This is a genomic window from Pseudomonas sp., assembly GCF_051660785.1.
Taxonomy (GTDB): Bacteria; Pseudomonadota; Gammaproteobacteria; order Pseudomonadales; family Pseudomonadaceae; genus Aquipseudomonas.
The window spans coordinates 1-55,911 of the sequence record NZ_JBOFQE010000053.1 but is presented as its reverse complement, the minus strand read 5'-3'; the positions used below and the strand labels follow the sequence as shown (position 1 = coordinate 55,911).

At 59.1% G+C, this 55,911-nt stretch carries 52 protein-coding genes and 4 tRNA genes (1 of these 56 only partly in view); 27 read left to right on the top strand and 29 right to left on the bottom strand.

Annotated features, from left to right (window positions below; all coding sequences use genetic code 11):
• The 3 genes from cgtA to ACRC4F_RS12680 form a co-directional block, all read left to right on the top strand.
• A protein-coding gene (gene cgtA / locus ACRC4F_RS12690) for an Obg family GTPase CgtA (protein ID WP_010467530.1) crosses the window boundary here: on the top strand, positions 1-284 show its final stretch. 940 nt of this gene lie to the left of the window's left edge; only the last 284 of its 1,224 coding nucleotides appear in the window; its start codon lies beyond the left edge, outside the window; it ends in the stop codon at positions 282-284.
• Positions 285-421: 137 nt separating this feature from the next.
• Positions 422-1,540 (top strand): glutamate 5-kinase, encoded by a 1,119-nt coding sequence (gene proB, locus ACRC4F_RS12685; protein ID WP_320394474.1) that lies wholly within the window; start codon positions 422-424, stop codon positions 1,538-1,540.
• 12 nt (positions 1,541-1,552) lie between these two features.
• Entirely contained in the window at positions 1,553-2,017 is a 465-nt protein-coding gene (locus tag ACRC4F_RS12680; RefSeq protein ID WP_007938427.1) for a CreA family protein, read from the top strand.
• Between the two features lie 185 nt (positions 2,018-2,202).
• On the opposite strand, the gene rpsT is transcribed toward ACRC4F_RS12680, so the two are convergent.
• Positions 2,203-2,481 (bottom strand): 30S ribosomal protein S20, encoded by a 279-nt coding sequence (rpsT, locus tag ACRC4F_RS12675; protein ID WP_008154937.1) that lies wholly within the window; start codon positions 2,479-2,481, stop codon positions 2,203-2,205.
• A 252-nt stretch (positions 2,482-2,733) separates the two neighbouring features.
• Here rpsT and murJ point away from each other — a divergent pair, with 252 nt between their 5' ends.
• The 6 genes from murJ (at position 2,734) to ispH (ending at position 10,290) form a co-directional block, all read left to right on the top strand.
• Positions 2,734-4,272, top strand: a complete 1,539-nt coding sequence (gene murJ / locus ACRC4F_RS12670) for a murein biosynthesis integral membrane protein MurJ (RefSeq protein WP_438659604.1) — start codon at positions 2,734-2,736, stop codon at positions 4,270-4,272.
• Between the two features lie 129 nt (positions 4,273-4,401).
• Complete coding sequence (gene ribF / locus ACRC4F_RS12665; RefSeq protein ID WP_438659603.1) at positions 4,402-5,352, top strand: bifunctional riboflavin kinase/FAD synthetase; 951 nt, start codon at positions 4,402-4,404, stop codon at positions 5,350-5,352.
• Positions 5,353-8,184 (top strand): isoleucine--tRNA ligase, encoded by a 2,832-nt coding sequence (gene ileS, locus ACRC4F_RS12660; protein ID WP_438659602.1) that lies wholly within the window; start codon positions 5,353-5,355, stop codon positions 8,182-8,184. It begins immediately after the preceding gene.
• Positions 8,177-8,689, top strand: a complete 513-nt coding sequence (lspA, locus tag ACRC4F_RS12655; RefSeq protein ID WP_438659601.1) for a signal peptidase II — start codon at positions 8,177-8,179, stop codon at positions 8,687-8,689. The genes ileS and lspA overlap by 8 nt, the downstream gene beginning before the upstream one ends.
• A gap of 7 nt (positions 8,690-8,696) precedes the next feature.
• Positions 8,697-9,134 carry an FKBP-type peptidyl-prolyl cis-trans isomerase gene (gene fkpB, locus ACRC4F_RS12650; protein ID WP_438659613.1) on the top strand — a complete coding sequence of 146 codons (438 nt, stop codon included), beginning with the start codon at positions 8,697-8,699 and terminating at the stop codon, positions 9,132-9,134.
• Positions 9,135-9,342: 208 nt separating this feature from the next.
• Positions 9,343-10,290, top strand: coding sequence for a 4-hydroxy-3-methylbut-2-enyl diphosphate reductase (gene ispH / locus ACRC4F_RS12645; RefSeq protein WP_438659600.1), 948 nt, complete (start codon positions 9,343-9,345; stop codon positions 10,288-10,290).
• Here the strand turns inward: ispH and ACRC4F_RS12640 are convergent.
• Positions 10,259-10,816: a GspH/FimT family pseudopilin gene (locus ACRC4F_RS12640; RefSeq protein WP_438659612.1), complete on the bottom strand. Its 558-nt coding sequence runs from the start codon at positions 10,814-10,816 to the stop codon at positions 10,259-10,261. The two genes, ispH and ACRC4F_RS12640, sit on opposite strands and share 32 nt — an antisense overlap.
• 131 nt (positions 10,817-10,947) lie before the next feature.
• Here ACRC4F_RS12640 and ACRC4F_RS12635 point away from each other — a divergent pair, with 131 nt between their 5' ends.
• Genes ACRC4F_RS12635 through thiO form a run of 7 tightly spaced genes read left to right on the top strand, consistent with a single transcriptional unit; the run spans position 10,948 to position 17,711 of the window.
• A complete protein-coding gene (locus ACRC4F_RS12635; RefSeq protein WP_438659599.1) occupies positions 10,948-11,421 on the top strand; it encodes a GspH/FimT family pseudopilin in 474 nt (157 codons plus the stop codon).
• A complete protein-coding gene (pilV, locus tag ACRC4F_RS12630) occupies positions 11,418-11,867 on the top strand; it encodes a type IV pilus modification protein PilV (RefSeq protein WP_438659598.1) in 450 nt (149 codons plus the stop codon). The genes ACRC4F_RS12635 and pilV overlap by 4 nt, the downstream gene beginning before the upstream one ends.
• Positions 11,864-12,577 carry a PilW family protein gene (locus ACRC4F_RS12625; protein WP_438659597.1) on the top strand — a complete coding sequence of 238 codons (714 nt, stop codon included), beginning with the start codon at positions 11,864-11,866 and terminating at the stop codon, positions 12,575-12,577. The genes pilV and ACRC4F_RS12625 overlap by 4 nt, the downstream gene beginning before the upstream one ends.
• 11 nt (positions 12,578-12,588) lie before the next feature.
• Positions 12,589-13,041, top strand: a complete 453-nt coding sequence (locus ACRC4F_RS12620) for a pilus assembly PilX family protein (RefSeq protein WP_438659596.1) — start codon at positions 12,589-12,591, stop codon at positions 13,039-13,041.
• Positions 13,028-16,138 (top strand): pilus assembly protein, encoded by a 3,111-nt coding sequence (locus tag ACRC4F_RS12615; protein ID WP_438659595.1) that lies wholly within the window; start codon positions 13,028-13,030, stop codon positions 16,136-16,138. The genes ACRC4F_RS12620 and ACRC4F_RS12615 overlap by 14 nt, the downstream gene beginning before the upstream one ends.
• Before the next feature lie 14 nt (positions 16,139-16,152).
• Complete coding sequence (locus tag ACRC4F_RS12610) at positions 16,153-16,554, top strand: type IV pilin protein (RefSeq protein ID WP_438659594.1); 402 nt, start codon at positions 16,153-16,155, stop codon at positions 16,552-16,554.
• A 56-nt stretch (positions 16,555-16,610) separates the two neighbouring features.
• Positions 16,611-17,711: a glycine oxidase ThiO gene (gene thiO, locus ACRC4F_RS12605; protein WP_438659593.1), complete on the top strand. Its 1,101-nt coding sequence runs from the start codon at positions 16,611-16,613 to the stop codon at positions 17,709-17,711.
• A 113-nt stretch (positions 17,712-17,824) separates the two neighbouring features.
• Here thiO and ACRC4F_RS12600 read toward each other — a convergent pair whose 3' ends face one another.
• The 4 genes from ACRC4F_RS12600 to ACRC4F_RS12585 all read right to left on the bottom strand — a co-directional run bounded on the left by ACRC4F_RS12600 (position 17,825) and on the right by ACRC4F_RS12585 (position 22,117).
• Positions 17,825-19,171 carry a sigma-54-dependent transcriptional regulator gene (locus tag ACRC4F_RS12600; protein WP_438659592.1) on the bottom strand — a complete coding sequence of 449 codons (1,347 nt, stop codon included), beginning with the start codon at positions 19,169-19,171 and terminating at the stop codon, positions 17,825-17,827.
• Positions 19,168-20,757, bottom strand: a complete 1,590-nt coding sequence (locus ACRC4F_RS12595) for an ATP-binding protein (RefSeq protein WP_438659611.1) — start codon at positions 20,755-20,757, stop codon at positions 19,168-19,170. The genes ACRC4F_RS12600 and ACRC4F_RS12595 overlap by 4 nt, the downstream gene beginning before the upstream one ends.
• Entirely contained in the window at positions 20,747-20,980 is a 234-nt protein-coding gene (locus ACRC4F_RS12590) for a PP0621 family protein (RefSeq protein ID WP_438659591.1), read from the bottom strand. Before ACRC4F_RS12590 ends, ACRC4F_RS12595 begins: the two co-directional genes overlap by 11 nt.
• Before the next feature lie 114 nt (positions 20,981-21,094).
• On the bottom strand, positions 21,095-22,117 hold the full coding sequence (locus ACRC4F_RS12585) for an outer membrane protein assembly factor BamD (protein ID WP_438659590.1): 1,023 nt from the start codon (positions 22,115-22,117) through the stop codon (positions 21,095-21,097).
• Positions 22,118-22,268: 151 nt separating this feature from the next.
• Here ACRC4F_RS12585 and rluD point away from each other — a divergent pair, with 151 nt between their 5' ends.
• From rluD to ACRC4F_RS12545, 8 genes are all read left to right on the top strand, one after another.
• Positions 22,269-23,231, top strand: a complete 963-nt coding sequence (gene rluD, locus ACRC4F_RS12580; protein ID WP_007942311.1) for a 23S rRNA pseudouridine(1911/1915/1917) synthase RluD — start codon at positions 22,269-22,271, stop codon at positions 23,229-23,231.
• The gene (gene pgeF, locus ACRC4F_RS12575) at positions 23,228-23,953 is read left to right on the top strand and encodes a peptidoglycan editing factor PgeF (protein WP_438659589.1); all 726 of its coding nucleotides are present in this window, start codon (positions 23,228-23,230) and stop codon (positions 23,951-23,953) included. The genes rluD and pgeF overlap by 4 nt, the downstream gene beginning before the upstream one ends.
• A gap of 130 nt (positions 23,954-24,083) precedes the next feature.
• Positions 24,084-26,648 (top strand): ATP-dependent chaperone ClpB, encoded by a 2,565-nt coding sequence (gene clpB / locus ACRC4F_RS12570; protein WP_438659588.1) that lies wholly within the window; start codon positions 24,084-24,086, stop codon positions 26,646-26,648.
• A 300-nt stretch (positions 26,649-26,948) separates the two neighbouring features.
• Positions 26,949-27,024 (top strand) — tRNA-Asn (locus ACRC4F_RS12565).
• A gap of 9 nt (positions 27,025-27,033) precedes the next feature.
• A tRNA-Pro gene (locus ACRC4F_RS12560) sits at positions 27,034-27,110 on the top strand.
• Between the two features lie 5 nt (positions 27,111-27,115).
• Positions 27,116-27,191, top strand: a tRNA-Lys gene (locus tag ACRC4F_RS12555).
• Between the two features lie 95 nt (positions 27,192-27,286).
• Positions 27,287-27,363: transfer RNA gene (locus ACRC4F_RS12550), tRNA-Pro, on the top strand.
• 166 nt (positions 27,364-27,529) lie between these two features.
• Complete coding sequence (locus ACRC4F_RS12545; RefSeq protein ID WP_438659587.1) at positions 27,530-29,155, top strand: methyl-accepting chemotaxis protein; 1,626 nt, start codon at positions 27,530-27,532, stop codon at positions 29,153-29,155.
• A gap of 62 nt (positions 29,156-29,217) precedes the next feature.
• Here the strand turns inward: ACRC4F_RS12545 and ACRC4F_RS12540 are convergent, their stop codons facing one another.
• From ACRC4F_RS12540 to ACRC4F_RS12480, 13 genes are all read right to left on the bottom strand, one after another.
• The gene (locus tag ACRC4F_RS12540; protein WP_438659586.1) at positions 29,218-29,616 is read right to left on the bottom strand and encodes an HvfA family oxazolone/thioamide-modified RiPP metallophore; all 399 of its coding nucleotides are present in this window, start codon (positions 29,614-29,616) and stop codon (positions 29,218-29,220) included.
• Positions 29,617-29,934: 318 nt separating this feature from the next.
• Positions 29,935-31,233 (bottom strand): NAD(P)/FAD-dependent oxidoreductase, encoded by a 1,299-nt coding sequence (locus ACRC4F_RS12535; RefSeq protein ID WP_438659585.1) that lies wholly within the window; start codon positions 31,231-31,233, stop codon positions 29,935-29,937.
• A gap of 60 nt (positions 31,234-31,293) precedes the next feature.
• Positions 31,294-31,467: a DUF3094 domain-containing protein gene (locus ACRC4F_RS12530; protein ID WP_008028730.1), complete on the bottom strand. Its 174-nt coding sequence runs from the start codon at positions 31,465-31,467 to the stop codon at positions 31,294-31,296.
• A 52-nt stretch (positions 31,468-31,519) separates the two neighbouring features.
• Positions 31,520-32,047: an MOSC domain-containing protein gene (locus ACRC4F_RS12525; protein WP_438659584.1), complete on the bottom strand. Its 528-nt coding sequence runs from the start codon at positions 32,045-32,047 to the stop codon at positions 31,520-31,522.
• Positions 32,044-32,670 (bottom strand): DUF1780 domain-containing protein, encoded by a 627-nt coding sequence (locus tag ACRC4F_RS12520; RefSeq protein WP_109634930.1) that lies wholly within the window; start codon positions 32,668-32,670, stop codon positions 32,044-32,046. The genes ACRC4F_RS12525 and ACRC4F_RS12520 overlap by 4 nt, the downstream gene beginning before the upstream one ends.
• Before the next feature lie 71 nt (positions 32,671-32,741).
• Positions 32,742-34,022: an MFS transporter gene (locus ACRC4F_RS12515; protein ID WP_438659583.1), complete on the bottom strand. Its 1,281-nt coding sequence runs from the start codon at positions 34,020-34,022 to the stop codon at positions 32,742-32,744.
• A complete protein-coding gene (locus ACRC4F_RS12510; RefSeq protein ID WP_438659582.1) occupies positions 34,019-36,460 on the bottom strand; it encodes a lantibiotic dehydratase in 2,442 nt (813 codons plus the stop codon). Before ACRC4F_RS12510 ends, ACRC4F_RS12515 begins: the two co-directional genes overlap by 4 nt.
• A 3-nt stretch (positions 36,461-36,463) precedes the next feature.
• Positions 36,464-37,270 (bottom strand): hypothetical protein, encoded by an 807-nt coding sequence (locus tag ACRC4F_RS12505; RefSeq protein WP_438659581.1) that lies wholly within the window; start codon positions 37,268-37,270, stop codon positions 36,464-36,466.
• Positions 37,260-38,174 carry a DUF692 domain-containing protein gene (locus ACRC4F_RS12500; protein ID WP_438659580.1) on the bottom strand — a complete coding sequence of 305 codons (915 nt, stop codon included), beginning with the start codon at positions 38,172-38,174 and terminating at the stop codon, positions 37,260-37,262. Before ACRC4F_RS12500 ends, ACRC4F_RS12505 begins: the two co-directional genes overlap by 11 nt.
• 64 nt (positions 38,175-38,238) lie before the next feature.
• On the bottom strand, positions 38,239-38,394 hold the full coding sequence (tglA, locus tag ACRC4F_RS12495) for a 3-thiaglutamate biosynthesis pearlin carrier peptide TglA (protein WP_438659579.1): 156 nt from the start codon (positions 38,392-38,394) through the stop codon (positions 38,239-38,241).
• Positions 38,395-38,404: 10 nt separating this feature from the next.
• On the bottom strand, positions 38,405-39,550 hold the full coding sequence (locus ACRC4F_RS12490; protein ID WP_438659578.1) for a M50 family metallopeptidase: 1,146 nt from the start codon (positions 39,548-39,550) through the stop codon (positions 38,405-38,407).
• On the bottom strand, positions 39,547-40,464 hold the full coding sequence (locus ACRC4F_RS12485; protein ID WP_438659577.1) for a class I SAM-dependent methyltransferase: 918 nt from the start codon (positions 40,462-40,464) through the stop codon (positions 39,547-39,549). Before ACRC4F_RS12485 ends, ACRC4F_RS12490 begins: the two co-directional genes overlap by 4 nt.
• 13 nt (positions 40,465-40,477) lie before the next feature.
• Positions 40,478-41,224 (bottom strand): methyltransferase domain-containing protein, encoded by a 747-nt coding sequence (locus tag ACRC4F_RS12480; RefSeq protein WP_438659576.1) that lies wholly within the window; start codon positions 41,222-41,224, stop codon positions 40,478-40,480.
• Positions 41,225-41,577: 353 nt separating this feature from the next.
• Here ACRC4F_RS12480 and ACRC4F_RS12475 point away from each other — a divergent pair, with 353 nt between their 5' ends.
• The gene (locus ACRC4F_RS12475) at positions 41,578-42,267 is read left to right on the top strand and encodes an energy-coupling factor ABC transporter permease (RefSeq protein ID WP_438659575.1); all 690 of its coding nucleotides are present in this window, start codon (positions 41,578-41,580) and stop codon (positions 42,265-42,267) included.
• Between the two features lie 35 nt (positions 42,268-42,302).
• Here ACRC4F_RS12475 and yacG read toward each other — a convergent pair whose 3' ends face one another.
• Genes yacG through pilB form a run of 5 tightly spaced genes read right to left on the bottom strand, consistent with a single transcriptional unit; the run spans position 42,303 to position 46,914 of the window.
• Positions 42,303-42,503: a DNA gyrase inhibitor YacG gene (gene yacG / locus ACRC4F_RS12470; RefSeq protein WP_438659574.1), complete on the bottom strand. Its 201-nt coding sequence runs from the start codon at positions 42,501-42,503 to the stop codon at positions 42,303-42,305.
• Positions 42,500-43,123: a dephospho-CoA kinase gene (gene coaE, locus ACRC4F_RS12465; protein ID WP_438659573.1), complete on the bottom strand. Its 624-nt coding sequence runs from the start codon at positions 43,121-43,123 to the stop codon at positions 42,500-42,502. Before coaE ends, yacG begins: the two co-directional genes overlap by 4 nt.
• A complete protein-coding gene (locus ACRC4F_RS12460) occupies positions 43,120-43,992 on the bottom strand; it encodes a prepilin peptidase (RefSeq protein WP_438659572.1) in 873 nt (290 codons plus the stop codon). Before ACRC4F_RS12460 ends, coaE begins: the two co-directional genes overlap by 4 nt.
• A 1-nt stretch (position 43,993) precedes the next feature.
• Positions 43,994-45,211 carry a type II secretion system F family protein gene (locus ACRC4F_RS12455; protein WP_438659571.1) on the bottom strand — a complete coding sequence of 406 codons (1,218 nt, stop codon included), beginning with the start codon at positions 45,209-45,211 and terminating at the stop codon, positions 43,994-43,996.
• Positions 45,212-45,213: 2 nt separating this feature from the next.
• Positions 45,214-46,914, bottom strand: coding sequence for a type IV-A pilus assembly ATPase PilB (pilB, locus tag ACRC4F_RS12450; protein ID WP_438659570.1), 1,701 nt, complete (start codon positions 46,912-46,914; stop codon positions 45,214-45,216).
• Positions 46,915-47,139: 225 nt separating this feature from the next.
• Here pilB and ACRC4F_RS12445 point away from each other — a divergent pair, with 225 nt between their 5' ends.
• Both ACRC4F_RS12445 and ACRC4F_RS12440 read left to right on the top strand, forming a co-directional pair.
• Positions 47,140-47,562 (top strand): pilin, encoded by a 423-nt coding sequence (locus ACRC4F_RS12445; protein ID WP_438659569.1) that lies wholly within the window; start codon positions 47,140-47,142, stop codon positions 47,560-47,562.
• 318 nt (positions 47,563-47,880) lie between these two features.
• Positions 47,881-48,234 carry a BON domain-containing protein gene (locus ACRC4F_RS12440; protein WP_438659568.1) on the top strand — a complete coding sequence of 118 codons (354 nt, stop codon included), beginning with the start codon at positions 47,881-47,883 and terminating at the stop codon, positions 48,232-48,234.
• A gap of 223 nt (positions 48,235-48,457) precedes the next feature.
• On the opposite strand, the gene ACRC4F_RS12435 is transcribed toward ACRC4F_RS12440, so the two are convergent.
• The 5 genes from ACRC4F_RS12435 to acs form a co-directional block, all read right to left on the bottom strand.
• On the bottom strand, positions 48,458-48,754 hold the full coding sequence (locus tag ACRC4F_RS12435) for a DUF2845 domain-containing protein (protein WP_438659567.1): 297 nt from the start codon (positions 48,752-48,754) through the stop codon (positions 48,458-48,460).
• Positions 48,754-51,708 (bottom strand): DUF748 domain-containing protein, encoded by a 2,955-nt coding sequence (locus ACRC4F_RS12430; RefSeq protein WP_438659566.1) that lies wholly within the window; start codon positions 51,706-51,708, stop codon positions 48,754-48,756. The genes ACRC4F_RS12435 and ACRC4F_RS12430 overlap by 1 nt, the downstream gene beginning before the upstream one ends.
• Positions 51,709-51,801: 93 nt before the next feature.
• Positions 51,802-52,818 (bottom strand): class I SAM-dependent rRNA methyltransferase, encoded by a 1,017-nt coding sequence (locus ACRC4F_RS12425; RefSeq protein ID WP_438659565.1) that lies wholly within the window; start codon positions 52,816-52,818, stop codon positions 51,802-51,804.
• A 110-nt stretch (positions 52,819-52,928) separates the two neighbouring features.
• Positions 52,929-53,801, bottom strand: a complete 873-nt coding sequence (locus ACRC4F_RS12420) for an oxygenase MpaB family protein (protein WP_438659564.1) — start codon at positions 53,799-53,801, stop codon at positions 52,929-52,931.
• A gap of 50 nt (positions 53,802-53,851) precedes the next feature.
• Positions 53,852-55,789 (bottom strand): acetate--CoA ligase, encoded by a 1,938-nt coding sequence (acs, locus tag ACRC4F_RS12415; protein WP_438659563.1) that lies wholly within the window; start codon positions 55,787-55,789, stop codon positions 53,852-53,854.
• Between the last annotated feature and the right edge of the window lie 122 nt (positions 55,790-55,911).

The following is a 55,911-nucleotide window of genomic DNA, read 5'->3' as shown; positions in this document are numbered from 1 at the left end:
CCGCCATCTCCAAGCTGGGCACCGAGCGTCTGTGCCACGACATCATGCGTTACATGGAAGATCGCGCAGACCGTCTGGCGAACGACCCTGTCTACAAAGAAGAACTGGCCGAACTCGATCAGCGCATTGAAGACGAAGCCCGTGCCCAGTTGCAGGCGCTGGATGACCAGCGTGCCCTGCGTCGCAGCGGCGTGAAGTCGGTCCACGACATCGGCGACGATGATTGGGATGAAGAAGATGTGGATGACGAAGACGGTCCGGAAATCATTTACGTGCGTGACTGATTCGTTGCAGTAAACTTAAGCGCCGCTCAATCGAGCGGCGTTTTAGTATCTGGAAATCGATTGTTGGTCACGAAGAACCACGAATAACGTCACGGGCAGTGCCAGGTCGCGCTGCCCTCAAGCTAAGGTTGAAGATGATGCGGAGCAAGGTGACAGGTGCGCAGCGTTGGGTCGTGAAGATCGGCAGCGCTTTGCTGACAGCGGACGGCAAAGGCCTGGATCGCGCGGCAATGGGTGTCTGGGTCGAGCAGATGGTGGCTTTGCATGAAGCTGGCGTCGAACTGGTGCTGGTGTCCTCCGGCGCGGTAGCGGCGGGGATGAGCCGTTTGGGCTGGACCGTGCGACCCAGTGCGATGCACGAGCTGCAGGCCGCTGCCGCCATCGGTCAAATGGGCCTGGTGCAGGCCTGGGAGTCGAGCTTTGCCGAGCATGGCCGGCACACCGCGCAGATTCTCCTGACTCACGATGACTTGTCGGACCGCAAACGCTACCTGAACGCCCGCAGCACCTTGCGTGCGCTGGTCGAGCTGAAAGTGATCCCGGTGATCAACGAAAACGACACCGTGGTCACTGATGAGATCCGGTTCGGCGACAACGACACGCTGGCGGCGCTGGTGGCCAACCTGGTCGAGGCGGATTTGCTGGTGATCCTCACCGATCGCGACGGCATGTTCGACGCCGATCCGCGCAATAACCCTGACGCCAAGCTGATCTACGAAGCGCGCGCCGATGATCCGGCGCTGGACGCAGTCGCTGGCGGTACCGGCGGTGCGTTGGGTCGTGGCGGTATGCAGACCAAGCTGCGAGCGGCGCGTCTGGCGGCGCGTTCCGGTGCACACACCATCATCGTCGGCGGGCGCATAGAGCGCGTGCTGGATCGCCTGAAGGCGGGCGAGCGTATCGGCACCTTGCTGTCGCCTGAGCGCGGCATGCTGGCGGCGCGCAAGCAATGGCTGGCCGGGCACCTGCAAACCCGTGGCACGCTGGTGCTGGATGCGGGCGCCGTGACGGCGCTGTCCCAAGGCAACAAAAGTCTGCTGCCGGTTGGCGTCAAACTGGTCCAAGGCAGTTTCCGCCGTGGCGAAATGGTGGTGTGTGTGGCGCCGGACGGTCGTGAAATCGCCCGTGGCCTGGCCAATTACAGCGCGCTGGAAGCACAAAAAATTATCGGTCAGTCGTCTGAGGCGATTGTCGGTCTGTTGGGTTACATGGCGGAGCCGGAGCTGGTTCACCGCGATAACCTGATTCTGGTCTGAAGGAATATTTGAATGCGTGTGGCAAAAGGATTGTTGGGTCTGCTGTTGGCAATGCCGCTGCTGGCCTCGGCCGAGGAGATCGGCCAGGTGTCGACGGTTTTCAAGTTTGTCGGCCCGAACGACCGCATCGTGGTCGAGGCGTTTGATGATCCGAAGGTTGAAGGCGTGACCTGCTACCTGTCGCGCGCCAAGACTGGCGGCGTAAAAGGTGGTTTGGGGTTGGCTGAGGATCGCGCTGAAGCGTCGATCGCGTGCCGTCAGGTAGGCCCGATCAACTTCAAGGGTGAACTGAAGGATGGCGAAGAGGTGTTCAAGGAGCGTACTTCGCTGGTGTTCAAGACCATGCAAGTGGTGCGCTTTCTCGACAAGAAGCGCAATACGCTGGTGTACTTGGTCTACAGCGATCGCTTGATCGAGGGCAGTCCGCAGAATGCGGTGACGGCAATCCCGATTTTGCCGTGGACACACGCTCAATAAATTAACAAAGATCAAACTGTGGGAGTGAGCCTGCTCGCGATAGCGGTATAACAGTCGACATCAGTGTTGAATGTTATACCGCTATCGCGAGCAGGCTCTCTCTCACATTTTTTTTGCGGTGTTTTTGCCAAATCGCAGGCAATAAAAAACCGACCCTGAGGTCGGTTTTTCAACAAGCTTATCGCTTATGCGGCTACAGCAAGGTTCAGAGCCTTGACGTGACCGTTCAGGCGGCTCTTATGACGAGCTGCCTTGTTCTTGTGGATGATGCCTTTATCGGCCATACGGTCGATAACTGGCACAGCCAGAACGTAAGCTGCTTGAGCTTTTTCAGCGTCTTTTGCGTCGATGGCCTTAACTACATTCTTGATGTAGGTACGAACCATGGAACGCAGGCTGGCGTTGTGGCTGCGACGCTTCTCAGCCTGTTTTGCACGTTTTTTGGCGGAAGGTGTGTTGGCCACCGTCGAGCTCCTCGAAAGACTTTTTAGGAAATAGCAAACAAAATAGGCCGCGAATCATGCCGATGAGTTGATGTCTTGTCAAGGGCGGTTGAGACGTTCCGCTAAGTGGTAGGTATAAAGAGGCGGGATATTTATTTCCGGCGCTTGACCTGTAAACTCGCGAGCTTTGGCTCTGTGCTGCTGCGGCGCGGAGTATCGCATAAGTAGGCGCTTTGTTCGCCTGCTGTTTATCGACAGGCACAAACTCTTTCAATGAATCTGCTCAAATCGTTGGCCGCCGTCAGCTCTATCACGATGCTTTCCCGGGTTCTGGGGTTCGTCCGTGACACTCTCATCGCGCGCACATTTGGTGCCGGGATGGCGACTGACGCCTTCTTCATCGCCTTCAAACTGCCCAATCTGTTGCGAAGAATCTTCGCCGAAGGAGCATTTTCCCAGGCATTCGTGCCGATTCTGGCCGAATACAAAAGCCAGAAGGGTGAGGAGGCGACGCGAACCTTCATTGCTTACGTCTCCGGCCTGCTGACGCTGGTACTGGCCCTGGTTACCGCACTGGGCATGCTCGCCGCACCGTGGGTCATCTGGGCGACAGCGCCGGGTTTCACCGATACTCCGGAAAAATTCGAGCTGACTTCCAGTCTGTTGCGGGTGACCTTCCCCTATATATTGCTGATCTCCCTGTCTTCATTGGCTGGTGCGATCCTCAATACGTACAACCGTTTTTCTGTGCCAGCCTTCGTGCCGACGTTGCTCAACGTCAGCATGATCATCTTTTCGGTGTTCCTGACACCGTACTTCGATCCTCCCGTCATGGCTTTGGGGTGGGCGGTGCTGGTGGGTGGTCTGGCACAGTTGCTCTATCAGCTGCCGCACCTGAAAAAGATCGGCATGCTGGTGTTGCCACGCCTGAATCTGCGTGACAGCGGCGTCTGGCGGGTGTTGAACCAGATGTTGCCGGCGATTCTCGGCGTGTCCGTGAGCCAGATTTCCTTGATCATCAACACCATTTTCGCCTCGTTCCTGGTCGCCGGCTCCGTGTCGTGGATGTATTACGCCGACCGCCTGATGGAGTTGCCCTCCGGGGTGCTGGGTGTGGCACTGGGCACGATTCTATTGCCGACGCTGGCCAAGACCTACGCCAGCAAGGATCGCCAGGAATACTCGCGCATCCTCGACTGGGGCCTGCGCCTGTGCTTCGTGTTGGTGCTGCCGTGTTCGCTGGCGCTGGGGATTCTGGCCGAGCCGCTGACGGTGTCGCTGTTCCAGTACGGCCAGTTCAGCGCATTTGACGCGTCCATGACCCAGCGCGCTTTGATCGCCTATTCGGTCGGTTTGCTCGGAATTATCGTGATCAAAGTGCTGGCTCCGGGCTTTTATGCGCAACAAAACATCCGCACCCCGGTAAAAATCGCGATATTCACCCTTATCGTTACCCAGTTGTTCAACCTGGTGCTGATCGGTCCGCTGGCTCACGCCGGTCTGGCCCTGGCCATCAGCATCGGTGCCTGCATCAATGCCGGGCTATTGTTCTATCAACTGCGCAAGCAACAGATGTATCAGCCACAACCGGGTTGGGCGAAGTTCGGCCTCAAGCTTGTGATTGCGGTGCTGGTGATGTCTGCTGTGCTGCTGGCCGGCATGCATTTCATGCCGGCCTGGGATCAGGGGCATATGCTGGAGCGGTTCCTGCGTCTGGGCGCACTGGTCGCTGCCGGCGTAGTCACTTATTTCGGCATGCTGCTGTTGATGGGCTTTCGTTTGCGCGACTTCAATCGCAAGGCGCTGAGCTGAGGCTTGGGCCTCGATAAACATGGGCGAACCGGCAGTTTTGTCGGCTCGATTACTTTGGGTTACGGTGTTGCCTGTCGTCGGCCGCCGGGTGTGGTTATAATCGACCACTTTATGAGCAAGAAGCGCGTTATGCAGCTGGTTCGAGGCCTCCACAACCTGCGCCCCCAGCATCGGGGCTGTGTCGCCACTATTGGCAACTTTGACGGTGTTCACCGTGGCCACCAGGCTATCCTGGCGAGGCTGCGTGAGCGCGCTATCGAGTTGGGCGTGCCCAGCTGCGTGGTGATTTTCGAGCCGCAGCCGCGAGAATTCTTCGCCCCGGACACGGCTCCAGCCCGCCTGGCCCGGCTGCGGGACAAACTGCAGCTGCTGGCCGACGAAGGTGTCGACCGGGTCCTGTGCCTGGCCTTCAACCAGCGCCTGAGCAAGCTCAGCGCCAGTGAGTTCGTCGATACCATTCTGGTGGACGGCCTCGGCGTGCAGCATCTTGAGGTCGGTGACGACTTCCGCTTTGGCTGTGACCGGGTCGGGGATTTCGATTTCCTGCAACAGGCCGGCGTCATGCAAGGCTTCACCGTCGAAGCGGCACAAACCGTTGAGCTGGACGGCATTCGTGTCAGCAGCACTCAGGTCCGAAATGCTTTGGCCGCAGCAGATTTTGCCTTGGCCGAACGCCTGCTCGGGCGTCCGTTCCAGATAACCGGGCGGGTGCTGCATGGCCAAAAGCTGGCGCGCCAGCTGGGTACGCCAACCGCCAACATTCAACTCAAGCGCCGTCGCGTGCCGTTGACCGGGGTTTACCTGGTCGACATTGATATCGACGGCAAGACCTGGCCCGGCGTCGCCAACATTGGCGTGCGGCCCACGGTACAAGGTGATGGCAAAGCCCACCTTGAAGTACACCTTTTAGATTTTGCCGGCGATCTGTATGACCGGCGTTTGACGGTGGTTTTCCACCACAAGCTGCGTGAAGAGCAGCGTTTCGCCTCTCTGGAGGCGCTTAAGACGGCGATCAATGCGGATGTTGCCGCCGCCCGTGCCCTGTCGCACCTAGCGCCAATCGCTAATGAAGAGCCTTAAATGACCGACTATAAAGCCACGCTAAACCTTCCGGACACCGCCTTCCCAATGAAGGCCGGCCTGCCTCAGCGCGAACCGCAGATTCTGCAGCGCTGGGACAGCATTGGCCTGTACGGTAAGTTGCGCGAGATTGGCAAGGATCGTCCGAAGTTCGTACTTCACGACGGTCCTCCGTACGCCAACGGCACGATTCACATCGGTCATGCGTTGAACAAGATTCTCAAGGACATGATCATCCGCTCGAAAACCCTGTCGGGTTTCGACGCGCCTTATGTTCCGGGCTGGGACTGCCACGGTCTGCCGATCGAGCACAAAGTCGAAGTGACCCACGGCAAGAACCTGGGCGCTGACAAGACCCGCGAACTGTGCCGTGCCTACGCCACCGAGCAGATCGAAGGCCAAAAGTCCGAATTTATCCGTCTGGGCGTGTTGGGCGACTTTGCCAACCCGTACAAGACCATGGATTTCAAGAACGAAGCCGGTGAAATCCGCGCGCTCGCCGAAATCGTCAAGGGCGGTTTCGTGTTCAAGGGCTTGAAGCCTGTGAACTGGTGCTTTGACTGCGGCTCGGCCCTGGCTGAAGCGGAAGTCGAGTACGAGAACAAGAAGTCCTCGACCATCGACGTGGCGTTCCCGATTGCCGACGAAGCCAAGCTGGCTGCCGCTTTCGGTCTGGCGTCGCTGGCCAAGCCTGCTTCGATCGTGATCTGGACCACCACCCCGTGGACCATTCCGGCCAACCAGGCGCTGAACGTTCACCCGGAATTCAACTACGCCCTGGTCGATGTCGGCGACAAACTGCTGGTGCTGGCTGAAGAGCTGGTCGAGTCGTGCCTGGCCCGTTACAGCCTGGAAGGTTCGGTCATCGCGACCACCACCGGTAAAGAGCTGGAACTGATCAACTTCCGTCACCCGTTCTACGATCGCCTGTCGCCGGTTTATCTGGCCGACTACGTTGAACTGGGCGCTGGCACCGGCGTGGTTCACTCCGCTCCGGCCTACGGCGTGGACGACTTCGTGACCTGCAAGAAATACGGCATGGTCAATGACGACATCCTCAACCCGGTTCAGAGCAACGGCGTTTACGTGACATCGCTGGAGTTCTTTGGCGGCCAGTTCATCTGGAAAGCCAACCCGGCCATCGTCGACAAGCTGACTGAAGTCGGTGCGCTGCTGCACACCACAATCATCGAACACAGCTACATGCACTGCTGGCGCCACAAGACCCCGCTGATCTACCGCGCCACCGCGCAGTGGTTCATCGGCATGGACAAAGAGCCTGTCAGCGGCGACACCCTGCGCAAACGCGCTCTCAAAGCCATCGAAGAGACTCAGTTCGTTCCGGCCTGGGGCCAGGCGCGCCTGCACTCGATGATCGCCAACCGTCCGGACTGGTGCATCTCTCGTCAACGCAACTGGGGCGTGCCGATCCCGTTCTTCCTGAACAAGGAAAGCGGCGAGCTGCACCCACGTACCGCCGAACTGATGGAAGAAGTCGCCAAGCGCGTTGAAGTCGAAGGCATCGAAGCCTGGTTCAAGATGGACGCCGCCGAGTTGCTCGGTGACGAAGCGCCGCAATACGACAAGATCAGCGACACCCTCGACGTCTGGTTCGATTCGGGCACCACGCACTGGCACGTCCTGCGCGGTTCGCACCCGATGGGTCATGAGACCGGTCCACGCGCCGACTTGTACCTGGAAGGCTCGGACCAACACCGTGGCTGGTTCCACTCGTCGCTGCTGACTGGTTGCGCGATCGACAATCACGCGCCGTACCGCGAGCTGCTGACTCACGGCTTCACCGTCGACGAGTCCGGCCGCAAGATGTCCAAGTCCCTGGGCAACGTGATCGCACCGCAAAAAGTCAACGACACCCTGGGCGCCGACATCATGCGTCTGTGGGTCGCTTCCACCGATTACTCGGGTGAAATGGCGGTTTCCGAGCAGATCCTGCAACGCAGTGCGGACGCCTACCGGCGTATCCGTAACACCGCGCGCTTCCTGCTCTCCAACCTGACCGGTTTCAACCCGGCCACCGACATCCTGCCGGCTGAAGAAATGCTCGCGCTGGACCGTTGGGCCGTGGACCGCACCTTGCTGCTGCAACGCGAGTTGCAAGAGCACTACGGCGAATACCGCTTCTGGAACGTCTACTCCAAGATCCACAACTTCTGCGTGCAGGAGCTGGGCGGTTTCTACCTCGACATCATCAAGGACCGTCAGTACACCACTGGCGCCAACAGCAAGGCCCGCCGTTCGGCGCAAACCGCGCTGTACCACATCTCCGAAGCGCTGGTGCGCTGGATCGCGCCGATCCTCGCGTTCACCGCCGACGAACTGTGGGAATACCTGCCGGGCGAGCGCAACGAATCGGTGATGCTCAACACCTGGTACGAAGGCCTGACCGAACTGCCGGACAACGTCGAACTGGGCCGCGCCTACTGGGAGCGGATCATGGCGGTGAAGGTCGCGGTCAACAAGGAAATGGAAATCCAGCGCGCGGCCAAGGCCGTCGGTGGCAACCTGCAAGCCGAAGTGACGCTGTTCGCCGAAGACGCGCTGAGCGCCGACCTGGCCAAGCTGAGCAACGAACTGCGTTTTGTGTTGATCACCTCGACTGCCAGCGTTGCGCCGTTTGTGCAGGCGCCAGCCGATGCCGTGGTTACCGAAGTCAGCGGCCTGAAGCTGAAAATCGTCAAGTCGGCCTTCGCCAAGTGCGCCCGTTGCTGGCACTGCCGTGAAGACGTCGGCGTGAACCCGGAGCATCCGGAAATCTGCGGTCGTTGCGTCGACAACATCAGCGGCGCTGGCGAGGTTCGTCACTATGCCTAATGCTGCTGGCCGTTTCGGACGGCTGAGCTGGCTCTGGTTGAGTTTGCTGGTCCTGGTCATCGACCAGGCCAGCAAGTTCTACTTCGAAGGCTCGTTGAAGATGTACCAGCAAATCGTGGTGATCCCCGATTACTTCAGCTGGACCCTGGCCTACAACACCGGCGCGGCGTTCAGCTTCCTGGCCGACAGCTCCGGCTGGCAGCGCTGGCTGTTTGCCCTGATCGCGGTGGTGGTCAGTGCGGTGCTGGTGGTGTGGCTCAAGCGTCTGGGACGCAACGAAACCTGGCTGGCCGTCGCTCTGGCGCTGGTGCTGGGCGGGGCGCTGGGCAATCTGTATGACCGCATTGCCCTGGGCCATGTGATCGACTTCATTCTGGTGCATTGGCAGAACCGCTGGTACTTCCCGGCGTTCAACTTCGCCGACAGTGCAATTACCGTCGGTGCCGTGATGCTTGCGCTGGACATGTTCAAAAGCAAAAAGACCGGAGAAGCCGTTCATGACTGAACAGGTATTGGCTGAGCAACGCATCCGCCAGAACACGGAAGTCACCTTGCACTTTGCACTGCGCCTGGAGAATGGCGACACCGTCGACAGCACCTTCGACAAAGCCCCGGCGACCTTCAAGGTCGGCGACGGTAACCTGTTGCCAGGCTTCGAAGCTGCACTGTTCGGCTTTAAGGCGGGCGACAAGCGTACGCTGACGATTCAGCCAGAAAACGCGTTCGGCCAGCCTAACCCGCAAAACGTACAGGTCATTCCGCGCTCGCAGTTCAAGGACATGGACCTGTCGCCGGGTTTGCTGGTGATCTTCAACGATGCGGCCAATACTGAGCTGCCTGGCGTGGTGAAGGAATTCGATGACGAGCAAGTGACCATCGACTTCAACCACCCGCTGGCCGGCAAGACATTGACGTTTGATGTCGAGATCATCAGCGTAAAATCGCTGTAACCTGTGGGAGCGAGCTTTTGTGGTGAGGGGATTTATCCCCGTTCGATTGCGAAGCAATCGTAAACCAGACAGCGCGTTCTGATTCAAGACCGCGGTGGTTGAGTTCAGGGGTGCTTCGCACCCCAACGGGGATAAATCCCCTCGCCACAACGGCTCGCACCCACAGTTTGTTTTTCACTGTTTTCGCGCGCAAGACACGAGGCACAGCATGCAAATCAAACTCGCCAACCCCCGTGGCTTCTGCGCCGGTGTGGACCGGGCGATCGAAATCGTCAACCGCGCCCTGGAAGTCTTCGGGCCGCCGATCTACGTGCGCCACGAAGTGGTCCACAACAAATTCGTCGTCGAAGACCTGCGGGCTCGCGGGGCGATTTTCGTCGAAGAACTGGATCAGGTGCCGGACGACGTCATCGTGATCTTCAGTGCCCATGGTGTTTCCCAGGCAGTGCGTACCGAAGCCGCTGGCCGTGGCCTGAAAGTATTCGACGCGACCTGCCCGCTGGTGACGAAGGTGCACATCGAAGTCGCGCGCTACAGCCGCGATGGCCGTGAATGCATCCTCATCGGCCACGCCGGTCACCCGGAAGTCGAAGGCACCATGGGCCAGTACGATGGCAGCAATGGTGGCGCGATCTATCTGGTTGAAGACGAGAAAGACGTCGCCTCGTTGCAGGTGGTCAACCCCGACAGACTGGCGTTCGTGACCCAGACCACCCTGTCCATGGACGACACAAGCCGCGTGATCGACGCTCTGCGTGCACGCTTCCCGGCGATCGGTGGTCCGCGCAAGGACGACATCTGCTACGCCACGCAAAACCGTCAGGACGCCGTCAAGCAACTGGCCGACGAATGCGACGTGGTACTGGTGGTCGGCAGCCCGAACAGCTCCAACTCCAACCGCTTGCGTGAACTCGCCGAACGCATGGCCACCCCGGCTTATCTGATCGACGGCGCCGAAGACCTGCAAAAGAGCTGGTTCGACGGTGTCGAGCGCATCGGCATCACCGCGGGCGCCTCTGCTCCGGAAGTGCTGGTGCGTGGCGTGATCCAGCAGCTGCAGGCCTGGGGTGCTACCGGGGCCGATGAATTGGCCGGTCGTGAGGAGAACATCACATTCTCCATGCCTAAAGAGTTGCGCGTGCGCTCCCTGCTTTAACTGTTTTCCCGACCGGACACAGCGCCTGCTCAGCCTTATCGCTGCGCAGGCTGACCCGACCGGTCGCGGCCAGTACCACCTGGAGTTGGCTGACCGGTTTGCGGGCTGCGCAAATGTGCAGTGTCCCTGCTTGAAAGGCCCGCCCAGGCATCTGCGGTTCGCCGATACGGCTGAAGCGCACGTATCGCTTGACCGGCCAATTGCCGACAACGGGCACCCCAGCGCTACTCGCGTGTTCAACAAGCAGCGGATTGCTGCTGTCCTCCGGCCCTTTGCCGCTGATATCCAGAATGATTCGCCAGCCCTGACCCCAGTCGTCGTTGATGCCATGAATGACGGTGGTCTGATTGCGTGCGAGTGCTTCGCTTCTGGCGGTGCGAATACCGCTGGCAAGCGACTTCGCCGCCTCTTCGCGATGATTCGATTCTGAAAGCGCCGCGAACGCCGGACTGACCAACAGCAGAACAATCCCGACAATTGTCAGTCCCATGAGCAGTTCGATCAGGCTGAAACCTCGTTGATGCATGTCATCTCCCTCCGTGGAGTGCTGCGAGCCGCGCAATCCGTGCGCGAGTAATGGCAAATCAACCGTACGCCAGCCGGTCGAATGTTCTAGCGTGTAGAAGCAGGTATAGCCGACGGCAACGGAGGGCATCGATGGATCATCGTACAAAAGGTTTCACGCTGATCGAGCTGTTGGTCTCGCTCGCGGTATTTTTGATCCTGATCACCCTGGCCGTGCCAGCGTTTACCCGGTCGGTGCAAGGCACCAAGGCCGACACCGAAATCGGCGACCTGCAACGCGGACTCAATTTCGCGCGACTTGAGGCCATCGACCGGGGCGTCACCACCCGGGTCCGCCCGACGGCAGGCGGCAGCGTCTGGACCGGAGAACTGACGGTCTATGACGGTACTGGCAATCTGGCCAATATATTGCGGGTTGTTCCAGCGATGAGCAGCGGCGCGGCTCTGACGCTACCCTTGGGAGTGACCGCTATCGATTTCAACAATCTGGGTGGTTTGTCGGCGCCGTCCGCACCCGTGGTGATCAGCTACGTATTGGGGGCGCAAAGCAGGACGCTGAATGTGTGTTTGAACGGACGAATTCTATTGGGTGGAAATTGCGGATGAGGGAACGGGGCAAACATGCACAGGAGGGCATGACGCTGATCGAAGTGCTGGTCGCGTTGGTGATTCTGACCGTGGGGCTGCTGGGGGCGGCGGCGATTCAGCTCAATGCGCTGAAGTACACCGACAGCTCGCGCATGACCAGCCAGGCCAGTTTTATCGCCTATGACATGATGGACCGTATCCGCGCCAACTCCGGTGCCGATTACACCGGGACGCCGCCGGCGGCGGGCAACCTGAACGTCGCCCGCGATCAGGATCTCTACGATTTCACCACCAACATCATCAATTTCGGCGGTGCCACGGCTACCGGCACCGTTGCGTTGAGCCAGCGGGTGTACACCATCACCATCACGTGGGATGACTCGCGCGCCGCCAATACCGCCAACTCGCGCCGCAGCTTTGTCTTGACCAGTCGTGCCACTGTCGACCCGGTGGCAACGCCATGAGGCGGTCCAACAGCGGTTTCGGGCTGATCGAATTGTTGATCGCCCTCGCATTGAGCCTGATTGTCGTGCTGGGCGTGGCACAGATTTTCATCGCCGCCAAGAACACCTACGTCAGCCAGAACACCGCCGCCGCCATGCAGGAAGACGCGCGCTTCGTGCTCAGCAAAATGATTCAGGAAATTCGCATGGTCGGCATGTTTGGCTGCCTGGGGACCATCACCGACTCGAGCACTTCTGGCGACTTCAACGCCGGTCAGATAACGCCCATCAGTTGGGATAACGCCAACCTCAAGTTGACGCTGGTGACCGCCGATGTCGGGAGCAGTGGCGGGGTGCCGGCCTGGACGGTGATCTCCGACTGTCGAAACACGGCAACGGCCTACACGGGCGCACGAGTACCGGCCACGGGGTTTCTGGCGTTTCCGATCCGGCGTCTGATCTATAGCTTCAGCAACAACAAAATCATGATGGGCTCCGGTACCGGCACGCCTGCCCAGTTCGTGCTGGTCGATAACGTCAGTACCTTCAGCGTGCTCTTTGGCCTCGCCAATTCTGCCACTGATGTAGCCGCTTCCAGCTACAGCGCAAATCCGTCCGACCCCGCACGAATTCGAAGCGTGCGCCTGACGCTGACGCTCTTTGACCCGAACAGTCGGGTAAAAAATCAAACCTTCACCGTGGTTGCCGCCTTGCGCAACAGGTTGCCATGAGGAAGACCTCCATGAATGTTCACCCCCAGCGGGGAATGGCGCTGCTGGTCAGCCTGGTGTTTCTGCTGCTGCTGACCTTGATCGGTATTTCATCGATGCAGAACGCCACCCTTCAGGAGAAAATGGCCGGCAGCGTAAGTTTGCGCAACCAGTCGTTCCAGGGCGCCGAAGCGGCGCTACGCGTGGGAGAAAGTGCGGTGCAGCTGGACAGCTATTCATTGCCAGTCTGCAGCCAATGCGCACCACCGGCGGACTCGTCGACGGTCACCGGCGCCGGTGCCGGTTCCTCCGGCGTGACCTGGATCGCCTCCGGCAGGGGGTTTTACGCGGTGCAGAACATCGGCACCACGGTCAACGCCGTGAATGTGCCGAGCAACACCTCGGCGACGCTTTACCGGGTGACCGCCGTCGGTATCGCCGGCAACTCGCGCAGCGTCGTGGAGAGTATTTATGCGAAGTATTAAAGGGCGAGGCGGGTGGTGGTCGCTGTTGTGCGGCGTTGTACTGGCGCTTTACCTGTCGGCTCCGGCCTACGCCTTCACGCCTTCGGACTCTCCGCTGTTGAGCGCTGCGGCCGTCGCTCCGAACGTCATGCTGCTGATCGACGACTCGGGGAGCATGAACAACATCATTTGGGCGCCGGGTTTCAATCCGACGACCAACTACGCGCAGATCGCGATTTGCAGTTCAAACTTTTCCTGTGTGAGCGGGCAGAGTCTGGACATGGATGACAGCAATATTTTGCTGTCCAGCCTGAACCGCGGCGGCTGCTCGACCAGTGGCAACTGGTACGGTTTTTATCGAGGCTTTCTTGGATTGACGCCCGTCTGCCTGAAGCTGCCGGACCCGGTGGGTAATGAAAATACGCGTTACACCGCCAACTACCTGGCCTATCTGCTGGGGCTGGCCAACGGTTCGAACAAGGATTTCACCAGCGGTACCAGTGCAATTCCCAATGACTACCGGATCAGCGTGGCACAGGATGTCTCCACAGGCCTGGTCGCCAGCAATCGCTCTCTGCGTATCGGCCTTGCAACGTTCAATCCACCCACGAGCAGCAACTCCGGTGGCGGTGGGTTCATCGCCCGATCGATCAGTGATCTCTCGGCGGTCAGTGGCAGCATCACCCAGGCCCAGGCGGATGCCAACTACAACAACCTGATCTCTGCCATCAATGGCTTGGGTGCCGTAGCCAACACGCCGCTGGCGGAAACCTACTATGAAATAAACCGTTATTTTCGGGGCCTGGCGCCGTTCTACAACTCGACGCCTGCTACTTACACCAGTCCGATTCAGTATCGCTGTCAGAAAAACTATGGCGTCGTGATCACCGATGGCTTGCCGACCTTTGACCGGACTTTTCCGACGACCGATCCCCTGGGTGGTACTCGCTTGCCCAATTGGGATGGCGTGAATAACGATGGTGACAACCTGAATGGTGACGGAGAAGGCGACACGCTGTATCTGGACGACATCGCCAAGTTCTCCTTCGACATCGACATGCGTTCCACGGGCAACGATCTGGCAGGCAAAAGCTGGAACGCAGCGGATTTCCCGAAACAGAACATGAACACCTACACCGTGGGTTTTACCGCCGCGAACCAGATGTTGTCGGACGCGGCCAACTACGGGCAAGGCAAGTACTATCAGGCGACCGACAGCGCAGGGCTCAACAGTGCACTGTCCTCGGCGCTGAGCGACATCACCTCGAAGGCCGGTTCCGGCGGCAGCGGCGTCACCAGCGGGACCACCCTGGCCAGCAACTCAAGTTACTTCCAGACCAGTTATGACCCGAAGGACTGGCGCGGCACGATCAGATCCTTTGGCTTCACCTCAGCGGGGTTCGTGAACACCAGCGCGACGTTGTGGACCACTGACACCACCATCGTTCCCGGGGCAACGGCGCCGACCTATCAGTCGTGGAATACCCTGACAAATGCGGCGGTCACGCTGGCCTATGGCAGTTTCTCCCCGGCACAGCAGACCTCCCTCAGCCAAGGCCTGCCCACCGGTATCACCGGCAGCGATCTGGTGGAGTGGAGCAAGGGCACCAACAAAACCGGGCTGAAAGTACGCAGCGTGCTACTTGGCGACATCATCAACTCGCCCCTCGTGCTGGCTTCACCCACGGATAAAACCGCCTCCGATCTGGTGGGGGACACTGCCTACAGCACCTACCTGACCACCAAATCCACCAACATGAGCTCCAGCCTGGTGGTGAATGCCAACGACGGGTTTGTAAATGTCATCAACTCGGCCAATGGCGCCCGGCGTTATGCCTTTATGCCTTCCAGCGTGTTGCCATCGCTGCGCTACATTGCCGACCCGACCTACATCAACGGCGTGAGCCACAAGTTTCTGGTCGACGGTCAGGTCGGGGTGTTCGATGCTCAATTCAGCGCTGCCTGGAAAACTGTCGCCATTGGCGGAACCGGAGCAGGCGGCAAGACCTTTTATGCGTTGCAGCTGTTCGACGCATCAGCGGGTAACGTGTTCAAGGCACTGTGGGAAATCAGTGCGCCGGCCACGGCCAACACCGCGAACGTTTTCAATGATCTGGGTTATGCCTATGCACGCCCGGAAGTGGCACGCTTGGCCGACGGTCGATGGGCAGCGTTCATTTCCAACGGATATGGCAGCAACTCCGGGTTGGCGGCGTTGTACGTGTTGGACATTCGCGACGGCTCGTTGATCAGGAAAATCGTGGTAGACAGCACCGATACCAACAATGGCCTGTCGTCGGTGAAGCTCAGGGTCAATTCGCAGAATGTGGTGCAGGCCGCCTATGGCGGCGATTTGCGAGGGCGGTTATGGAAGTTCGATTTGAGCGCTACCGCTCCCGATTCCTGGGGCGTGGCATTTTCCGGCAAGCCGTTGTTTACCACGGCGGGTGGCGCCACCCAGCCGATTACCGTGCAGCCTTTGCTGGCGGACAATTCGCTGGGCGGCAAGGAAGTATTTTTCGGCACCGGCAAATTCAACGAGACTGCCGACAAGACCAACAAGGATTTGCAGGCGTTCTACGCCGTGTGGGACGCAGAAGGCGGGGCCGGTCAGATCACCGTGTCCGGTTTGCAGGCTCAAGCGGTGACCGGTGTGTTCTCCGGCAGCACCGGGCAATTCATCACCACCAGCCAGAACGAAGTGACCTATCCGGCGGAGAAGGGCTGGTACTTGCCGCTGGTGTACAACAACGTGCTGACAGGGGAGCGGGTGATCAATCAGGCCAGTCTGGTACTGGGGCGGATCATCTTTACCACGGCGAGTGTGGACACCACCGACCCGTGTGCCAGCTTCGGTACCGGCAAACTGGTCGAACTGGATGCGTTCAGCGGTAAGATGCTCAACTATGCGGTGCTCGACACCAACAACGATGGGACGGTCGACAGCATTGACACGGTGTCCAGCGGATTGGTTTTTACCGGCGGCATCCCGACCCTGAACGCCATCGTCAACGGCGCGTCCCGCAAGATCGTGAACGATTCCAGTGGCGGCATCAGCACCCTGGTGGAAAAATCCGGCGGCGGCAGCCGCCGCATCATGTGGCGTCAAATACAGTAAGTGAGAATTCAGGAATGCGCAGATCCAACCGAGGTTTCACCCTGATCGAAATCATGATCGTGATTGCGATCATCGGGATCGTCATGACCATTGCCGCCCCGAGCCTCACCGAGTACGTGAAAAAGGGTCGCCGCACAGAGGTGGCCGGGCTGCTGTCCGAGCAGGCGCAGATCCTTGAGCGGTTCTACTCGAAGAACAATGTCTATACCGCCGCCACCGGGCTGAGCGCCGGCAATGACTTTTACACCATCACGCCGACCCTGACCGATCAAACCTTCGTGCTGACGGCAACGCGCAAGACTGGCACAGCGATGGCGACCGACAAGTGCGGGGATTTCACCCTCACCAATACGGGCGTCAGAAGCATGGTCAATGCAACGTCCGGGCTTGCCACCAAAGATTGCTGGGGTCGCTGAGTTCCTTTTTCGGGCGTCTTTTGCGCCCTCTGTCTATTTATCGGTTGGATCAGAACATGAGCAGGCAACAGCAAGTGGTGATTGTCGGTGGCGGCGTGATTGGGCTGCTGACGGCATTCAATCTCGCGTCCGAAGTGCAAAGTGTTGTGTTGCTGGATCGTTCGAGCGTCGGTCAGGAATCGTCATGGGCCGGTGGCGGGATTGTTTCGCCGCTCTACCCGTGGCGCTACAGCCCGGCAGTCACCGCGCTGGCGCATTGGTCCCAGGACTTTTATCCACAGCTCGGTGAGCGACTGTTTGCAGCGACGGGGGTTGATCCGGAAGTGCACACCACCGGCCTGTACTGGCTGGATCTGGATGACGAGGCCGAGGCGCTGGCCTGGGCCGAGCGGGAAAACCGCCCGCTGCGGGCTGTGGATATCTCGGCGGCACACGACGCCGTGCCCGTGCTGGGTGGCGGGTTTTCCCGGGCGATCTACATGGCCGACGTGGCCAACGTGCGCAATCCGCGACTGGTGAAGTCCCTCAGGGCCGCGTTGCTGGCGCTGCCGAACGTGACAATCCGTGAGCAGTGCGAAGTCAGCAGGTTTATTCGTGAAGGCAATGAAATCGTTGGCGTGCATACCTTGGCGGGCCCTGTTCATGGTGATCAGGTGGTCCTGACGGCGGGCGCCTGGAGTGGCGACTTGCTGAAGAGCCTGGACCTGGAACTGCCGGTCGAGCCGGTCAAAGGCCAGATGATCCTGTACAAGTGCGCGGCGGACTTCCTGCCGAGCATGGTGCTGGCCAAGGGGCGTTATGCGATTCCCCGGCGCGACGGGCATATTCTGATTGGCAGTACGCTGGAGCATGAAGGCTACGACAAGACGCCGACCGACTCGGCACTGGAGAGCCTGAAGGCATCGGCTGTGGAGTTGATTCCTGCCCTGGCGGATGCCGAAGTGGTGGGGCATTGGGCCGGATTGCGCCCGGGTTCGCCAGAGGGGATTCCCTATATTGGCCGAGTGCCGGGGTTCGACGGGCTTTGGCTCAATTGCGGGCATTACCGTAATGGGCTGGTGTTGGCGCCAGCGTCGTGTCAGTTGTTTGTGGATGTGATGCTGGGGAGGACACCGATTATTGATCCTGCGCCGTATGCCCCCGAGGGTCGGATCTAGTCGCAGAATCTTCAGCACCTGTCAGATAGCAATCGCGAGCAGGCTCGCTCCCACATTGGATCTGCGACCGACGCCAATCCCCTGTGGGAGCGAGCCTGCTCGCGATGGGGCCTTCAATCCAGCCCCAATTTCTTGAGTCGATAACGCATCGACCTGAACGACAGATTCAACCGCTGAGCCGCCGCCGTGCGGTTCCAGCGGGTTTCCTCCAACGCCTGGAGGATGAGTTTGCGTTCGACGTTTTCCAGATAGTCTTCCAGGTTGTCGATCTGCGTCAGGTCCGGCACGCCGTTCTCTGCCGTGCAGTTGCCTTCGGCCAGCCGCAAGTCGCTGGCTTCGATCTGTTTGTTCTCGCACAGGGTATAAGCCCGTTCCAGCACGTTCTCCAGTTCCCGCACGTTGCCCGGGAAACGGTAGCTTTTCAGCGCATCGAGGGCCTGTGGGTGGAGTTTTGCGGCGGGTTCGCCGCTGCCGGCCGCCAGACGCTTGAGCACATGACTGGCCAGCGGCTCGATGTCGTCGCGGCGCTCGCGCAACGGCGGGACGCGCAGCTCGATCACATTCAACCGGTAGTACAAATCCTGGCGAAAGCGTTCGGCGCTGACTTCGGCGTCGAGGTCTTTGTGGGTGGCGCAAAGAATGCGCACATCGACCACCACTTCTTGCTGCCCGCCGACACTGCGAATGGCTTTTTCCTGAATGGCCCGGAGCAGTTTGACCTGCATTGCCAATGGCAGATCAGCCACTTCGTCGAGAAACAGTGTGCCGCCATGGGCGGCCTGGAACAGCCCGGGTTTGTCTTCGATGGCGCCGCTGAAACTGCCTTTGCGATGACCGAAGAATTCGCTTTCCATCAACTCCGACGGAATCGCCCCGCAGTTGACCGGGACGAACGGCTGATTCGCCCGCGGACCCTGTTCGTGAATCAACCGGGCGACCAATTCCTTGCCGCTGCCGGATTCGCCGCTGATGTAGACCGGTGCCTGGCTACGGGCGAGTTTGTCGATTTGTTTACGCAGGTTGCGCATTGGTGCTGAGTCGCCCAACAACCGGCGATCGATAGCGGTACTGGCGCCGCCCGGTGCCGCCAGGCGCAGGGCGCTGCTGACCAGTTCGCGCAGGCGTGTCAGGTCGACCGGTTTGGTCAGGAAGTCAAAGGCGCCTGCCTTGAGGGCGTTGATGGCCGTTTCGAGGCTGCCGTAGGCGGTAATCATCGCCACCGGCACTTGTGGATAACGCTGCTGGATGTACTGCACTAGTTCAAGGCCGGTGCCGTCGGGCAGGCGCATGTCGGTCAGGCACAGGTCGAAAGTTTCCCGCGTCAGCAACGCCTGGGCTTCTCCAAGGTTGCGGGCACTGTAGGTATCGAGTTTCATCCGTCCCAGGGTGATTTCCAGGAGTTCGCGGATATCCGGTTCGTCGTCGACGATCAGGACTTTGGGCTGAGGGCTCGTATTCAACTTTGTTTCCGTCCGTGAGCAAAAGTAATGCGAAAGCAGCCGCCGCCTTGGCGTGGTTTGAAGTCTAGGCGGGCCTGATTGCTTTCGCACAGCTCACGGGACAGATAAAGCCCCAGGCCAGTGCCCTGGCTACTGGTGGTGAAGAACGGTTCGAACAAATGCGTCTGTTGGTCCGGTGCCACGCCGGGGCCGTTGTCCAGGACTTCAAGCATCGGCAACTGGCTGTCGGGGTCGACAAACAACTCGAGCCAGACCTGCGCCAGGTTGTGATTCAGGGCGCTATGGCGCCAGGCATTGCGCAACAGATTGTCGAGAATCTGAGTCAGTTGATTGGGGTCCATCAGGGTTTTGAAGTCGCCCGAGCCGATGCGCAGGTGAATCAGCTGGTGCTCGGTCGCCCCTTCGCGGGTTTCGGCGACGAAGTGCTCAAGCCACGGCTTCAGATCAAGCCGTTGCGGTACGGTTTGCTGGCGGCGGGACAGTTGCAGGACGTTTTCGATAACCCGATTCATTCGCTGAGAGTGGTCTTGGATAATCTGCGTCAGACGCCGATCCGCGCCGTTCAGTTCCTCAGACTCGCGCAGCAATTGCGCGGCATGACTAACGGCACCCAGTGGGTTACGGATTTCATGGGCGATGCCGGCGGTCAATCGACCGAGTGCGGCGAGTTTCAGCTGCTGCGCTTGTTGAGCGATCTGGGCAAGGTCTTCGAGAAACACCAGGGTCTGATGATTCGGGCTTTGGTCCAGCGCAATGAAGCTGGGCTGCAGTTCGAGGCCACTGCTGGCAATTTTCAGGCTTTGCGGGCGCAACGACGGATTGGTGAACCACAGTTGAAGGCGTTCGACCAATGTCGGCGAATAATCGTCGATCAACCGACCGTCGAGGTTTTTCTGCCCCAACAAAATCAAGGCGCTGTGATTGGCCAGTTGCACCCGCCGTTGAGCATCCAGCACCAGAATGCCCGTGCGCATGCGATGCAGGATCAATGCGTTGAGCGCCTCCAGGCCAACCACTTCACTGGCCCGCTGTTCGGCGAGGCTTTCGCTGTCTTCCAGACGCCTGATCAGACCTTGCACCAGCAATGCCGCTGCAAAGCAGAGCGCGCCGAGGGTGCCGACTTGCAGGTAATCGCTGGGACTGATCGGGTGACTGAAGCTCAGGAGGAAGCTGAAGCCGACGATGCCCAGGGCGGCGACCGCTGCTATCAGCAGGCCGATGCGCCCGCGCAACAAAGTGTTGCTGATGGCCACCGAGACGATCAGCAAGTTGCCGATGGCGCTCGCCACGCCGCCACCCGCGTAGAACAGGCCGCAGAGCAGCAGTACATCGATCAGTGCGAGGGCGAAAAGCTGTGCCGGCCGTCGGGTGTTCTCCCAAAAGACCACCAGCAAGATGTTCAGCACCAGGTACAACCAACTGCCACTGCGCAGCAGGTCGTCCTGGGCGAAGGCCAGCAACTGGTTGTCCATGTTGCTGGAAATCAACAGCACCAGAGTGATGCCGACGCTTAAACGGTAGAGATGATAAAGGCGCAGCAGTCGCTGGGCCTGTTTGCCACCGGGACTGGACGTCTCAGCGACCACTTGGGCCCGGGCCTTGCTCAAGGTGAGCCTGGCTGCAATACCACTGTTGTTGAAGGCTCAGCGCGCGGTCGCGAGGCAGGTGAACGCCGCAATGAGCGCAGCGGACCATGGGCGCCGCATCCCGCTCGGCGGAAGACCTGGGCGTGGACGCCGAAGCCTTGAACTTGCGCCAGAACCATACCGCAGCGGCAATCAGGGCGATCCAGAATAATAAACGAAGCATGGTGAGCGGCTTTATCAGCTAATGAACAGGCAGTTTAGCCAAGGACCCGAGCCGCGCACAGCGCAATAAAAAAGGGAGACTCAAGAGTCTCCCTTTTTTGCACAACCTGATGTGTCAGTCGAACACGCCGAAGGTCATGTAGCTAAACCACGAGCGGTCTTCGTTGTTGCCTTGGGCTTCGTGTTCCTCTTCTTCGATCACGTCGCCATCTGCATCTTTAGGCTTGAGATCGTTCGGAATCGCGTCCTTGGCATCCTGGAACTGCTTCTGCACGTCCTGGTTGGCGCGGGTTTCGCCCGGTGGCAGCGGCGGACGGGATTCGATCAGGCCCAGAGTGGCCTTGCTCAGCCACGAACGGTTGTCGGCTTCGTCGACCGAAGGCTTGAACTGACCGTCCACCAGGCTTGGGTGGTTCGGGTAGTTGAGCTTCAGGGTTTCGAGGCTGGTGGCTGCCAGGTCGTCCAGGTGCAGACGCTGGTAGGCTTCGGTCATCACCGCCAGGCCGTCGCCGACCGATGGGGTTTCCTGGAAGTTTTCCACCACGTAACGGCCACGGTTCGCGGCGGCGACATAGGCCTGACGAGTCAGGTAGTAGTCGGCGACGTGAATCTCGTAGGAGGCCAGCAGGTTGCGCAGGTAGATCATGCGCTGCTTGGCATCCGGCGAGTAGCGGCTGTTCGGGAAGCGGCTGGTCAGCTGGGCGAACTCGTTGTAGGAGTCGCGAGCGGCACCCGGGTCACGCTTGGTCATGTCCAGCGGCAGGAAGCGCGCCAGCAGGCCAACGTCCTGGTCAAAGGAAGTCAGACCCTTGAGGTAGTAAGCGTAATCCACGTTCGGATGCTGCGGGTGCAAGCGAATGAAACGCTCGGCAGCAGACTTGGCAGCTTCTGGCTCGGTGTTTTTGTAGTTGGCGTAAATCAGCTCGAGTTGAGCCTGATCGGCGTAGCGCCCGAACGGATAACGCGACTCCAGCGCCTTCAGCTTGGCTGTGGCGGCGGTGTAGCTATTGTTGTCCAGATCGGTCTGAGCCTGCTGGTACAGCTCGACTTCGCTAAGGTTTTCGTCTACGACTTCCTTCGATGAGCAAGCAGCGGTCAATGCGAGGATGGCGATCAGCAGCAGGTGTTTCACTTGCATGGCGGCTTGCGTCCCTATGACGGCCGCTGTCTTGGGCGGGGCCGTCCTGTTATGATGAGCGCCCCGTTGAATAGCCTCGGGGCAAAAGACGCCGTATTTAACCACAAGCGCGCAGCCGAAACCAAAGGCTGTGCCGACGCCTAGTCTGAGCATGTCCGATAAAATTGAACTTCGCGCAGAGGTGCCGTCCGAATTGGGCGGCCAACGCCTCGATCAAGTCGCCGCACAATTATTCGCTGAGCACTCGCGCTCGCGCCTTTCCGCCTGGATCAAAGACGGCCGCCTGACTGTGGATGGGGCGGTTATCCGCCCGCGAGACATCGTTCATGGTGGTGCCATTCTTGAACTGACTGCCGAGCAGGAAGCTCAGGGCGAATGGATCGCTCAGGACATCGAGCTGGACATCGTCTATGAAGATGACGACATCCTGGTGATCAACAAGCCTGCGGGCCTGGTTGTGCATCCGGCTGCCGGTCACGCCGATGGCACCCTGCTCAACGCCTTGCTGCACCACGTGCCGGACATTATCAATGTGCCCCGCGCCGGTATCGTGCATCGCCTCGACAAGGACACCACCGGTCTGATGGTGGTGGCCAAGACCATTCAGGCGCAGACACAGCTTGTCACGCAATTGCAGAGCCGCAGCGTAAGCCGGATCTACGAATGCATCGTGATCGGTGTGGTGACGGCCGGCGGCAAGATCAACGCGCCGATCGGTCGTCACGGCCAGCAACGCCAGCGCATGGCCGTGATGGAAGGGGGCAAGCAAGCCGTCAGCCATTACCGCGTGCTCGAGCGTTTCCGCTCCCACACTCACGTGCGGGTGAAGCTGGAAACCGGTCGTACGCACCAGATTCGTGTGCACATGGCTCACATCAACTATCCGTTGGTCGGAGACCCTGCCTACGGCGGTCGATTCCGCATTCCGCCGGCAGCCAGTGTGACCATGGTCGAGTCGTTGAAGGCATTCCCGCGTCAGGCCCTGCATGCGCGGTTCCTGGAGCTGGATCACCCGACCACCGGTAAGCGCATGAGCTGGGAATCGCCACTGCCGGACGATTTCGTCTGGTTGCTGACCCTGCTCAAGCAAGACCGCGAGGCGTTCATCGGATGAGTGACTGGCTGATTCCCGACTGGCCTGCGCCTGCCGGGGTGAAAGCCTGTGTGACCACCCGTGCGGGCGGCGTCAGTCTGGCGCCGTTCGACAGCCTCAACCTCGGCGATCACGTCGACGACAGCCCCGAAGCTGTTGCCGAAAACCGCCGTCGCCTCACCGATCATTTTTCTATTCAGCCGGCCTGGTTAAAGCAGGTTCACGGCATTGCCGTGGCTCACGCGGACCCAAGCCTCACAGCCACTGCCGACGCCAGCTGGACGGCAACCCCCGGGATTGCCTGCGCGGCAATGACTGCCGATTGCTTGCCGGCCTTGTTTTGCGACCGCGCCGGCACACGCGTCGCGGCAGCCCACGCCGGTTGGCGTGGATTGGCAGCGGGGGTGCTTGAAGCAACCCTCGACAGTCTCGATGTGCCACCAGAAGATGTGCTGGTCTGGCTCGGTCCGGCCATTGGCCCGCAAGCCTTTGAAGTTGGCCCCGAAGTGCGCGAGACCTTCGTCCAGCAACTGTCCGACGCGGCCAAAGCCTTTGTGCCCAGCCAAAATGCTGGCAAATTCATGGCTGACATCTATGAGCTGGCGCGTTTGCGTCTGGCAGTGCGTGGTGTCACCGCTGTTTATGGTGGCGGTTTCTGCACCGTGACCGACCCTCGCTTCTTTTCTTATCGCCGCAGTCCTCGCACCGGTCGGTTTGCCTCCCTTGTCTGGCTCGAAGACTAGACTTCTCTGATCTGCATCAACTGATCGACGCTTGAAACTCCCAGAATCGACCGCATCTATAACGGTATCTGGCAGGTTTCTTCATTCAGGATGTTTTATAGGTCCGGCCTGCTCAAAAGGAAGGTGACCCATGCGTATAGATCGTTTAACCAGCAAATTGCAGTTAGCTCTATCCGACGCCCAATCGCTGGCCGTCGGCCTTGACCATCCCGGCATCGAGCCGGCGCACTTGATGCAGGCCATGCTCGAACAGCAGGGTGGTTCGATCAAACCCCTGCTGATGCAGGTCGGTTTCGACGTCAACAGCTTGCGTAAAGAGCTGACCAAAGAGCTCGACCAGCTACCGAAAATCCAGAACCCGACCGGCGACGTGAATATGTCGCAGGACTTGGCGCGTCTGCTCAACCAGGCTGATCGTCTGGCCCAGCAGAAGGGTGATCAGTTCATCTCCAGCGAATTGGTGCTGCTCGCCGCCATGGATGAGAACAGCAAGCTCGGCAAGTTACTGCTCGGCCAGGGAGTCAGCAAAAAAGCCCTGGAAAATGCCATCAACAACCTGCGCGGCGGTGAGGCTGTCAATGACGCCAACCACGAAGAATCGCGCCAGGCGCTGGACAAATACACCGTCGACCTGACCAAGCGCGCCGAAGAAGGCAAGCTCGATCCGGTGATCGGCCGTGACGACGAAATTCGCCGGACCATTCAGGTGCTGCAACGCCGCACCAAGAACAACCCGGTACTGATCGGCGAACCTGGCGTCGGTAAAACCGCCATCGCCGAAGGCCTGGCCCAGCGCATCATCAACGGTGAAGTGCCGGACGGTCTCAAGGGCAAGCGCTTGTTGTCCCTGGACATGGGGTCGCTGATTGCCGGTGCCAAGTACCGCGGCGAGTTCGAAGAACGCCTCAAATCCTTGCTCAATGAGCTGTCGAAGCAGGAAGGGCAGATCATTCTGTTCATCGACGAACTGCACACCATGGTCGGCGCCGGCAAAGGCGAAGGCTCGATGGATGCGGGCAATATGCTCAAGCCTGCGCTGGCACGCGGTGAGCTGCATTGCGTCGGCGCGACCACGCTCAATGAGTACCGCCAATATATAGAGAAGGATGCGGCCCTAGAACGGCGCTTCCAGAAAGTCCTGGTGGACGAGCCGAGCGAAGAAGACACCATCGCGATTCTGCGTGGCCTCAAAGAGCGTTACGAGGTTCACCACAAAGTGGCGATCACCGACGGCGCCATCATTGCCGCGGCCAAGCTCAGCCATCGCTACATTACGGATCGTCAGCTGCCGGACAAGGCCATCGACCTGATTGACGAAGCGGCCAGCCGTATCCGCATGGAGATCGACTCCAAGCCGGAAGTACTGGACCGTCTGGAGCGCCGACTGATTCAGCTGAAGGTGGAATCCCAGGCGCTGAAGAAAGAAAGCGACGACGCGGCGAAGAAACGCCTGGAGAAACTCCAGGAAGAAATCGTTCGTCTTGAGCGTGAGTATTCGGACCTCGAAGAAATCTGGAATTCGGAAAAAGCCGAAGTCCAGGGTTCTGCGCAGATCCAGCAGAAAATCGAACAGTCCCGTCAGGAACTGGAAGCCGCGCGCCGCAAAGGCGACCTGAACCGCATGGCCGAGCTGCAATACGGGGTCATCCCGGATCTGGAGCGCAGCCTGCAGATGGTCGATCAGCACGGCAAAAGCGAGAACCAGTTACTGCGCAGCAAGGTGACCGAGGAAGAGATCGCCGAAGTCGTCTCGAAGTGGACCGGCATTCCTGTGTCGAAAATGCTCGAAGGCGAGCGCGACAAGCTGATGAAGATGGAAAGCCTGCTGCACCAGCGCGTGATCGGTCAGGACGAAGCGGTGATCGCCGTGTCCAATGCGGTAAGGCGTTCGCGAGCCGGGTTGTCAGACCCCAATCGCCCGAGCGGCTCGTTCATGTTCCTCGGCCCGACCGGTGTCGGTAAAACCGAGCTGTGCAAGGCCCTGGCAGAATTCCTCTTTGATACCGAAGAGGCGATGGTGCGGATCGACATGTCAGAGTTCATGGAGAAACACTCCGTGGCCCGACTGATTGGTGCGCCACCAGGCTACGTGGGCTATGAAGAGGGCGGTTACCTGACCGAGGCGGTGCGTCGCAAGCCTTATTCGGTGATCCTGCTGGACGAGGTCGAGAAGGCCCACCCGGATGTCTTCAACGTCTTGCTGCAAGTGCTGGAAGATGGGCGCCTGACCGACAGCCATGGCCGCACGGTGGATTTCAAAAACACCGTGATCGTCATGACCTCCAACCTGGGCTCGGTGCAGATCCAGGAGCTGGTCGGTGATCGCGAGGCCCAGCGTGCGGCGGTGATGGATGCGATTTCCACGCACTTCCGGCCGGAGTTCATCAACCGTGTCGACGAAGTGGTGATCTTCGAGCCATTGGCGCGGGATCAGATCGCGGGCATTACCGAGATCCAGTTGGGTCGCCTGCGCAGTCGCTTGACGGAACGCGAGCTGAAACTGGAGCTCAGTCCAGAGGCCATGGACAAGCTGATCGCTGTCGGTTACGACCCGGTGTATGGCGCACGGCCGCTCAAACGAGCGATCCAGCGCTGGATCGAGAACCCGTTGGCGCAGCTGATTCTGTCGGGTCGTTTCATGCCTGGCGATACGGCTGTCGGCACGGTGGAGAACGACGAAATCGTATTTGCCTGACCCGCAACGGCAATGAAATAAACAAGGCCTCGCATCGCGAGGCCTTTTTTTCGTCAGGTTGTTGAACTGAAAGGAAAAGGCTTGTAAAGTGCGCCCCGCAGTAAGTCACCCGCAAGGGTTTCTGCTCCCCAAGCAGGAATCTGAAATAAGTTGCAAATCATTAACTTGAATGCGATTTAAGGGGTTGACAGAGGTGCTTAAGATTGTAGAATAGCGCGCCTCAGACACACGAACGCAGCGATGCGAACGGGTCGAAGAGAGTGCAACATAGCGTCAAACGTTGTAATTGAAATATGTAGTTCCGTGATAGCTCAGTCGGTAGAGCAAATGACTGTTAATCATTGGGTCCCAGGTTCGAGTCCTGGTCACGGAGCCAATTTCAAACCGGGGTATAGCGCAGTCCGGTAGCGCGCCTGCTTTGGGAGCAGGATGTCAGGAGTTCGAATCCCCTTACCCCGACCATTTTTGGGTCGTTAGCTCAGTTGGTAGAGCAGTTGGCTTTTAACCAATTGGTCGTAGGTTCGAATCCCACACGACCCACCATTTTTGAAACCAGTTAACGCTGGAATCAGATCTTAAGATCAGACGCCAAAAGCTCTGTTCGCAGAAGGCGCCTTTAAAAGGTGCCTTTTTTTTACCGGGGTATAGCGCAGTCCGGTAGCGCGCCTGCTTTGGGAGCAGGATGTCAGGAGTTCGAATCCCCTTACCCCGACCATATTAAAAATCCTCGTATCGAAAGATACGGGGATTTTTTTTGTCTTCGATTTTTGTCTTCGAGAAACAACACTTCAGTCATCGTACAACCTGCCGATAACGAGGCGACGGGGTACTGCCGAAACAACGCCCCTTATCCAAGCCATTACAACAATAGGGCGTTCGTTATGTTGCTTCGTCAGTTGAATATCGCACCTCGGGCCGCCTTGGGCTTCGCCCTGATTGCCGTGTTGGTCGCCTTGCTCGGGGTTTTCGCATTGGGGCAGATGTCGAGTATTCGCGACAGCGAGGTGGCCGTGGAGAAACAATGGCTACCGAGCATCCGCGGCGGTGACGAGATCCGCGAGATCATGCTGCGCATCCGCACCATTTCCCTGCGCATGGCCCTCGATCGGGACCCCAAGAATATTCCTGTGTATCGCGGCCAGATGGATACCCGCGACAAAGAGCTGAGCGAGAAGATTGCGGCCTACGACCAGTTGGTCACTACCGTCGAAGGCAAGGCGTTGTATGACCAGTTCAAAACCACCTTCGCGGCGTATCGTGCCGGCATTGCCCAATCGTTCTCACTGGCGGAGCAGGGACGTCGTGACGAACTGACCAAGCTGCTACTGATCGACATGAAAACTGTGGTCGATGGCTCCGGTAAGCAGCTCAATGACCTGGCCGATCTGTTCGCCAGACAGGTCGCCGCCGAAAGCCAGAAATCCGCAGCGCATTACGATACGTCCCGAATGATCGTCAGCCTGTTCATCGCCCTTGCAGCCTTGGCCACCGTTGGCCTGGCCATGCTGCTGACCCGCAGCATCGTCAAGCCGCTGGGCGAAGCACTGCACGCTGCAGAGAACGTTGCCCGAGGCGATCTGACTCGCCCTATCGAAAGCCAGGGCAACGACGAAGTCAGCCGTTTGCTCAAGGCCCTTGCGACCATGCAGCAGAACCTGCGGGAAACCCTGCAAGGCATCAGCGGCTCGGCGGCTCAATTGGCTACAGCGGCTGATGAGTTGAACGCGGTCACCCTCGACAGCACGCAGAACCTGCAACAACAGAACAACGAGATTGAACAAGCTGCCACCGCCGTCACTGAAATGACCACCGCAGTGGAAGAGGTTGCACGTAACGCGGTGTCCACCTCCGACGCCACGCGCCAATCCAGTGAGTCCGCCCACGTTGGCCAGGAGCGCGTCAGCGAAACGGTCACGGCCATCGGTGCCCTCGCCAGCGATGTGCAGATCACCGGCGGGTTGGTGCAATCCCTGGCCAACCAGTCGCAGGACATCGGCAAGGTGCTGGATGTGATCCGGGCGATTGCCGAGCAAACCAATCTGCTGGCGCTTAACGCGGCCATTGAAGCGGCGCGGGCCGGGGAAAGCGGTCGAGGTTTTGCGGTGGTGGCCGACGAAGTGCGTGCGCTTGCGTATCGCACGCAGCAGTCGACCCAGGAAATCGAGCAAATGGTCCAGGGCATGCGCAGCGGCTCAACCCAGGCGCTGGAGTCCATGCAGGCGAGCTCGACCCGTGCAGCCAGCACCTTGGCCCTGGCCGAGCGGGCAGGCGAGGCGTTGCAGACCATCACAGAGTCGGTTCACCAGATTCATGAACGCAACCTGGTAATCGCCAGCGCCGCTGAAGAACAGGCGCAAGTGGCGCGGGAAGTCGACCGCAACCTGGTGAACATTCGCGATTTGTCGGTGCGCTCCGCTGCCGGCGCGGATCAGACCAGCGCTTCGAGCCACGAGCTTTCACAGTTGGCCAATTCGTTGCAAACGATGGTGCAGCGCTTTCAGGTGTAAATCCGCCAGGCGAAAAAAAACCGCGCCTTCCAGAGGAAAAGCGCGGTTTGACGCTTGGAGACTCAGGCGCCGTCTTGGTCTTTCAGGTGTTCGAACAGACCCTTTGGCATTTTCTTGCCGTTGGCTTCGTAGTTGGCTTTCACGTTATCGAATGCTTCTTGCTCGTCGATGAAGCCGTCATGGTTGGTGTCGATCTTGTCGAAGTTGGACTTCGGCGCGACTTTCTGGAATTCGGCACGGGAGACCTTGCCGTCGCCATCCGTATCGGTCTTCGCCATCGAAGCATCGCCACACTTGCCTTCACCACATTTGCCTTCAGGGGTTTTCACCACTTGTTCCGCCGAGGCCAGCAGGTAGCCCTGGGTCAGCGGCTGCGCAGCGAATACGGAACCGGACAACATCATGCCACCGGCCAGAACAGCGCCGAGCAGACCAATTGTGTTTTTGGTAGTACGGGACATTTCAATACTCCTGGGTTGCACGACACAACCGTTCGATAAAGGACGCCACGTGAGTGCGGCGATAACCGTAGCGGGCGAGTTGCCTTGCTCGGATGTGGCCATTTAAAGGGCGGGGTGTATCGCTACTGTGTCGCGCAAGGGGGAGTTTGTAAGCGAAGGGGAGAATTCGTGACGGGAGATACAGTGAGACACAGATCTTCGATTCAATGGGGACCAAAAGTGGGAGCGAGCCTGCTCGCGATTGGCACTAACATTCAACAGATGCGCTGAATGTCACTCCGCTATCGCGAGCAGGCTCGCTCCCACAGGGGATTTGCGTTAATGCAGCTTGAGCCGCGGCTCAGTCCCGCGCCCGATCTTGCTGCCCAGCATCAACATCGCCGTGCGAAACGCGCCATACAGCGCCATCTGGTGCATGCGGTACAGCGACACGTAAAACATCCGCGCCAGCCAGCCCTCAAGCATCACGCTGCCGGTCAGGTTACCCATCAAGTTACCCACAGCTGAAAAACGCGACAGCGAGATCAGCGAGCCGTAGTCGGTGTACTTGTACTCCGGCAAGGTCTTGCCTTCGATCCGCAATTTCAGCGATTTGGCCAGCAACGAAGCCTGCTGATGCGCGGCCTGCGCGCGGGGCGGCACGTTGCGATCGGTGCCCGGTTGCGGGCAGGCCGCGCAGTCACCGAAGGCGAAGATGTTCTCGTCGCGGGTGGTTTGCAGGGTCGGCAGCACTTGCAGCTGGTTGATGCGGTTGGTTTCCAGGCCATCGATGTCCTTGAGGAAACCCGGTGCACGAATGCCGGCGGCCCAGACTTTCAGGCTGGCGTTGATCACTTTGCCGTCGGCGGTGATCAAGCTGTCGGCGGTCACTTCGCTGACCGCCGAGTTGGTCATGACGTTGACCCCGAGTTTCTCCAGGGTTTTATGCACAGGCCCGCCGATGCGTTCCGGAAGTGCTGGCAGTACCCGTGGTCCGGCCTCGATCAGGGTGATGTGCATGTTTTCCGGTTTGATCCGGTCCAGACCATAGGCCGCCAGCTCATGCGCAGCGTTGTGCAGCTCAGCGGCCAGTTCAACTCCAGTGGCACCCGCGCCGACGATGGCGACGCTGATCTGCTCGACCTTGTCGGTCTGTCCGGCATGGGCGCGCAGGTAGTGATTGAGCAGTTGCTGATGGAAACGCTCAGCCTGCTTGCGGGTGTCGAGGAACAGGCAATGCTGCGCCGCGCCCTGCGTGCCGAAATCGTTGGTGGTGCTGCCGACGGCAATCACCAGCGAGTCGTAAGCCACTTCACGCGCCGGCACCAGTTCCAGGCCGGCTTCGTCGTAGGTGGCGGCCAGCTGGATTTTCTTCTGCGCGCGATCGAGCCCGCTCATGCGCCCCAGCTGGAACTCGAAGTGGTTCCATTTCGCCTGGGCAACATAGTTGAGTTCGTCTTCGGAAGAGTTCAGCGACCCAGCCGCCACTTCGTGCAACAACGGCTTCCAGATGTGGGTCAGGTTCGCGTCGACCAGCATCACACTGGCCGTGCCACGTTTGCCCAAAGTCTTACCCAGACGGGTAGCCAACTCCAGACCGCCGGCGCCGCCGCCAACGATGACAATACGATGAGTCATAGGGATATCTCGCAAGGCTAAAAGAAATCGGTGCAGTCAACCGAGCGAGCGCGATGCAGCTCATAGCGTCAGGTAACTGATAAATCGGCTCAACAGGCCTAAACCAATGGTCACTGCCAACACCACCACCAGGAGCATCCACGGCCGGAAAGGCCGGCGCTCGACTCGGTGCTGGGACAGGTGCAGGTACTCTTCGACATGCTTCTGGTCGTCTGGGTTCAGGCGGCTGGTCATATTGGGCCTCGTCAGGTAGACGTTGCTGAATGTGTAGAAGCTACAGGCTGATTCAACGAACGTTGAACGGAGCATAGCCGCTGGCTGGAACAGGCTCGACGCTCACCGTATCGTCCAGGCGAATGATTCCACCTTGTAACACCCGGGCGGTGATTCCGCCATGTCCGCGAACGGCCTGAAACGTCCCGGGGCCGAGGTTGTTCTGCAGACGTGCACACGGCTGGCACCAGCCGGTGGTTTCGAATATGGCCTGGCCGATACGGAAGCGACGACCCTTGAGGCTGAACAGGTTGATACCGCTGATAACCAGGTTGCGCCGCAAATCATCAGGCAATACCGGTTTATCGTCCGCACGGCCCATCAGTGAACTGATCACCGCCAGATGCTCCCACTGAATCAACGTCACTTGGCGCGCGTTACGTATACCCGGGCGGGCTCGATCGCCAGTCAGGCCGGCTTCAAGGCGCGCCTCGACGGCGTCCAGTTCGATCATCGGCGCGTGAGGTTCCGGGCGCACGCCGATCCAGCGCACGCGGCCGATTTGTGGCACTTCGGCGATCAGTTCCTGCAATGGGCTCACAGGCTGATCCCGACGTCGAAGACGATGCTGCGACCCAGGTTATTGCGCAGGAAATCCGGGGCGTCCGGGTGGGCGAACAGCACGCGGGCGAAGGTCGGGCCAACCAGCGACAGCGAGCGCCAGCCCTGACGCAGGTATTCGGTGGGTGGCGGGAAATGGCTGTTGAGGTCGAGCACTTCACGCTTGAGGCTGGCAAAGGCAATGATGTCCAGTTCCCCCAGGTCCATGCCGCGTTCCTTGTAGTTATGCGCTTTTTTACGCAAGGTCGGCGCCAGTCTCAGCAGAAACTCATTGGCCGGGATGCGTCGGGGCTTGGCCTCGCGACGCACCAGCTGGCTCAGGGAAAACGCGCTGCGCCGGCGTTGCAGTTCATCGCGCCATTCGTCATTGAGGCGCCGGCCTTCGTCGAGGACGAAGAACACCTCAAAACTGGCGTCACGAAACAGCACGTCCGGCGGCTCTCCGGCGGGGGCGAACTCGTCGGCGCGATAGGGAATGTTCAGGCCTTGCAGCAGGCGCTGACAGACCCAACGCTCACGCTCCCATTTGCGGGCATTGGACAGGAACGCGTTGGCTTGCTCGGCCGCGATGGTCAGCAGGCGTAAATAATCTGAGTCATCCATACGCCCAAGCTTAGCGTTCAAATGTGATCTTAAGAAAGGCAGAGAGCGAAAACGACCTGACAGTCCTGGTTTTAACGCGCCCTCTCTGTTTTCAGTTCCCAGGGTTTAAAACTCAACCACAGCAAAACCCCCGGAACCTGCAATGCAATCATCACTCCCAGCGACCACTGATACGCCTCCACCGGGTGCCCTTGTCCGGTTGCCGGCCACAGATTCAGAATTTCGCCCATCAACCATTGCAGGACGAACGCCAGTACGAACACCACCAGATTGAACGATGAGCTGACCCGCCCGGCCAGTTCAGGCGATACCGACTGCGCCACGATCGCGTAGTTCATGGTCGTGGAGGTACCGAAGAAGCTGAAACCCATGGCAATCAGCAACGGCGATACGGGTAGCCCGCTGATCATCAGCGATTGAAATACGATGAAGATCGAAACCCCGGCACCGCACACCATGATCGGCTGCACGCCAAAGCGCCGCAGGTAGTCGGTGATCGAGCCGAAGGCCAGTGAGCCTGCAACCATCGCGACAGTGCCCCAGAGCAGGGTATTGGCCATGCTGGATTCGCTCAACTGTGCGACATCGCGTAGCCACGGTCCCATCCACAGCGACAGCACCGACATATAGATCGCATGGGCGAATACCGAGTACAACGCCAGTCGCCAGAATACCCACGAGGAGTAAAGCGTACCCACGGCCCTGGACATTTCGGCGAGAGTGGTCGGCTTGGGTTTGTAGGTGCGCGGCACACTGAGATGAATGACCACGCAGACGAACAGAGTCAGTAGCGCCAGGATCAGGAATGCTTCACGCCATGAGATCCACTTGAGCAGTTCATGCAACGGCGTGGTGGACGCCATGGCACCCAGGCCGCCTACCGATAACAGGCACGCGGTACTCAAGGGCAGGCGTTCGACCGGCAGCCAGATGGCGCAGGCCTTGATCGCACTCATCAGGGAGCCGGCAACACCCAGGCCGATCAGGCCGCGACCGATGATCAGACCCAGTTCGGTATGGGAGAAGCTGAAAATCAGCGAGCCCAATACAGCGAACAGCAGCATGGGTGCCTGCACGCTGCGCGGACCGTAGCGGTCGAGCATGACGCCGAGCGGAATCTGCGCCGCCGCAAAGGTCAGAAAGTACACGCCGGTCAGGAGGCCGAGGCTGCTGGCAGGCAGATTCAGGTCCCGTTCCAGGTCCACATAGATCAAGGCGTTGACCGTGCGAAACAGGTACGACACGAAATGGCCGAGGCCAAAGGGGATGAATATGGTCAGGAACAGGTACAGAAAAGTGTGCTTGATTTCCTGATCGGCCTTGGCGCACGAGCCTGCATTCTCATTGCTCATGTCGGAGCCTCGCCTGTGGAAAAGGTTGTGCGTATTTCACAGCAGAAACGCCCCCGTGCTTCTTCAAGCCAGAGTTCATCGGGACGCGGTCGCATTTCCGAGAACTTTACGTGGCCTGCGTTCTTCAGCGCATTGGTGATGCCGTCGAAGGACAACGGGTTATCGAAGTCGAGGAACAGCGGTTTGGGTTCGGTATCGATCTTGACGAAGGCATAACGCGGCAAACCGTGAGTGGTGGCCCAGGCACGCCATTGCAGGGTGTGCTCAAGCTCGTCGATTGATCCCTTCGGCTCTGGCAGGCGATCGCTGGAAAATTGCCAGGAAGCGCGCTTGTAGAGGGTGCGGCCCAACCAGATACGTCGGTGCTCGTGTTTGGCCACGGCGCTGCCGGCCAGCGCGAAGCCCAGCCGATGCATGGGCGTGGAATACACGCACAGCAAGTCTTCGCTGAACTGACCCAGGGCATCGACCACTTGCAGGCGACCGTTCACCCGCAGCACTTTCGCCCTGCCGGCGGCAAACTGCTGGTGCGTCGCGACACAGCCGCCGCCGGACGGCAGCACCAATTGCAAATAAGAGGGCTGCAATGGCCAGTCGATGTGGGAGCGTTGATAGCTGTCGGGCGAGTCAGCCAGAACCAGACGAGGGCGTTGGAATATCGCCTCTACCTGCTGGTTTATCTGAGCGTTGAACGGTCCGAATGGCGCGGCGACGGGTTGGCTCAGCGTATGGACTGCCGGATGCACTTCACCCACGATGATTTCGTAGTCGCCGCGATTGAAGGCTTCGACCGACGCGCTGGAGAGCAGGATATCCGGAGAGTGATAGTCGCTGCCGAACACCTCAAAGCCGGCGACGTCCAGACCGGTGTTCAGCAAGGAGATCAGGCGCTCGATGTCCGCTGCACAAAGTTGCACCTCGGGGTGGTCCGGGAAGTCCTGCAGCAATCGCGTCCAGGCTGTTTCCAGGCGCTGGTCGAGGTCGACGATGATGCGCGCTTCAAGTGTCGGCAACAGCGGCGCGAGGGTGTTGAGCAGGTCGAGAAAATCAACCGGCTGGTCGGGGCTGGCAGTCTGGCGCTGCTCCCAGACTTCGATGAGCGCCTCATTGAGTTGATGCGCGATGGCTTTGATCAGCCACTGATTGATGCGCATCAGCGGTGCCAGTTCTTCATTGACCTGACTGAGCATGGCCTGGCCCAGGCTGATTTCCATGTTTCTCGAACAATCCTCGTACACCGGGTAACGGCCGACATACATGGCGCCGGTTTCCCGGCTGAGGTCGACCCCAGCCTCATCAAGCAAGTGGTTCATGCCCTCCAGGCATTCGGTACGGCGCATCAGGTCGCCGTGGGCATAGTCACGGCGCAAGCCTTCCAATGCTTCAAGGCGCGATTGCCAGGCCAGGCCGAAATCAGTGCAGACTTCCGCGTTGGTCAGGCAGTGCTGCAGCCGCACGATCGGGTTGCGCTCGCGAGTTGATACTTGCCAGCCCCGGCGCACGATCCGTTTGCTCACCAAGTGTTCCAGCAGGTCGCGCAGAGTGCTGGTCGCGACGTCCGGATAGGCGCTCGATAATCCCGCAAAAGTGGGTTCTCGACCCTGTTGATCGTTGATGTAGTGCAGTACCTGGGCGGTTTGCGGGGTGAGGCGCTGGCTTTTACCAATCGGCATGAACAGGAGCTGTTCTTGCAGATAACAACCGGTATTAAGCTGCAACGGCATCCGGTCGGTGTCGGGGCATTGACGGTTGATCTGTTCGACCAGGCGCTGCACCACCCAATTCTCGAAGAAGGTGTGGCGCTCCTTGATCCACGCCGTGTCACCTTGGGTCAGACGCACATTGTCAGTCTGGCGGGCATCGAATCGGCCCCAGGCCAAAGGTCCGAAAAAACTTGAGGTATCGTTCTTGGCGCAAAAACGTTGCGCGTAACTCCAGCCCAGACGCAGCTTCTGTTTTTTGCGGGTATCGTTTCTGCCGTGCCGATCCCGGACCAGCTCACGGATGCGGGTCATCGCCGACGGGTTGGATATGAACAAGGCCTCGGCCACCGCGTCGTCGTCAAGGAAGTCGATCAGCCGTTGGCGGGCGCTTTCCAGATAGGCGTCATACTCCCGGGCTGCCTCTTCACGCGCCGCAGTCCGTTCCAATAGACCGTTCCAGTGCTGCAAAGGTTCGGCCAGTGGTTCGCGCAGTACTTGCGGCAGGTCAGACAGTTGCAGGGCTTGATGCTCGTTGAGTTTGCGGATGAGCTTGCGACAGGCCTGGGGCGAGTGCGAGTTGGCTTCTTCAAGCAGCGTGGCCTTCAACGCCTGCAATGCGCGGAAGTCTTGTTCAAAGACGCGGCACGATGGCAGGTCGGCGAAGCGGCCCAGATCCGTCAAGTGATGAATGGGGAATCCGGTCGAGCGCAGCCAGAAGTACTGTGAGCTTTCCATGTTCTAGGCCGGGATCCTGATTGCGTTGAGTTGCTGCAGTTTACCGAGCAATGCCAGGTCTTCACCGCTGGGTTGCGCGGGGACGGAGGAACTCAGGATCTGCATCAAGGTGCCGAGAGACTGCGGTTGCTCCAGGCATCGATAGAGGTGCGCGGCGCGCGGGCTTATGAGCGTGAATTTATGACGGGCCTCAGGGGTGGGTAAATACACCAGGATGTGTTGGCTGGCTTCCTCCGGGCGGCTACGCCCCAGCAGGCTTTTATCACGCAACCATTGCGACAGCGCATAGCGACTCTGGTAAATGCGTGCACCGTCGGTACGCTGATAATGTCCCGGCACCACAGCGCTGGTTTCCACCAGCCCGGTGTAGAGGCGCACGCATTCGCGTTCAAGGCCCATCAGGTCAAGGATCTGCGGGTAATCAGCGAGTTCCTCGCGCTCGAGCAGAAAACCCAGCGCCGCATCGCAGTAGCCATAAACCCTTGGCCCGTAATCCATCCAGTTTTGTTGCCGCAGAAATGCCTTGGACAGCGCTGGCAGATCCAGCCCGATATTGAGCAATGCGCGCAACGTCAACGGTGCACCGGTTTCCAGCGCATTGATAAACGAATTGACCAGGCGGAACTGATAGTTCTCGACGAACCATTTCACCCTCTCGAACTGACTGGCATAGACCTGCAAAATCGCCCGTTCGTCATCGGGAAAATGTTCCAGCCATTGAGTCGCGCCCTGAGCGTCGTACAACTGCTGCTGCAATGTTTCATCGCGTAGCAGGCGTCGCCACAGCTTCCAGACCTGCTCAGCATCCATGCGTCAGTTCCTTTACCGGTTGGGTGTAGTGATTCCAGATTTTCTGTGCGCGGCGCACATCGGTGACGATCATGTGTTCGTCGTTGGCGTCCATCACGCGGGTCAGCGCATGGTGGGCCTGCCCCTGGTATTCCAGGATGATCGCGCAAGGCCGGGTGCGAGACATCAGCTCCTCGTATAGATCCCAGACAGGTTCGGGCACACAGGAGTCATGCCAGTCGTGGTAAAGCCCTTCGTGCCAGCTGCCCCCCGCCAGATGCACCGAGATCACCTTGTCCAATGGCAAGGTGTCGAGGTAGTCGCGCAAGTCGAAATTTTTCAGGTTCAGGTGATTGGTGTAGATGTTGTGCAAATCCAGGTGCAAAAAGGTGCCGGACTGCTGCACGAGCCGGGCCAGAAACTCGGCTTCACGCATTTCCGCGCCCGGACATTGCAGGTAATAGGCGGCGTTTTCATGGGCCAGCGGCATCCCGTAACGGGCCTGCAACGTCTTCGCGCGTTCGGCGCAACGGAGTACCTCGGCATTGGAAAACTGCAGCGGGCTGCTCCAGATGTCCAGCCAGGAGTTGTCGCCATAAAAACAATGGTTGGCGACCCATGGGCTGTTCAGCATCTTGGCCAAGGGCACATGGCGTTGCACGGCGGCGGTGTCTTCAAGAGGACTGAAGCCAAAGTCGCAGCCGTAATTGGAATGCGCCAGCAAGGTGAACTTCTCAGCCAGCCGATTGATCATTTCCCGGGCGGCGGGCCGGATAATCTGCGGGCCGTCCATGGGCGCCATGATGTTGTCGAGAAGGATTTCCAGCACATCGACTTCGATGTCCTCAAATGGAAACCAGTCGAGAATTTCGGGGTTGTACTGGATACCCACACCAATCGGTTCGGGCTTGACGAAGTGAGCCATGTGGTTGCCCAGTCAGAGGAAGGTGACGGCTCCCTCGACGTAATGCCGAGGAAGCGCGAAGCGATCAGGCGAAAACTTTGCTTTCGATGATTTCGATATCGTCGAGGTCGAACTCTTCGAACGCCGTGTCGTTGAGGCCTTGCGGTGCGACGCTGGTAGCGGGTTCGGTGGTGTGTTCATCCGTGTTGGCGATAGCCGGGGTCACTGTAGATTGAGTCATGACACTGTCCTTATGGGTGGTTGAAAAGGCGAAGCAAAGTGGCTGCGGTGAAGCACCAGGCGATGACCCAGCCCAGGCAGGTCAACAGGAATGTGCCCCAGTAGAGCCTGCGCAATGCTGGAGAAACCGTTTCCAGCGGCGCGGTCCGCCAATGGCGCTTCACATGGTTGAAAGCACGCTGGCGCAAGCGCGGTTGCCCGAGTACTTCGGTAATCGCCAGGTACGTGTCGCCATTGAAGATGGGCAGCAGGGTCGGTACGAGGGAAATGAACGAAGCCACGATCATCACCACAAATAGGGCCGGTAAAACGCCTTGGGTGTCACGGAACATCGCCCACAGCGCAATGCCTGCGCCGGCATACAGAAGGCTGACCAAAGGACCTGCCAGAATGGTGATCACCCGCTGGTTCAGTGGCAGCTGCGACCATTGTCGCTGTACCGGGCGTACCCAGCCGGTGGCCAGCAACACGTAGATGCCGATTCCGAAATCGTTGACCTTGACCCCATAGTGACGACAGGCCATCGCATGCCCCAGTTCGTGAAGGGCGATGGACGTCAAAATGACCGGGAAGTGCCAGAGCAACCAGCGGTAACTGTGGATATAGGTTTCGCTGGCATCGGCCAGGAACGTTGCAAAGTGCGCGCCCAAGTACACGAAGCTCGCCAGGGCCAATGCCAGCAGCGGCAAAATGAAAACCGCGCGGCAGCACCAAGGCGCCCACCGGTAAATATGATCGAGCAGGGGCTGCGGATCGGTTTTCACCAGATTAATCAGCAGATGCTCTTTTAGCGGGCCGTAAGTGATGCCCGTGGCGGGATCGCGCAGATCCTTTTTATGAGCGGTTCGCTCGCTGCTCAACAACTTCAGGTTAAGCAACTTGCGCTCGAACTGCGCAAGCTTCTCAGGGCTGACCTTGATTCGATGTTGAGCAAGGGCGGCGTCGGCGATGTCTTGCTGGCTTCGCTGGCCATCGAAAAGCAACGCGAGTGAGTACTCGGCCCTGCCCAGTTCAAAGCCAATATCATTACGAGGGTCGTAGAGGTGGTAGCGCCCCGTCACCGAATCGGCCGGCGGCGAGGTCACGACCAGGTCATCCCTGAAGCAGGGATGGCCCAGGGTGCTCGACTTGTCGAGGATGCAGGCAGTGGCACTCATGCGCGGGCTCGCAAGGCTTGCAGGCTGGGCATGTAAGACTCCTCAAGTGCCTTGCGACCCTGGGCCTTGATACGGTCGAGGTGTTCAGTGGCAGGCTGGGCACAGGCACGTCCCAGTACGAACACCGCACCCGGTCGAGTCGGCCCGCACACGGGTTCATGGGTGGTCCGGATCGGTTCCCAACCATGCAGGCACATCAAGTATTCGATACTGCTGGCACTCAAGTAACGGCGATGGTTATGGGTCAGAAACCCTTGCTCGATGCCATAACCCAGCGCACGACCTTCAATCAGCAGTAACCCGTCCTGGGCACTGGCCTGCCGGCAAAGTTGCATGACTTGGTTAACGTCATGAACGTGTTCCAGCGAACCATTGATGATGATCAGGTTGTAATCACCCGTGGGGCTCATATGCTCGGCGCCCACCAGATCGATAGCCAGGCCAATGTTTTTGCCGTATTCCACATAGGCGCGGTCGGGGTCATTGCCTCTGACAGTCCAGCCCCGTTTGGCGAAGGGAATCATCAAGCCGCCGGCGGAACAACCGACGTCAAGCAATTTGCCTTTGGCGGGCAGCACATCGTGCAAGTACCGGCACAGGTGCTCACCGCGGCGGACCTGATCCAGAAAGAACGCGCGCTCCGGCTCCGTATTGCCGAACAGACTCAGGCGGTAGAACTTGTCGTAGTAAGCACTGTAAAAGGCTTCGTCGAAGCGGTATTGCTGGAAAATATGCCCGCATTCCTGACAGCCGAGTACAGGCAACGCCACGGCCTGGTCACCAGGCCCCTGGACACTTTCCAGTAATACCCAATGTGCCTGGGAATTGCACAGTTCACAGTTCATTTTTTGCGCGCAATACGTGCCCGGCATTTGCAAAAGTTGCAAATACTGTTGTTCTATAGTTGTACTCACGATGACATCCCGGTCACTTGATGCAGAAGAAACCTTCAAAGCAAATGTATTTGAATACACTGGTTATATCTTTGAATCCGGCGCGCGTTAACATATCCATGTTTCCGGCCGTGGAAAAAGGTTCAAGTACACCTTTGAGGCTTCTGGTCTTCGCCAGGATTTCATCGGCGTTATAACCCTGGTCCCGTTTGTAATCTACATACAGACTGCTGAGGATGTCTTGAAAGCGCGCATCCGGGCCACGTACTTTTTCAAACATGATAAAAGTACCGCCCCAGTTCAAGGACTCATAAATACGATCGAACAAGGCCTGGCGAACACGCGGGTGCACGAACTGAATAGTGTAGTACGCAACTATCAGATCGCTTTTTTCGTAGGGGAAGGTCAGGATGTCATCGGTAACGAAGCTGACATTGTGCTGCGGCGATGCACTGAGCAGCTCATTCGCCTTGCGGGTCATGGCGTCTTCCACATCAATGCCCACCCACTTTGTGGAGTCGCAGTGACGCTGTGCAAGTTGCCGGGTCAGGGCGCCCGTAGAACTACCCAGTTCGTAACAGGTGCTGTCGCTCTTTACAAAAAAGTCGCTGAGTGACAACACGATTTCATGCCCGTCCTTATATTTAGGTACGGACTTCGATACATGGGAGTCAAAGTGTTGCGGGGTCGTGCCTCCGAAACTCCATGAGGCGTTACTGGATTCTACGCCGTCACCGACGGTTTCGTAGAGAGTGGCAGGCGAAGTCATTAGGGAAGACATGTATGTCACATCCTTGTCCGATAACAATGAGCGCACGTTAGTGCAACGAGATTCCTTTCTGCGCGACCCGAGAATATCCAGTCTTAATTAGTGTGTCACCATTTTTCTGCGGGAAATAACTTATTTATTTGCACCAGACTGGTGCGCGAGATCAGTAATAGAAAAACAAACGATGTGGGTCCGGACTGCCCGGACTGGGTGGACTTTCACCAGGCCGAATTACCCAGCCTATCCTGAACATGAGGCGGCGATGAACGCTCCACGGCACTGGGCTTGAAGTCGAAGGGCGTGCGAGGGGCGGTGTAGACTGAGGGCCTGTTCTCTTTTGGCCAGATAAGGGAGTGTGCCCAGCCATGATCGGCGCCGAGTTACTGTCACCCGAAACCCTCGCCGCGGGATGGCTGATCTATGTGCCTGTGCTGCTGTGGGCAGTCTGGCGTACGTCGTGGGTTGAGCTATTCACCGACAGCCGCCGTCAGCATTTGCTGTTCGGCACGGTGTTCGCACTGTTTGCGCTGTGGCTGGTGCGACGTGATTTCGATACCGGCGTGTCTTATCACTTCCTCGGCATGACGGTCGTGACGTTGCTGCTGGACTGGCCGTTGGCGATTGTCGGTGCGTTGGTGGCGCAAGGCGGGCTGGTGCTCCTCGGGCGTCAGGACCTGGCGGCCGTCGGGGTCAACGGAGCGTTGCTGATTTTGCTGCCGGTGCTGGTGACCGAGTGCTGTGCCATCCTGGTCGAGCGCGCGCAGCCGCGTAATCCCTTTGTGTATATCTTCGTTTCCGGCTTCTTCGCAGCGGCGCTGTCGGCCTTGCTGTGTCTGCTGCTGGCGCTGTGGCTATTGTGGTTCAACGAACGTTTCGAAATGCCGTATTGGCTGGAAGATTTTGTCGGTTATCTGTGGCTGCTGATTTTCCCGGAAGCCTTTATCAACGGCATGATTGTCAGCGCACTGGTGGTGTTCAGTCCGGAATGGCTGGAGACCTTCAACCGTACGCGCTACCTGTCGGCGCCCTGGAAAGACGACGATCCCAAGTCATGATGACGGCAGGCGTACGGCTTCATGTGGCCTGAGCCTCAGTGACGCGGCTCGAAGTCTTCGCTGAACAGATCGTCTTCAGCATCCGGGCTAACCGGAATCTTGTGTTCTTCCGACGCCCAGGCGCCCAGGTCGATCAGTTTGCAGCGGTCTGAACAGAACGGCCGGAACGTGCTCTCGGAACTCCATTCAACAGGAGCACCACAGGTTGGGCAATTGACGGTTGGGGTCTGGCTCATGACTGGCCTCCACGCAAAGTAAGGTAAAAGTGATGCAGGCGTTCGACCTCGCTGTGCAGCCAGGCGAGGTCGCGGTCGTTGACCACCACATCGTCGGCGTGGCTCACGCGGTCCTGGCGGCTGGATTGCGCCTTGAGGATCGCCTGGACCTGTTGCTCGCTGGTCTGGTCACGCTGCAAGGTGCGTTCGATCTGTAACTGTTCCGGGGCATCGATCACCAGGACCCGTTGGGTCATGGCGTACTGTCCGGACTCGATCAGCAATGGCGAAACCAGAATCGCGTAAGGCGATTGTGCCTTGGCCAAATGATCGGTGATCTCCTTGGCGATCAGCGGATGCAGCAACGCTTCGAGCCACCGGCGTTCCTCGGGCACTTCGAAGATCAGCTTGCGCAACGCCGCACGATCCAGTTGTCCGTCGGCTTGCAACACGCCGGGGCCGAAGTGTTCAGCGATCGTTGCCAGCGCCGGGCGACCAGGTTCCACCACCCAGCGCGCCGCATGATCGGCGTCCACGACGTGCACACCCAAGTCGATGAAGTGCTGGGCAGCCGCGCTTTTGCCGCTGCCGATGCCGCCGGTGAGGCCGAGAAACCAGGGTTTTTCCACAGGGGTATTCATTTCAAACCGACAAACTGCCAATAGAAGCCGGTTATTTGACCACCCCAGAGCAAGGCAATCCAGCCGGCAATTGCCAGAAAGGGTCCGAACGGGATCGGTGTCGAGGTTTTCGCGTTGCGCAGGCGCAGCAAAATCACCCCGATGATGGCGCCCACGAGCGATGACAGGAGGAGGGTCAGCGGCAATATCTGCCAACCACCCCAGGCGCCCAGCATCGCCAGTAATTTGAAGTCGCCGTGGCCGATGCCGTCCTTGTCAGTGAGCAGCTTGAACAGCCAGAACACTGACCAAAGCGTCATGTAACCGGCTACCGCACCCCACAGCGCCTCATGCAGTGTCACGAAAAGCCCGAAGCTGTTGACGATCAATCCCAGCCACAGCAGCGGCAGCACCAGCATATCCGGCAGCAGTTGGTGCTCGACGTCGATCAGGCTCATCGCCAGCAGACCCCAGGTCAGCACCAGCACCATGCAGGCCTGCCAGCCGAAACCGAAATGCCAGGCAATGAACGCCGAGAGCAGACCGCAGGCCAGTTCGTTCAGTGGGTAACGCTTGCTGATCGGCGCCGAGCAGTTCGAGCATCGACCGCGTAAAAACAGATAACTGAACAGCGGAATGTTTTCCCAGGCGCGGATTCGATGGTCGCAATGCGGGCATTGTGAATGCGGCAGCATCAGGTTGTAGGTCGGGCCCGGCGCTTCGGGGGGGACACCCAAAACTTCATGGGCTTGCAGCCGCCATTCGCGGTGGAGCATTTTCGGCAGGCGCCAGACCACCACGTTGAGAAAACTGCCAATCAGCAAGCCAACCGCCAAGGCGACGCACACGAAGAGCAGCGGGTAGATAGTCAGGATTTCGTTCAAGGGCATGTCAGATCGCTGCGCCGAGTTGGAAGATGGGCAGGTACATCGCAACCACCAGGCCACCGACAATAACACCCAGAATCACCATGATGAACGGCTCCATCAGGCTGGTCAGGTTATCGACCATATTGTCCACTTCGTCCTCGTAGAAGCTCGCGACCTTATCGAGCATGTCGTCCAGTGCACCGGATTCTTCGCCAATGGCCGTCAGCTGAATCGCCATGCTGGGAAAGATGCCGGAGGTGCGCATGGAGAAATTCAGCTGCATGCCGGTCGACACGTCCTGCTTGATGCGCAGCACTGCACGCTTGAACACGATGTTGCCGGTCGCTCCCGCCACCGATTCCAGAGCCTCGACCAGCGGCACGCCCGCGGCGAACGTGGTCGACAGCGTACGGGCGTAACGGGCCACGGCAGACTTGTACATCAGTGTGCCAATCAGCGGCAGTTTCAGCAGCCAGGTGTCCACCCGGTCCCGAAAGCCCTGTGATGTTTTAAGGGCATGGCGCACACCGAAGGCGGCTGCGATCAACGCGCCAAGCATCATCCACCACCAGGCCTGCATGAACTCCGACAAGCCGATGACCATCACGGTGAAGGCCGGCAATTCGGCGCCAAATCCCTTGAACACCGACTCGAACTGCGGCACCACCTTGACCAGCAGAATCCCGGTGACAATGATCGCCACGAACACCACTGCCAGCGGGTAAGTCATGGCTTTCTTGATCTTGGCCTTGAGGCTTTCGCTCTTTTCCTTGTAGGTCGCCACCCGTTCCAGCAGGGTGTCCAGAGCGCCGGCCTGCTCACCCGCATCCACCAGGTTGCAGTACAGCTCATCGAAATACTGCGGCTTTTTACGCAAGGACGCGGCGAAGCTGTTACCTGCCGCGACTTCCTGTTTCACCTCGTCCACCAGCTTGCGCATGGCCGGGTTGTCGAAGCCTTCGCCGATGATGTCGAACGACTGCAACAATGGCACGCCGGCTTTCATCATGGTCGCCATCTGCCGGGTAAACAGGGCAATTTCCTGAGCCTTGATGCGTTTGCCGAAGCTGAAGATCGAGGCGGATTTTCTGCGCACCTTGCCCGGGTTGATCCCCTGCTTGCGCAACTGAGCCTTGATCAGTGCGGGGTTGAGACCGCTCAACTCGCCAGTCATTTTGGAGCCTTTGCGGTCCGTGCCTTCCCAGGCATAGACGCTGATTTTTGCTGCTTTGACCGCCATGATCAGTCCTTGGTAACCCGGTTGATTTCTTCAAGGCTGGTGACGCCTTGCATCGCCTTGATCAAGCCCGAGGTGCGCAAGTCATTAAAACCGTCCTTGCGCATCTGGATGTCGATTTCCAGTGAATTGCCTTCGGCCATAATCAGCCGCTGAAGGTCTGGCGTGTTCTTCACCACTTCATAAATCCCCACTCGCCCTTTGTAACCGCCGTTGCACTGATCGCAACCGACCGGCTCATAGATCGTGAACGAGCCGATGCGTTCCTGGGGGAAGCCTTCCTTGAGCAACGCTTCACGAGGAATCTCGATGGGTTTCTTGCAATGGCTGCACAGTTTGCGCGCCAGGCGCTGGGCGATGATCAGGGTGACCGAGGTGGCGATGTTGAAGCCCTGGATGCCCATGTTGTGCAAGCGGGTCAGGGTTTGCGCGGCGCTGTTGGTGTGCAGGGTGGACAGCACCATGTGTCCTGTCTGGGCAGCCTTGATGGCGATTTCGGCGGTTTCGAGATCGCGGATTTCACCGACCATGATCACGTCCGGATCCTGACGCAGAAACGAGCGCAGCGCCTGGGCGAAATCCAGCCCTTGCCTGGGGTTGACGTTGACCTGATTGATGCCTTCCATATTGATCTCCACCGGGTCCTCGGCGGTGGAGATGTTGATGTCCACAGTGTTGAGGATGTTCAGCCCGGTGTAGAGCGACACGGTCTTGCCCGAGCCCGTCGGCCCGGTGACCAGGATCATGCCCTGTGGCTGCTTCAGCGCAGCCATGTACAAGGCTTTCTGTTCAGGCTCGTAGCCGAGGGCGTCGATGCCCATTTGCGCGCTGGACGGATCGAGAATCCGGATCACCACTTTCTCGCCCCACAGGGTCGGCAGGGTGTTGACCCGGAAATCGATGGACTTGGTCTTGGACAGGCGCATCTTGATTCGCCCGTCCTGGGGTTTGCGCCGTTCGGAGATGTCGAGGCTGGCCATGACTTTCAGCCGCGCCGCGATGCGGTTGGCCAGTTGGCTCGGCGGCCTGGCGACTTCTCGCAGCATGCCGTCGGTGCGCATCCGCACCCGGTAGGTTTTTTCGTAGGGCTCGAAATGCAGGTCGGAAGAACCGCTCTTGATCGCATCGAGCAACATCTTGTGGACGAAGCGCACCACCGGCGCATCATCGGCATCCAGGCCCGGGATGGAGTCCTTTTTGTTGTCATCGACCGACTCGATGTCCAGCCCGTCAAGGTCAACATCCGCCATGTCTTCCAGGCCGGTGGAATGGCTGTCGAAGAATTTCTCGATGGCGTCGCTGAGCTTGTCATCTTCCACCAGGATGGCTTCGGTGTTCAGCCCGGTGCTGAACTGGATGTCATTGATGGCTTGATGATTGGTCGGGTCGGAAACCCCCACGAACAGCTTGTTGCCGCGTCGCCAGAGGGGCAGGGCGTGATGCTGGCGAATCAGTTTCTCGCTGACCAGCCCTTTGGGTTGGCTCTCCTTGTCCAGGCAATAGAGGTCGAGCAGCGGCATGCCGAAATGCTCCGAGGCAATCTCGGCGACCTGCCGGCTCTTCACCAGTTTGTTCTGCACCAGGTAACTGACCAGAGAGATTTTGCTGCGTTGGGCTTGCTGATACGCCAGTTGCGCGCTTTGGTCAGTGAGCAGTTCGGCCAGGACCAATTGCTTGGCCAGACCGCTAAGGGCGATGTCATTCATGGGGATACCGGACGCAGACAGTTCATGACTTATAGCCTAGTCAAGGAGCTGAGCCAAACCAGCGGCCGTCAGGTGACAAATAGTGTCAGATAGTGCGGATCCTGGGGGTAGGAAAGGTCGTGGCTCCGGCTTTGCGCCCCGCCAACAGGGGCCGCAGCGCTTGGCACGGGCTGTGCTGAAGCTCATTCAGATCATGAGATTTCGACTCATGCATGGAGCCTGTCTATGAATACTCAAAAAGGTTTTACCCTGATCGAACTGCTGATCGTGGTGGCGATCATCGGGATTCTGGCGACGTTTGCATTGCCGATGTATTCCAAATATCAAGCGAAGGCCAAGGTCACGGCGGGACTGGCCGAGATTTCGGCGATGAAGGTGCCTTATGAAGAGGTGATCAATCAGGGGACTGCACCGACCCTCGCCAACGTGGCACCGGCGGGAAGCGGGACTACCCCTAACTGCACATTAACCGTAACCGGTACTGCATCCTCTGGTGCAGGCACCATCGTTTGCACGATTGTGAACGGTCCAGCGCCAGTGCTTGCCAAGACAATCACCTTGACCCGTGATGCAACCACTGGCTGGGTATGTACGAGCACGGCTCAGCAGGACTTCTTGCCTAAAGGCTGCACCGGCTCCGCAACATAACGCCCGACAATCCGATTGAAAATGAAAGCCCCGCCTGAAAAGCGGGGCTTTTTTGTTGGGTCGACATCCTGATTATTCGAAAAACCAGAAAACCCCGACAATTCATGGCCTTAGGCCTGCGGCAAAACCCGCAACTTGCATGTAGATAATGTCGAAGTCATGCATTTTGCATGATTCTGAAAATAGGCCAATTTCATAACTTACTGTTTTATAACGATTTATTGACTGTCTCAAAGTTGGCACAGCGTTCGCAATATACCCAGTAACCCTGCTGAGAAGACACGCAGCAGACTTTCTAGAAAAACAGGAGTTACTCGTATGAAGAAGTTCGCTATCGCTGCCGCTACTGCTACCGCGCTGACCCTGACCATGGCCAACGCTGCATTCGCTCAAACCCAGGCGACCCAGGCTCCAATGGTCCTGGCTGCCGGTGAAGTCACCGAAGCAAAAGCAGATGTCTCCGATACCTGGATCACCACCAAAGTCAAAGCAGACCTGGTAACCGAGAAAGGCATCCCTGGCACCGACATCAAAGTTGAAACCAACAAAGGTGTTGTTTCCCTGTCTTCCACCACTGCCGTGACTGAATCGCAGAAAGACGTCGCAGTGGCTATCGCCAAGAAAATCAAAGGCGTGAAAGACGTATCCGCTGCCGGCCTGAAAGCCGAGTAAGGCAAGACTTCTCGCCTGGACCGGGAGAAGGCGCGGCAGACGGGCTGAGTCATACGTCTGCCGCTTCTGGAGAGTTCATGCGAAAGGCCACAAGGATGTGGTCATTACAGGCCTCCGACATTCGTGTCGGGGGCCTGTTCTATTGTGGGCGTATCAAAAACCAATGTGGGAGCGAGCAGGCTCGCTCCCACATTGTTGAATGTGCACACTCTGGATCGTGGTTTCAGTTACCGCGTTTGCTGTTGATCTGCTTAAGCCGATTACCTTCAAACCGCAAATACTGGTACATCCCGCCATTGGGCCCGTAGGTCCATTCTTCGACCTGAAACTCTTCCCGTCGGTTGGCGCTGCGCTTGTAGCCCAGCAGATCGCGGCTGACCGGTTCGCCGCACTTCTGCAGCACTTCGCTGGAGCGGTCGCCGACGCTGACCAATTGGCTGCCGCAACGCAGGGTATCGGCAGCCGTAGCGTGACTGGCCGCCATTGCCAACCCTAGGCTAATCAGCAATCGTCTGATCATTACTCGGCATCCAGGTGCAGCGGCGTCACCACTCGGCCGTCACTTTCCGCCTCGCCCAGGTGGGCGTCGATGAAGTAGACGCGGTCATCGGCCATCTGGGTCTTGTCCACCAGGTAATCCTTGATGCTGCTGGCGCGTTCCTGACCCAACTGGCGCAGCAGCACGTCACTGGTACTCCAGAATTTGATCACGTCGGCGCGCATTTTTGCGGTGCGTTCTTCCTTGCCCAGATCCTTCCATTCGGCGGGTGGCTGATTCTTCAGGCGTGTGCGGTAGATCCCTTCCAGCAGCGGACCTTTCTCGCCGTCCGGCACTTGCAGCAATGAAGCCTGGGCCGGAACCTTGTCACCGCGGCGCTGGAGCATTTTGTAGTAGTTGTACTGATATTCCCGTTCAAGCCGTTGCTCGGCAATCAGCGGGCCGTCGCTGCTGGCGGCCGCCGTGCCTTCGATTTCAAGGCGCAGGGCAGGGCGTTCCTTGAGCGCCTGGGACAGCTTGATCAACGAACCCTCGGCGTCCTTGCTCAGCTCGCTTGAACCCGGCGCAAAGGAGACCGTGCCCAAATCTTCGGAACCACCGCCGCTGACCAGCCCGCCAATCATCTTGAACGGCGCTGCAGCGGCCTTGACGATCAGGTTGCGCAGGGTCTGCCACACAATGGGCATGACGCTGAACTGCGGGTTGTTCAAGTCGCCGGTCACTGGCAGCTCAATGGAAATCTTGCCGTCGACGTCCTTGAGCAACGCAATCGCCAGTTTCAGCGGCAGGCTGACCGCGTCCGGGCTGTCGACTTTTTCACCCAGTTGCAGTTGCTCGACCACCACTTTGTTTTCGGCCTTCAACTGGCCCTTGGTGATGATGTAATGCAGGTCGAGATTGAGCCGGCCCTTGCGGATGCGGTAACCGGCGAATTTGCCGGAGTAGGGCGTCAGCGTGGTCAGTTCAACACGTTTGAAACTGGTGGCGATGTCGAGGCTGGCCATCGGGTCGAACGGGTTGACCGAACCCTTGATGGTCACTGGCGCGTAGCGGTCGACCTTACCTTTGATATCGACACTGGCCGGTTTTGCCTGGCGGCTGTCGATGGTGCCGATCTGTCCGTTGAGTTGTTGCACGGCCGTGGCGAAGTTCGGGGTCAGGCTGAAGTCGGCGAAGTTTGCCGAACCGTCATTGATGGCGATGCCGCCAATGTGGATGCCCAGCGGTTTTTCCTTGCTGGCGGGTTTGGCGGCAGCGGTCTTGGCAACTCCCGTGTCGGCCGGTTGCGGGATCAGCAGATCATCAATGTTAGTGGTGCGGTCATCGTTGATCATGAAACGCGCGTAAGGCTGGAACAGGTTGACCTTGTCGATCGTCAGGCTGTCGCCGTGTTGATAGTTCAGGCCTTCGAGCACCAACTGCTGCCACTTGAGAAAGTCGCGGGTCTTGAGGGTGTCGAGGGTGTGCAGCTGATCGACCTGTGCTTTGCCGGTGACGCTGAACGCCAATGGCTCGGTGCTTTTCAGATCGACTGCCAGATCACTGCCAAGCATGCCGCTGCGCAGTTCCAGGCGAATGAACGGGTTGATATAGGACTGGGCGACACGCAGGTCGATGTCCTTGGTCTGCACGTTCAACTTAGCGCTGACCGGTGCCAGATTGACCACGCCGTCGGCCATGAGCTTGCCCTGCTTGCCCACGCCGGTATCGAGCTTGAAGTTGAAAGGCGAGCCGTTGAGGCTGTCGAAATTCTGCAAGTCGAGGTTCAGCGGGCCAACGTCCAGCGCCACGACGGGTTGCGCTTTACGGTCGGCCAGGTGCACCTGGTAATCGCGCAGTTGAACGTCTTTGAGCAGCACCTGCCAAGGTTTGCTTGGCGGGACCGGTTCAGCTTTCGGTGAGTCGGCGGCGGCCGGTGTGCTGGTCGGTTCGGCATCAGCTTTCACTGCTGCCTTGGACGGTTGGCTGGCGAACAGCTTTTGCCAGTCGAGTTGCCCATCGGCTTCGAGGGCGGCCCAGGTTTCGAGTTTCTGGCTGCGGATCTTGCCGACTACTACTTGCTGCTTGGCCAGATCCACGGTGGTTTCGCTGACGTCCAGACGCGCAAGCTTTGCCAGTGGACGACCGTCCGGTGCGTTGACGGCGAATGGCGCGATGCTGACCGCGACATTGCTCAGCAGCAGTTCGGTTTCCTTGGACAAGTTGAGTTTGTAGTCGGTGCTGAGGTTGATGACGCCGTCTTTGAGCACCAGTGGCAACGCGTCGCGCACATACGGCCAAAAGGCTTTCATCTTGCCGTCGGTGATCTTCAGCTTACCTTCGGAGGCAATCGGGATCAGGCTGAAGTTACCGGTCCAGTCGATCTGCCCGCCTGCCGGGCCGATGGCCACCAACGTCATGTCGGCACTGTCTTCGGGCAGGGTGCTGAGGTTCTTGAGTTCGAAATCCAGCTTGTCGTAGAGGAATTCAATGGGTTCGCTGGGGCGCGCATCCAGAAAATGCACATTACCGCCCGCCAGTCTGATCCGCTCGATACGCAACGGAAACGGCTTGGCGTCCGGGTCGGCCGGGGTGGGTTCACTGGCGGGGATCTTGAACAGGCCCAGCAGATTGAGTTTGCCGTCCTTGCCAAAGAGGATTTCGGTCTTGGGTTTGTCGATTTCGATATCGGACAGGTGCAGCGCCTTTGTCCACAGGCTGTCGATCTGCAAGTTGGCGTACAGGCGTTCAAAACCGACCTGTTCCTTGCCCGGCTCGCCGACAACCAGGCCCCAGAGGGTCACTTCCAGGCTGAAAGGGTTGAGTTCGATGCGGGAAATCGTCGCGGGCAACGTCGCGTAGTTGGCCAATTGCTGATTGGCAATCCGCAGCGCGATGCCCGGTAAAATCAGAAACCCCAGCAGGCTGTAAAGGGCCAGAGCAGTCAACAATGCGCCAATAGCGCGAATCAATCCTTTGGGCATGTGCGGCTTCATCTGTCTGAATCGGAGTGCGTTGGAGTATGGCACGCGAATCCGGTTCCGAAGTCACCCTGCGTTATAGGATTTATCTGAAAGTTTCCCTGGGTTTCAGAGTTGCAGGATCAACGTTTTCAGCGGCGGCTGTTGATCCATCGACGGGAAATCGCCGCCCGGTTTCATCACGGTCCACTCGCGCACCGGACGCCCGGCCTTCTCCGCGCAACGCAAAACCTGTTCGCGCCAATCGTCCATGCTGACCTTTGCCAGGTTGTTGCAGCAGATCAGCACGCCGTTATCGGCGGTGGTCAGCAGCGCCGGTTTGAGCAGGCTCTGATAGTCGCGCAACAAGTCGACCGTGCCGAACGCGCTCTTGGCCCAGGCCGGTGGATCGAGCAGCACCAGGTCGTACTGACGCTGTTCAAGACGCATGTAACTCGGCAGTTTTTGCCCGCGCCGTTGGCTGATCGGCAAGCCCGCCAATTGGCGGATGGCCGGGAAGTAATCGGACTGGATAAACTCCATCGCAGGCAACTGCGGATTGAGCAAACCGTTCTCACGGCCGACCGCCAGATTGCCCTCGGCGAAATCCAGGTTGCACACCTCGCTTGCCCCACCGGCCGCAGCGCTCAGGCCGACACCGCAGGTGTAAGCGAACAGGTTGAGTACGCTTTTGTTTTTGCTGTGTTCCTTGACCCAGCCGCGGGTGTTGCGCAGGTCGAGGAACAGCAACGGGTCCTGACCGGCGTGACGCCCGCGAACCCGGTAGTTCAGGCCCCATTCGTGGCCGACCAGGTCTTGCAGGGCGGCTTCGTCGGCGCGGTAGACGGTGTCTTCGCGGTCGATGCGCGAGTTGCCTCGAGAGCGGTCGTTGTAGACCAGCAGCGTTTCGAGGCCCAGGTGTTGGTTGATGGTCTCGTGCAGTTGCAGCAAAGCATCACGCTCCAACGACTGGTGGAAGCTTTGCACCAGCAGTTGCGGGCCATAGCGGTCGATGGTCAGGCCGCCGGCGCCTTCCTGGCTGCCGTGGAACAGGCGATAGCAATCGGTGCCTTGCTGATGCAGCTCGGCGAGCAGGTCCTGGCGATGATCGAGGGCGGCGCGCAGCGCCTGATTCAAGGAAGACATGCTGGGCGCCTTGCAGGAGGGAATTTGGCGCGGGAGTTTAACAGCTTGTCAGGCGACCGAGGTGCTCTGTGGCGAGGGGGCTTGCCTGTTTCGGCGCAGGATGCGAAGCGTCAGGTCAGTAACCCCATCCGCCGCTTGGCCCGCTGTACCGAGCCATTACGCATGGCCCAGCGCAGCATGGGCGCACTGCGCTTGACGCTGGCGCGGATCAGTTGGCGTTGCAACGGGTTCTGATTGACGCCGAGCATGTCACTGGCCCAGTCAGGCAGCAGATCGATCCCGGCCTGCATCATCATGCCGCCAAACGGTTTGGCCAGGCGGCTGGGGGCGGGCGCGTTCAATAGCAGTCGCAACACCTCGCGACTGCGTTGGTCACACAGCAATTGCGGGCGAATTCGTTCAAGGTAATCAGCGATTTCCTTGCGGCTGCGCGGTACATCGCGGGCGCCCAAGCGTTCGGCAATCAGAGCGATTTCGCCGTAGTAACGGTCCTGATCAATCAATGAAAGGTGCGGATTACGGTAACGCAGATGCGCGGCGAGGAAGTTGCTGACTTCCGCTACGTGCACCCAGGTCAGCAAATCGGGATCGCTGGCGGCGTAAGGTCGGCCATCGGGTGCAATGCCGACCACTTGCAGATGAATGGTGCGAACCTTCTCGATCAGCCATTCGGCGTCCTTGCGCGAACCGAATGTCGTCCCGGAAATGAACTGGCTGGTGCGGCGCAATCGGCCGATCATGTCCTCGCGAAAATTCGAGTGATCCCAAACCCCGGCCAGGGCCAGAGGATGCAGCGCTTGCAACATCAGCGCGCTGATGCCGCCGATGAGCATGCTGCTGAAATCACCATGGACTTGCCAGCTCACCGAATCGGGACCGAACAGACCGGGATCGCCCTTGGGGTTTTCCAGGTCGAGTTTACCCAGGGACAGACCGGTCAAGCTCATGAGCTGGCTTTCGATGCGGGTACGGATGAATTCCATGGCAACTCAGTGGCGAATATAAAACGCGGCCATCACTGGCCGCGCGGGGCTTATTGGTTCAGGCGTTTGTCGACCAGGTCCTGGACGACACTTGGGTCGGCCAAGGTGGAAGTATCCCCCAGGCTGTCCAGTTCGTTGCAGGCGATCTTGCGCAGAATGCGCCGCATGATCTTGCCTGAACGGGTTTTCGGCAAGGCCGGCGCCCACTGGATCAGGTCCGGTTTGGCGAAGCTGCCAATTTCCTTGCTGACGTGGGCCAGCAGTTCTTTCTTCAGCTCGTCATTGGGCTCGGTGCCGTTCATGGGTGTGACGAACGCATAAATGCCTTGGCCCTTGAGGTCGTGGGGATAACCCACCACCGCCGCTTCGGCGATGCTGTCGTGCAACACCAGCGCGCTCTCTACTTCCGCCGTACCAATGCGGTGCCCGGAGACATTGATCACGTCGTCGATGCGCCCGGTGATCCAGTAATCGCCATCCTCGTCGCGCCGCGCGCCATCGCCGGTGAAGTAGTAGCCGGGGTAGGGCTTGAAGTAGGTGTCGACCATGCGTTGCGGGTCGCCATAGACGCTGCGGATCTGCGCCGGCCAGCTGGATTTGATCGCCAGCACGCCGCTGCCGGCGCCTTTGATTTCCTTGCCCGTTTCGTCCAGCAACACCGGTTGCACGCCGAACATCGGTTGGGTGGCGCAGCCGGGTTTGATCCGTTGCGCGCTGACCAGCGGGCTGAGCATGATGCCGCCGGTTTCGGTCTGCCACCAGGTGTCGACGATCGGGCAACGCTGTTCGCCGACGGCGTTGAAGTACCAATCCCACGCTTCCGGGTTGATCGGCTCACCGACGCTGCCGAGTAGTCTGAGGCTTTCGCGCGACGTTTCCTTCAACGGCTCCGGCCCCTCACGCATCAGCGAGCGCAGCGCTGTCGGTGCCGTATAGAAAATGTTGACGTGGTGTTTGTCGATCACCTGCCAGAAACGCGAACTGCTCGGGTAGCTCGGCACGCCTTCGAAGATCAGCGTGGTCGCGCCGTTAGCGAGCGGGCCATAGACGATGTAACTGTGGCCGGTGACCCAGCCGACGTCGGCGGTGCACCAGAAGACTTCGCCCTCGCGGTAGTCGAGCACGTACTTGAAGGTCATCGCCGCTTGCAGCAGATAGCCGCCGGTGGTGTGCAGCACGCCTTTGGGTTTGCCGGTACTGCCGGATGTGTAGAGGATGAACAGCGGGTCTTCGGCGTCCATGGGTTCCGGCGGGCAATCGTCGCTGACGTCGCGCAGGGCCTGGTGATACCAGAGGTCGCGACCGTCAACCCAGTCCACTTCGCCCTGAGTGCGCTCGACGACGATGACGGTGCTGACGTTCGGGCAACTTTGCAGGGCCTGGTCGACTTTCTGTTTCAGCGGTACGAATTTTCCGCCGCGCACACCTTCGTCGGCGGTGATCACTGTGCGGCAGTCGGCATCGAGAATCCGGTCGCGCACCGAGTCTGGAGAGAAGCCGCCGAATACCACCGAATGCACCGCGCCAATCCGCGTGCAGGCCAGCATGGCGTAGGCCGCTTCGGGAATCATCGGCATGTAGATGCACACGCGGTCGCCCTTTTTCACGCCACGGCTTTTGAGCACGTTGGCCAGGCGGCAGACGTTGTGATGGAGTTTTTTGTAGGTGATCTGCGCGGATTCGGCGGGGTCGTCGCCTTCCCAGAGGATGGCGATCTGATCGCCGCGTGTTTCCAGATGGCGGTCGATGCAGTTGTAGCTGACGTTCAGCTTGCCACCGGCAAACCAGCTGGCCTCGCCGGTTTTCAGGTTATAGCGCTGGACGGTGTCCCAGGGCGTGCTCCAGTCGAGAAAGCGCGTGGCCTGCTCAGCCCAGAACTCACTGGGGTGTTCGATGGATTGGCGGTAGAGGCGGTGGTAGTCGTCCTGACTCAGGTTTGCAGCCCGGCGGACGGCATCGGCTTTGGGGAATGTGCTGATATCGAACATGACGGTTCCTTATTCTTGTTTTGCGACAAGAGGGGAGCTGCGCGACCCTCGTAGGAGCCGGCTTGCTGGCGATAGCGGTGTATCAGTCGACTAAAACGTCCAATGACACACCGCTATCGCCA

What these genes read in the sequence shown, in the direction of transcription:
- murJ (WP_438659604.1), top strand. Translation starts at nt 2,734, where the DNA reads ATGAATCTGCTCAAATCGTTGGCCGCCGTCAGCTCTATCACGATGCTT.
- ACRC4F_RS12620 (WP_438659596.1), top strand. Translation starts at nt 12,589, where the DNA reads ATGAATGTTCACCCCCAGCGGGGAATGGCGCTGCTGGTCAGCCTGGTG.
- ACRC4F_RS12535 (WP_438659585.1), bottom strand. Translation starts at nt 31,233, where the DNA reads ATGACTCATCGTATTGTCATCGTTGGCGGCGGCGCCGGCGGTCTGGAG.
- ACRC4F_RS12430 (WP_438659566.1), bottom strand. Translation starts at nt 51,708, where the DNA reads ATGAAGCCGCACATGCCCAAAGGATTGATTCGCGCTATTGGCGCATTG.
- ACRC4F_RS12585 (WP_438659590.1), bottom strand. Translation starts at nt 22,117, where the DNA reads ATGCAAGTGAAACACCTGCTGCTGATCGCCATCCTCGCATTGACCGCT.
- ispH (WP_438659600.1), top strand. Translation starts at nt 9,343, where the DNA reads ATGCAAATCAAACTCGCCAACCCCCGTGGCTTCTGCGCCGGTGTGGAC.
- ACRC4F_RS12530 (WP_008028730.1), bottom strand. Translation starts at nt 31,467, where the DNA reads ATGACCAGCCGCCTGAACCCAGACGACCAGAAGCATGTCGAAGAGTAC.
- ACRC4F_RS12635 (WP_438659599.1), top strand. Translation starts at nt 10,948, where the DNA reads ATGGATCATCGTACAAAAGGTTTCACGCTGATCGAGCTGTTGGTCTCG.
- lspA (WP_438659601.1), top strand. Translation starts at nt 8,177, where the DNA reads ATGCCTAATGCTGCTGGCCGTTTCGGACGGCTGAGCTGGCTCTGGTTG.
- ACRC4F_RS12540 (WP_438659586.1), bottom strand. Translation starts at nt 29,616, where the DNA reads ATGTCCCGTACTACCAAAAACACAATTGGTCTGCTCGGCGCTGTTCTG.
- thiO (WP_438659593.1), top strand. Translation starts at nt 16,611, where the DNA reads ATGAGCAGGCAACAGCAAGTGGTGATTGTCGGTGGCGGCGTGATTGGG.
- acs (WP_438659563.1), bottom strand. Translation starts at nt 55,789, where the DNA reads ATGTTCGATATCAGCACATTCCCCAAAGCCGATGCCGTCCGCCGGGCT.
- ACRC4F_RS12420 (WP_438659564.1), bottom strand. Translation starts at nt 53,801, where the DNA reads ATGGAATTCATCCGTACCCGCATCGAAAGCCAGCTCATGAGCTTGACC.
- ACRC4F_RS12680 (WP_007938427.1), top strand. Translation starts at nt 1,553, where the DNA reads ATGCGTGTGGCAAAAGGATTGTTGGGTCTGCTGTTGGCAATGCCGCTG.
- ACRC4F_RS12445 (WP_438659569.1), top strand. Translation starts at nt 47,140, where the DNA reads ATGAATACTCAAAAAGGTTTTACCCTGATCGAACTGCTGATCGTGGTG.
- ACRC4F_RS12440 (WP_438659568.1), top strand. Translation starts at nt 47,881, where the DNA reads ATGAAGAAGTTCGCTATCGCTGCCGCTACTGCTACCGCGCTGACCCTG.
- ACRC4F_RS12425 (WP_438659565.1), bottom strand. Translation starts at nt 52,818, where the DNA reads ATGTCTTCCTTGAATCAGGCGCTGCGCGCCGCCCTCGATCATCGCCAG.
- ACRC4F_RS12475 (WP_438659575.1), top strand. Translation starts at nt 41,578, where the DNA reads ATGATCGGCGCCGAGTTACTGTCACCCGAAACCCTCGCCGCGGGATGG.
- pilB (WP_438659570.1), bottom strand. Translation starts at nt 46,914, where the DNA reads ATGAATGACATCGCCCTTAGCGGTCTGGCCAAGCAATTGGTCCTGGCC.
- pilV (WP_438659598.1), top strand. Translation starts at nt 11,418, where the DNA reads ATGAGGGAACGGGGCAAACATGCACAGGAGGGCATGACGCTGATCGAA.
- ACRC4F_RS12460 (WP_438659572.1), bottom strand. Translation starts at nt 43,992, where the DNA reads ATGCCCTTGAACGAAATCCTGACTATCTACCCGCTGCTCTTCGTGTGC.
- ACRC4F_RS12435 (WP_438659567.1), bottom strand. Translation starts at nt 48,754, where the DNA reads ATGATCAGACGATTGCTGATTAGCCTAGGGTTGGCAATGGCGGCCAGT.
- ACRC4F_RS12625 (WP_438659597.1), top strand. Translation starts at nt 11,864, where the DNA reads ATGAGGCGGTCCAACAGCGGTTTCGGGCTGATCGAATTGTTGATCGCC.
- ACRC4F_RS12455 (WP_438659571.1), bottom strand. Translation starts at nt 45,211, where the DNA reads ATGGCGGTCAAAGCAGCAAAAATCAGCGTCTATGCCTGGGAAGGCACG.
- clpB (WP_438659588.1), top strand. Translation starts at nt 24,084, where the DNA reads ATGCGTATAGATCGTTTAACCAGCAAATTGCAGTTAGCTCTATCCGAC.
- ACRC4F_RS12510 (WP_438659582.1), bottom strand. Translation starts at nt 36,460, where the DNA reads ATGGAAAGCTCACAGTACTTCTGGCTGCGCTCGACCGGATTCCCCATT.
- ACRC4F_RS12520 (WP_109634930.1), bottom strand. Translation starts at nt 32,670, where the DNA reads ATGGATGACTCAGATTATTTACGCCTGCTGACCATCGCGGCCGAGCAA.
- ACRC4F_RS12610 (WP_438659594.1), top strand. Translation starts at nt 16,153, where the DNA reads ATGCGCAGATCCAACCGAGGTTTCACCCTGATCGAAATCATGATCGTG.
- ACRC4F_RS12500 (WP_438659580.1), bottom strand. Translation starts at nt 38,174, where the DNA reads ATGGCTCACTTCGTCAAGCCCGAACCGATTGGTGTGGGTATCCAGTAC.
- ribF (WP_438659603.1), top strand. Translation starts at nt 4,402, where the DNA reads ATGCAGCTGGTTCGAGGCCTCCACAACCTGCGCCCCCAGCATCGGGGC.
- ACRC4F_RS12505 (WP_438659581.1), bottom strand. Translation starts at nt 37,270, where the DNA reads ATGGATGCTGAGCAGGTCTGGAAGCTGTGGCGACGCCTGCTACGCGAT.
- ACRC4F_RS12615 (WP_438659595.1), top strand. Translation starts at nt 13,028, where the DNA reads ATGCGAAGTATTAAAGGGCGAGGCGGGTGGTGGTCGCTGTTGTGCGGC.
- yacG (WP_438659574.1), bottom strand. Translation starts at nt 42,503, where the DNA reads ATGAGCCAGACCCCAACCGTCAATTGCCCAACCTGTGGTGCTCCTGTT.
- ACRC4F_RS12640 (WP_438659612.1), bottom strand. Translation starts at nt 10,816, where the DNA reads ATGCATCAACGAGGTTTCAGCCTGATCGAACTGCTCATGGGACTGACA.
- ACRC4F_RS12545 (WP_438659587.1), top strand. Translation starts at nt 27,530, where the DNA reads ATGTTGCTTCGTCAGTTGAATATCGCACCTCGGGCCGCCTTGGGCTTC.
- tglA (WP_438659579.1), bottom strand. Translation starts at nt 38,394, where the DNA reads ATGACTCAATCTACAGTGACCCCGGCTATCGCCAACACGGATGAACAC.
- pgeF (WP_438659589.1), top strand. Translation starts at nt 23,228, where the DNA reads ATGAGTGACTGGCTGATTCCCGACTGGCCTGCGCCTGCCGGGGTGAAA.
- proB (WP_320394474.1), top strand. Translation starts at nt 422, where the DNA reads ATGCGGAGCAAGGTGACAGGTGCGCAGCGTTGGGTCGTGAAGATCGGC.
- ACRC4F_RS12590 (WP_438659591.1), bottom strand. Translation starts at nt 20,980, where the DNA reads ATGCTTCGTTTATTATTCTGGATCGCCCTGATTGCCGCTGCGGTATGG.
- rluD (WP_007942311.1), top strand. Translation starts at nt 22,269, where the DNA reads ATGTCCGATAAAATTGAACTTCGCGCAGAGGTGCCGTCCGAATTGGGC.
- ACRC4F_RS12480 (WP_438659576.1), bottom strand. Translation starts at nt 41,224, where the DNA reads ATGTCTTCCCTAATGACTTCGCCTGCCACTCTCTACGAAACCGTCGGT.
- ACRC4F_RS12490 (WP_438659578.1), bottom strand. Translation starts at nt 39,550, where the DNA reads ATGAGTGCCACTGCCTGCATCCTCGACAAGTCGAGCACCCTGGGCCAT.
- ACRC4F_RS12515 (WP_438659583.1), bottom strand. Translation starts at nt 34,022, where the DNA reads ATGAGCAATGAGAATGCAGGCTCGTGCGCCAAGGCCGATCAGGAAATC.
- coaE (WP_438659573.1), bottom strand. Translation starts at nt 43,123, where the DNA reads ATGAATACCCCTGTGGAAAAACCCTGGTTTCTCGGCCTCACCGGCGGC.
- ileS (WP_438659602.1), top strand. Translation starts at nt 5,353, where the DNA reads ATGACCGACTATAAAGCCACGCTAAACCTTCCGGACACCGCCTTCCCA.